The following is a 57,671-nucleotide window of genomic DNA, read 5'->3' on the forward strand; positions in this document are numbered from 1 at the left end:
CGAATCGACAAGAAAGCGAATCGCTCATCAGCTGGCTATGGGAGAACTTGAAGATCATTACGTCACGATTGAAGTAGAAGAACAGCAGCCTTCCATGTTTGATATGCTTCAAGGCTCGGGTATGGAGCAAATGGGTATGAACATGCAGGATGCGCTCGGCAATCTCATGCCTAAAAAGAAAAAACGCAGAAAGCTGACTGTCAGAGAAGCAAGAAAGGCGTTAACGGCTGAGGAAGCTTCAAAACTGATTGATATGGATGAAGTCAGTCAGGAAGCGGTCTACAAAGCAGAGCAGCAAGGAATTATTTTTATCGATGAAATCGACAAAATTGCCAAAAGCGGTGGTGCATCATCTGCAGATGTTTCTCGTGAAGGGGTTCAGCGTGATATTTTACCGATTGTAGAAGGTTCAACTGTGATGACGAAATATGGTGCCGTTAAAACTGATCATGTGCTGTTTGTTGCAGCAGGTGCATTTCATATGGCAAAGCCATCAGATTTGATTCCGGAGCTTCAGGGACGTTTCCCAATCCGTGTAGAATTAGATAAATTAAGTATAGAAGACTTTGTGAAAATCTTAACGGAACCAGATAATGCATTATTAAAGCAATATAAAGCTTTACTTGAAACAGAAGGTATATCTCTTGAATTTTCTGACGATGCTATTCATAAGATTGCCGAAGTGGCTTATCATGTCAATCAGGAGACAGATAACATCGGTGCAAGAAGGCTTCATACCATACTTGAGAAGCTGCTTGAAGAGCTTTCATTTGAGGCGCCTGATATTACGATGGAGACAGTGACCATTACCCCTCAGTATGTCGAAGAGAAGCTAGGAAAGATTGCAAATAACAAAGATTTAAGTCAATTTATACTTTAACAAATGAATAAAGTAATCTAGGAGGATCATTATTATGGCGTTACTACAAAAAACAAGGATTATTAACTCAATGCTGCAAGATGCAGCGGGGAAACCAGTTAATTTTAAAGAAATGGCAGAAACACTGAGAGATGTCATTGATTCAAACATTTTCGTATTAAGCAGAAGAGGAAAGCTTCTTGGCTACTCCATTAATCAGCAGATCGAAAATGCACGTATGAAAAAAATGCTTGAAGATCGTCAGTTCCCTGAGGAATATACAAAGAGTCTATTCAATGTCCCTGAAACGTCTTCAAACCTTGATATTAACAGTGAATATACAGCTTTCCCTATTGAGAACCGTGACTTATTCCAATCAGGCTTAACAACAATTGTCCCAATTATCGGCGGAGGAGATCGTTTAGGTACGTTAATCCTGTCCCGCTTACAAGATACATTCACAGATGATGATTTAATTCTTGCTGAATACGGGGCAACAGTTGTTGGAATGGAGATTCTTCGCGAGAAAGCAGAGGAAATCGAAGAAGAAGCAAGAAGCAAAGCGGTTGTCCAAATGGCGATTAGCTCTCTTTCATATAGTGAGCTTGAAGCGATTGAGCACATTTTTGAAGAGCTGGATGGAAACGAAGGTCTTCTTGTCGCAAGTAAAATTGCAGATCGTGTAGGGATTACGCGTTCAGTGATCGTAAACGCCTTACGTAAGTTAGAAAGTGCAGGCGTAATCGAATCTCGTTCTCTTGGAATGAAGGGAACGTACATCAAAGTGTTAAACAACAAATTTTTAATTGAACTCGAAAATTTAAAATCTCATTAATCAAAAACCCTTTTTGGCCGAAATAAATGCTGAAAAGGGTTTTTTTATGTGAAAAAATGAGGATTTGTCCGAAAAATGTCACTCTTTTTTCCAAGAAACCCCTTACAAATCTGTAGTGCTTTGAATCTAGGCCTTTATACCTATTCGTAAAATAGATATATATTACGAGTTTTTTTTACATATACATCATAGACTTTAATCCTATTATTTCTTACAATGAACATATGGTTTTACAAATCTCGACATGATTAAATGGAATGAAATACATATGATTGGAGGTATATGGTTTTGGATATATTTTCTGGAACGATAAGCAACCTTGAGAATGCCTTGGGCAGAGCGAATGTTAAGCAAAAAGTCATAAGCAATAATATCGCGAATATAGATACACCGAACTACAAGTCGAAAAACGTCGCATTCCATGACATGCTAAATGATGCGTCAATCAAATTAGATGCTAAAAAAACATACCAAGGTCACATTGATTTTTCAAAAACAGGGTCTAATTATTCAGTTGTTTCGAGCAACCGTACTTCTTATCAAGAAAACGGAAATAATGTCGATATTGATCAAGAGATGAGTGAACTCGCTAAAAACCAAATTCAGTATAATGCGCTGGTGGAAAGAATGAGCGGGAAATTCAATTCTCTTAAAACAGTTTTGACAGGAGGTAAGTGATGTCGATCTTTTCAGGAGTGAACGCTTCGGCCTCAGCATTAACGGCACAGAGGCTCAGAATGGACGTTGTATCCTCAAACCTTGCAAATATGGATACGACAAGAGCTAAACAGGTTGATGGCAACTGGGAGCCTTATAGACGTAAGCTTGTCACATTACAGCCGTCAGGTGAATCGTTTTCATCTATATTGAACTCAAGTATGAATTCGAGCGGCAAATTAGGAAACGGCGTCAAAGTAACAAAGATTACTGAAGACGAAACTCCATTCAACCTTCAATATGATCCTACAAATCCCGATGCCAATGAAAATGGATATGTTCAAACACCAAATGTCGATCCATTAAAAGAAATGGTCGACCTCATCAGCAGCTCAAGATCATATGAAGCAAACGTGACTGCTCTAAATGCGAATAAAAGCATGCTGATGAAAGCTTTAGAAATAGGAAAGTAAGGTGAAAACAATTGGTTAATGCAATATCTCCTTTCCAGCTTCAAACTGCTCAGCAAGCAAGTGAATTGACGAATGCAACGCCCATTCAGGCGGCTGCACCTAAAAGTCAAACGAATTTCTCTGATGTGCTGAAGAATTCCATTGAGGCATTAAATCAATCACAGCTGAAATCAGACCAGTATACAAATGCGCTTGCACAAGGAAAAGATGTCAATCTCGATGAAGTCATGATTGCTTCACAAAAAGCGAGTGTCACACTCACAGCTGCAACAGAGTTTCGAAATAAAGCAGTCGAAGCGTACCAAGAGATTATGAGAATGCAGATGTAGGAGGTGCTGGTGGACAAAAAAAGACTGAATGGAATGACCGGGGGTTAAGATGAATCGTACTTTAATGCAATTAAGAACAAAAACAGTTGAGTTTTGGCGAAATCGATCAAAATTACAAAAAATACTCATGATTGGCGGCGTTGCTGCCCTAGCAATCATTATTACGGTTGTTAGCATCTTTGCTTCTTCTGAAAAAATGGTTCCGCTCTTTAGAGACTTGTCTGAGGCAGAAGCTGGACAAATCAAACAGGAACTAGATGGCAAAAACGTTAAATCGGAACTTGCAAACAATGGAACAACGATTCTCGTTCCAGAAAAGCAAGCAGATTCTTTAAAAGTAACACTCGCATCCGAAGGGCTCCCTAAGACAGGCAACATTGATTATTCCTTCTTTGCAAACAATTCAGGCTTCGGTTTAACAGATAATGAATTTGATGTTCTGAAAGTAGACGCAACTCAGACAGAACTATCCAATCTGATCAACACAATTGATGGGATTAAAGATTCAAAAGTGATGATTAACCTGCCAAAAGATTCCGTTTTTGTTGGAGAAGAGCAAAGTAATGCATCAGCATCCATAGTGCTGCAAGTTGAGCCGGGCTACACGCTCACACCGCAGCAAGTAAAAGGCCTTTATCATCTTATTTCAAAAAGTGTGCCGAATTTAAAAACAGAAAACATTGTCATTATGGACCAAGATTCCAACTACTACGACTTAAACACCAGCTCCGATTCCTATGCAAGTGGAATGGATGCACAGCAGCAGAAAAAAGAGGAAATCGAAAAGAATCTTCAAAGAAAAATTCAGCAGCTGCTCGGAACAATGATGGGTCAAGATAAAGTGGCTGTATCGGTCACAACAGACATTGATTTTACTGAAGAAAAAAGAAAAGAAGACCTAGTAGAACCTGTTGATAAAGAAAACATGCAGGGGATTGCTGTCAGCGCTGAAAAGATTGCTGAAACTTATTCAGGTAACGGCGCAGCAGCTGGAGGCACCGCTGGAACAGGTGACGATGATGTCACAAATTATCAAGGTGCCGATGGAGCGAATGGAAGCGGAGATTACGAAAAGAGCGAAGATCGCATCAATTATGAAGTCAACCGCATTCATAAAGATATCAAAGAAAGCCCTTATAAAATTAGAGATGTTGGCATTCAAGCATTGGTCGAACCACCAACTGCAAACGATGTAAACTCTTTAACGGCTGAAAGACAAGATGATATCAAAAAGATTCTTTCAACGATCATTAGCACATCGATTGATAAAGAATACACAAATGGTCAAGCGCTCACTCAAGCCGACTTAGATAACAAAATCGTTTTATCTGTATCAAAATTAGACGGTAAACAGCAAACTGCGGCAGATAACCCTTCAAACAATATTCCAATTTGGGTTTATATTGTAGGCGGTGTGCTTCTACTTGCAATTATCGCTCTTATCATTCTTCTTGTACGCAAGCGTAGAAGAGATGAGGAAGAAGAGTTTGAGTTTGATGAACGTACACCAATCGATGTTCCTGATATCGACACTGAACCAGAAACAGAAGAAATGGTGAGAAAAAATCAGCTTGAAAAAATGGCAAAAGAAAAACCAGAAGACTTTGCTAAATTGCTACGCAGCTGGCTGTCCGAGGATTAGGAGGAATACACATGTCGAGAAAAGATCCAAATCGACTAACAGGCAGACAAAAAGCAGCAATCCTAATGATTTCCTTAGGGCTAGACGTGTCAGCATCTGTATACAAACATCTGTCTGAAGACGAAATAGAAAAATTAACATTAGAAATTTCCAATGTACGAAGTGTAGATACTGCTAAAAAAGATGAAGTCATCGAAGAGTTTCACAGCATTGCCATCGCGCAGGACTACATATCGCAGGGCGGTCTTATGTACGCAAGACAAGTGCTTGAAAAAGCGCTTGGTGAGGATAAAGCGGACAGCATCTTAAACAGGCTAACATCCTCTCTTCAAGTGAAACCATTTGATTTTGCTCGAAAGGCTGACCCAGAACAAATTTTAAACTTTATCCAGCATGAGCATCCACAAACGATAGCACTTATCCTTTCCTACCTGGATCCAGTGCAGGCTGGGCAAATTTTATCTGAGTTAGGCGAGGAAGTACAAACTGAGGTTGCGAGACGTATTGCCTTAATGGACCGTACATCTCCAGAGATCATCAATGAGGTGGAGCGTATTCTTGAACAAAAGCTTTCTTCAACCTTTACGCAGGACTATACGCAAACGGGCGGAGTCGAAGCGGTTGTAGAAGTGCTAAATGGTGTAGACCGTGCTACTGAGAAAACCATTTTAGACACACTTGAAATTCAAGATCCAGAGCTTGCTGATGAAATTAAGAAACGTATGTTTGTCTTTGAAGATATTGTCACTCTTGACAGCAGAGCGATTCAGCGTGTCATCAGAGATGTTGAAAATGATGACTTATTGCTCGCACTCAAAGTGGCAAGCGAAGAAGTCAAAGAAATTGTCTTCCGCAACATGTCACAGCGGATGGTCGAAACATTCAAAGAAGAAATGGAGTTTATGGGGCCTGTCCGGCTTAGAGATGTCGAGGAAGCACAAACCCGTATTGTCAGCATCGTAAGACGACTTGAGGAAGCTGGAGAAATCGTCATAGCTCGAGGCGGAGGAGACGATATCATTGTCTAGGATTATCAAACATGAAACATCTGTTATTCCTGAACAAGGGCGGCAAACGATTCCTTTACAGCAAGTAAACTTTAAAAGAGAACATCACGAAGAAGAGCTTGTCAATGAAACTGAAGCATCGCAGCTAGTACTCAGTGATGCAGAAGATCAAGCGAGCCGCATATTAGAACAAGCAAACAGTGAGCTGGAAAAAACAATGGCTGAAATCAATCAGCGCCGGACTGATTTTGAAGAGGAAAGAATGCAGCTCATTGAAGAAGCGAAACAAGCAGGTTATCAAGAAGGCTTCCAAAAGGGCGAAGCAGATGCGAATATGCAGTACCAAGCTATTCTTGATCAAGCAAATGACATCGTCAGTCTTGCAAGGCAGGATTACGAAGAAAAAATTGAAAGCTCTGCTGAGCAAATTGTAGAACTCGCTTTTGAACTCGCCAAACGCGTTTGGAATGCAGCTGAGGACACGAAAGATCCATTTTTGGCTCTTGTGAAGCAGGTCATTTCAGAAGTGAAAGAATATGATGATATTTCCATCTATGTTGACCCTGAACATTACGAGCATGTGATGGAATATAAAGACGAATTGATTAGAATCCTTCAAAAGGATACACACCTTGCCATTTACTCGGATGAAAAAGCGCCAAAAGGAACTTGTTACGTAGAAACAAGTTTTGGAAAAGTGGAAGCGAGTGTTGATACCCAAATGAATCAGTTGAAAGAAAAATTATTAGAAGTCATTGATTCAGGTGATCACAAATGAAAATGGATGTACTAAAAGAAACGATTGAAACTGCCGATCCTTATAAACGATTTGGTAAAGTCAATCGAGTGGTTGGGCTCATGATTGAATCTAAGGGGCCGGAGAGTTCGATCGGTGATGTTTGTCTCATTCATAAAAAAGGGAGCAAGCACCATCCGATAAAAGCAGAGGTCGTAGGGTTTAGAGATGAAAACATTTTGCTCATGCCTTATGTAGAAGCATCCAATATTTCACCAGGAAGTCTTGTTGAAGCGACGGGTGAGTCGCTGAAGGTCAAAGTAGGGACTGGATTAATTGGTGAAGTCGTTGATGCCTTCGGTGATCCGCTTGATGGCAGTATGCTTCCAAAAGGACTTGCACCTGTTTCGACAGATCAGTCACCCCCAAATCCAATGGACAGGCCGCCTATTCGAGAAAAGATGGGTGTCGGTGTTAGAGTCATTGATAGTTTGCTCACAGTTGGCACTGGTCAAAGGATCGGGATTTTTGCCGGAAGTGGTGTTGGAAAAAGTACCTTAATGGGGATGATTGCAAAGCAGACAGAAGCAGACCTGAATGTCATTGCCCTTGTTGGAGAGCGTGGCCGTGAAGTTCGTGAGTTTATTGAAAAGGATTTAGGTTCTGAAGGACTGAAGCGATCAATTGTTGTCGTTGCTACTTCTGACCAGCCTGCACTGACGAGACTGAAAGCTGCGTATACAGCAACAGCTATTGCGGAGTATTTCAGGGACAGAGGCAAAAATGTCATGTTCATGATGGATTCTGTTACGAGGGTCGCCATGGCGCAAAGGGAAATAGGACTCGCAACTGGCGAGCCGCCAACAACAAAAGGATATACACCTTCAGTGTTCGCTATACTGCCAAAATTGCTCGAACGAACTGGGACAAATCAGCTTGGTTCCATCACAGCGTTTTACACAGTGCTTGTTGATGGAGACGATATGAACGAGCCGATCGCTGATACAGTGAGGGGGATCCTTGACGGGCACATTGTACTTGATCGTGCTTTAGCCAACAAAGGACAATTTCCCGCTGTTAACATTTTGAAAAGTATCAGCCGTGTCATGAGTAATATCGCAAGTCATGATCACAAGGAAGCGGCTAACCGGTTCCGCCAGCTTTTGTCCACTTATCAAAACGCTGAAGACCTCATTAATATTGGAGCATATAAAAAAGGCTCCTCCAAAGATATTGATGAGGCCATGCAGGCTTATCCTCATCTGATTTCATTTTTGAAGCAGGATGTAGAAGAGGCTGTATCTATTGAAGACAGTGTGAGTTTATTGCTCAGTTTGATGAATAGAGAGGATTGACAAAAACAGTGAGATATCAATACAAATTTCAAAAGCTCTTAGAACTGAAAGAAAGTGAAAAAGACAAGTCACTCGCAGCGTACCAACAATCCGTTTCGGCATTTGAGCAAGTCGCTGAAAAACTCTATGAAAATATGAGTAAAAAAGAGCTAATGGAAAAAAGCAAAGAAGAAAAGCTGAGAAGTGGAATGAGTGTTCAAGAAATGCGTCATTACCAGCAATTTGTGACCAACTTAGATAACACCATTCAGCATTATCAGCAGCTTGTGATCATGAAACGCCATCAAATGAATGAAAAACAATCTGATTTAACTGAAAAAAACATTGAGTTTAAAAAGTTTGAAAAAATGAAAGAAAAGCAATTTGAAAAGTTCTCCCTTGAACATAAGGCAATTGAAATGAAAGAAATGGATGATATCTCTATCAGCCAATTCATGTTTCAAGGACATTAGGAGTCGAGATGAATGCCTAAGAAGGAAAAAACGAAGGAATCAGGCGGCGGAAAATTTCAATGGATCTTGTTTATTGTCATCATCCCATTGATTGTGCTTGTGATTGTCACTGGCACGATCCTTTATATGGCAGGTTTTGATCTAAAAAAACCGCTCCAAAACATTCCTGGGATCAGCAGTTTGGTTGGTTCAGATGACACCTCAAAAACGTCATCTTCACCTAATGATCAAAGCGATGCAGAGTTGAAAGAACTGAAAAAGACCATTAAAGAGCAAAAGAATGAGCTCGAAATTGCACAAAAAGATTTGAAAACAAGTGATGAAGAGATTAAAAGACTGAATCAAAAAATCAATTCACTTGAAAAAACATCTGAAAATGATGCAAAGAATACGTCAGCCAATGACAGTTCATCGAATAACAGCTCATCGAATAACAGCTCATCAAATAACACGTCAGGTAATAACTCAGCAGGGGCGTCCTCTGATACAGCGGCTTCCTCTAATCAGCAGACAAAAGGAAAGGTCGCCAGCATTTATGAAAGCATGGACCCAGGGAAATCCGCCAAAATTTTATCAGAATTAAGTGATAAAGAGGCGTTAAAAATCCTTGAAGAGCTGAGCAAAAATAAACTGACAGACATATTAGCAAAACTGACACCTCAGAAGGCAGCAACGTTTACAAAAGAGCTTGCCAAAAAAGAAGAAAGTGAAAATGGGGGTGGACAATAAGTGAAGCTATTGGATATTGGAGCCTTACAGCAATCTTCTCAAGGTCTCTCAGGGCTAAAAGGAGACGGCGCTGCATCTGCACGCGGTTTGTTTAAACAATTGCTTAGCGGAGCAGGCGCTCAAAGCGGTCCTGTTCATGCTGAAACAGCCGCTCTTGCCTCTCTTTCTATCAATGATGCGATGCAAATTGTTGAAAAATGGATGCAATCACCTGAAGAAGGAATGAACGCAGACCTACTAAGTGCGCTTCAAACACTACAGGGTCAAACGCTTGAATCATCTGATCTCAAATCACTTGAAGAATTATTTCAAAAAATGGAATCTTCCATTTACGGTGATCAAGCTGAAAAGCCAGGTTCTGAACATAGTGAACAGCTCATACAAGTCCACTTCTTCATCTATCAATTGCTTAATCAACAGCCGCCAAGCTTTGATGCGAAACTTGTGCAGGATATTGAAGGGAAAGGTCAAGACTTTATCCACTTTCTTTCTAAAAACGGGGTAGATGAAAAACTCATTCAGCAAGTAAAAGAGCAGTTCTTCTCGCAGGGTTCAGCGCCAAAGCTGAATTCGATGACTCAAAGTGAGCTAAAGCACTTTAATCAGCTAATCGACCATATGATGGCGAATGCGAAAGGGTCTGACAAAGAGTGGAAAATTTCACTAGGAGAGTTGAAGGAACTAATCTCTCCAAAACAAGAATCTACACTCGCTTCTCCGGCAAAAGGGAATGCATCTCTTGAGTGGCTCATCAAAAAAGAAGTCGTTAAAGGACAAAGCGCTGCTGCACCAGCTTCTGAAAAAATAATGACCCACTCGCTTCTGCCAGGTCATAAGCAGTTTTTCCAACTGCAGTCAGCGGCTCCTGTTCAGCAGACACAAACGACTGATGAAAAGCCAGGAACGGTTGATCAGCAAATTCTAAACACGTGGAAGCAAATGAAATTCACGCCGTTTGGTAATTCAAGCGGACGCTTTACCGTTCGATTAAATCCTGAAAATCTTGGATTCATTACCATTCAGCTAACGAAGCAAAACGGTATGTATGCGAGTAAAATTACAGCCTCGACGCAAGCAGCGAAAGAGCTGTTAGAGCATCATCTGCCGCAGCTCAAGCAGGCGCTTCCAAATATGTCGGTTCAAGTGGACCGTTTCCATATACCGCTTCAATCAAATGAGCAGCCGTTATTTGGACAGTTTAGTGAAGAAAACAAGCAGCAGCCAAAAGGACAGAATTTCCAGCAGACTGATGAACAGGAAACAGAATTCCAAGATGTACTGGATGCTCTTGTTGGGTCAGATGAAGAAGAGGAGGAGATCTAATGGCAACAGTTGATGCTACGAATAGAACAGCCGCACAAGCAGACACTTCTTCAAAAGCAGAAAAGAAAACAGATACGCTTGGCAAAGATCAATTCTTGAAAATTTTGCTCACGCAGCTTCAAAACCAAGATCCGACAAACCCGCTTGATGACCGTGAGTTTGTCACGCAGCTTGCGACATTTTCATCTTTAGAACAGCAAACCAATATGAACGATTCGATCACCAAGCTGAATCAGCTCATGTCTACATTTGTTGCACACCAAGATCCGTTTACGACGTATGTAGGCTGGATTGGTAAAGAAGTATCGGGCAAATTGGATGATAAAGAGATATCGGGCACTGTGAAGTCTGTTAAAAACATAGACAATGAATACTTACTTGTTTTAGAAGATGGAACGAAAATCAGCCCTTGGGATGTTACAGCAGTTGGAGAAAAAACGAAGTAATTCGAGGAGGAAAATAAATGTTACGCTCACTTTACTCAGGAATTAGCGGAATGAAAAACTTCCAATCAAAATTAGATGTGGTAGCCAACAACGTAGCCAACGTCAATACACACGGATACAAAAAAAGCCGTATCACGTTTAAAGATATGGTCAGCCAAACCATTTCAAGCTCAGGTGGACCAACGAACAACTCTGGTTCAATCAACTCAAAACAAATTGGTTTAGGATCATCTTTATCTTCTATTGATAAAATCATGAAATCAGGTTCTTCTCAAAATACAGACGAACCATTTGATTTCTATATTAATGGAGATGGATTTTTCCGTATTCAAAAGCAAGGTGAAATCCTATTTACAAGAACAGGGAACTTCAAACCTGATTCAAATGGGGATTTGGCAACACCTGATGGAAACTATCTACTTGGCATGGATGGGCAAAGAATCAACATTCCAAGCGACAATGTGTCAAGTGTCAGTGTTGGGCCAGATGGGACCGTTTCTGTTGTTGAGAACAACGTTTCTCGTACTGTTGGGCAAGTATCACTTGTGTCATTCAGTAATGCAGGAGGATTAGACAAAGTTGGGGATAACCTATACCGCCAAACGCTCAGTTCCGGTGCGCCAAGTAATGCCATCGCTCCTGGAAGTCAAGGAACAGGTGAACTTCAAACAGGGAAACTTGAAATGTCAAACGTTGATTTAACAGACGAGTTTACCGAAATGATTATCGCGCAGCGTGGATTCCAATCGAATGCAAAGACGATTACAACATCTGATGAAATTCTGCAAGAGCTTGTGAATCTGAAACGATAGGAGGTAGGGGGAGCGGATGCTCGCTTCTCTGCTTAATATGATTGAAGTGACAAGATTAAATGGCAAAGGATTTATGCTGAACGCTCTCCATATCGAGCAAATCGAAAGTTTTCCAGACACGACCATTACTTTGGCCAATGGAAAGAAATTCGTTGTGAAAGAAGATGAGGAGCAGCTTCAAGAGAAAATCATTTCTTTCTACAGAAAAATCCAAGTCATTTCATTGAATCAAGGAATAGAGGAGTTTGAATGAAGAAGAAATTAGTCGTAGTAATGCTAATCATGATTATTGCCATCGTCGGAATTGGAGCAGGCATCTTTTTTCTGCTGAATGGGTCAGACGAAGCAAAAGCTGAAAAAGAGCCAACAGCAGATGAAGTCGTAAAAGCTTCTGTTGAAATTCCTGAGATTATCACCAATTTAAAGTCTGAAGGAAATGCTGTCAAACTTGTCCTGAATATTGAAACGGACTCTGAAAAAGCAAAATCAGAGCTTGAGAAAAGAAGTTTCCAGGTAAAAGATGCTGTAATCGACATTTTATCAGACACGAATGCAGATGAACTTGATGGCAAAAAAGGCAGAGAACATTTTAAAACACAAGTCAAAAACAAAGTGAATAACTATTTGCAAGATGGCAAGGTGAAAGAAGTATATATAACCTCCTTTAATCTGCAATAGAGGCGATTAATTAACGCGATGGAGGTGAAGAAATGTCAGGAGAAGTGCTTTCCCAGAATGAGATCGACGCATTATTATCCGCCATCTCAACAGGCGAAATGGATGCAGAAGAGCTGAAAAAAGAGGAAACGACGAAAAAAGTGAAGGTGTATGACTTTAAACGTGCACTGCGCTTTTCAAAAGACCAGATTCGAAGTTTAACAAGGATTCATGATAACTTCGCTAGACTGCTCACCACGCATTTTTCAGCGCAGCTAAGATCATATATTCAAATTACTGTCAGCTCGGTTGACCAAGTACCATACGAAGAATTTATTCGTTCGATTCCTAATATGACATTATTAAACTTATTTTATGTCAGCCCGCTTGAAGGAAGAATCATGCTTGAAGTAAACCCAACAATCGGCTATGCGATGATGGACAGGCTGATGGGCGGGATTGGCATTAGTCATAATAAGACAGAATCACTTACAGAAATTGAAACAAAGATTATCTCAAACATGTTTGAGGGAGCTTTGGAAAATTACAGAGAAGCGTGGCAGTCCATAACCGACATCGAGCCTGAAATGGCAGATTTCGAGGTAAATCCCCAGTTTGTTCAAATGGTGTCACCAAACGAAACAGTTGTCGTCATTTCTCTTAATACACAGATTGGCGAGGTAAGCGGGGTTATTAACCTATGTATTCCTCACGTTGTATTAGAGCCTATTATTCCGAAGCTGTCTGTACACTACTGGATGCAGTCTGAACGAAATGAACCAAAACAGCAAGAAACAAAGGCCATTGAAAAACGGATTATGAAGGCAAAAATACCGGTAGTCGCAGAGCTGGGACAATCGGAAATGACGGTGGAAGAGTTTTTGAATTTGGAAATTGGTGATTGTATTGCCTTGGACAAACCAGTAAATGCGCCTCTTACTGTTATGGTCGGAAATAAACCGAAATTCTTGGGACAGGCCGGCCGCGTGAATCGGAAACAGGCGATTCAAATTCTAGATCACGACATAAGAGGTGAAGAAGATGGAGAATAACGGAAGTAAATTATCACAAGACGAAATCGATGCGCTCCTTAAAGGAGGCAGCAATGACGATATAGAGCCTGATACAGTCCTTTCTGCAATGGAGCAAGATGCTATTGGAGAAATCGGAAATATTTCATTCGGCAGCTCTGCAACAGCACTTTCAACCCTATTAAATCAAAAAGTGGAGATTACAACTCCAACTGTTACAGTGATTCAAAAAAGTATGCTGAATGAGGAATTTCCTCATCCGTATGTTGCTATTGAAGTGAATTATACGGAAGGCTTCAGCGCAAGTAACCTGCTTGTCGTCCAGCAAACAGATGCAGCAGTTATTGCGGACTTAATGATGGGTGGAGACGGGACAAATGCTGACCCTTCTTTAAGCGAAATTCACTTAAGTGCAGTACAAGAAGCAATGAACCAAATGATGGGTTCTGCTGCGACATCCATGTCGACTGTCTTTAATAAAAAGATTGATATTTCTCCGCCGCGCGTCGAATTACTTGATGTGAAAGAAGGAGAAGGGACAGACCGCATTCCAGCTGAAGAAATGCTTGTCAAAGTATCCTTCAGATTAAAAATAGGTGAACTCATCGATTCAAATATTATGCAGCTTTATCCTATTACATTTGCGAAGGATTTAATCGCAGAATTAACAGATCCTGCGCAAGAAGAAGAGCCGGTTCAAGAAGAAGTGAGTGCACCTGAACCTCAGCCGGCAGCTCCGCAAACGCAGTCTGCCCCAGCGCAGCAAGCAGCACCGCCGAAAAGACAGGCGAAGCCAAAGCCGGCAGCACCTGTAAATGTGACGCCAGTTGAATTTGAATCGTTCAGTGAGCCTCAGCATACAACAAACCAGCTTGGAAACCTTGACATGCTGATGGACATTCCGCTTTCCATTACGGTGGAACTTGGAAGAACTCAGCGCAGTGTAAAAGAAGTTCTTGAGCTTTCAGCAGGAAGTATCATTGAACTGGACAAACTTGCTGGTGAGCCAGTAGACATCCTAGTTAACAAACGAATCGTCGCCAAAGGGGAAGTCGTTGTCATTGATGAGAACTTTGGTGTTCGTGTGACTGACATTTTAAGCCAGTCAGAAAGACTTTCTAATTTAAAATAAACAAACATACAGGGAGAGAATAAGTAAATGGCTACTAAGGTATTAATCGTAGATGATGCAGCATTCATGAGAATGATGATCAAGGATATTCTTGTAAAAAACGGATTTGATGTAGTAGGAGAAGCAGAAAACGGTGCACAAGCAGTTGAAAAATATAAAGAAACATCTCCTGATCTTGTCACAATGGATATCACAATGCCAGAAATGGACGGAATCACTGCACTAAAAGAAATTAAACAAATCGATGCTTCTGCAAAAATCATCATGTGTTCTGCAATGGGGCAGCAGTCAATGGTTATTGACGCGATCCAAGCAGGTGCAAAAGACTTTATCGTGAAGCCATTCCAGGCAGACCGCGTACTTGAAGCAATTAATAAAACGTTAGGCTAAAAAAGGGTGTAAGATTTGTTGAAAAAACGTTTGATATGTATAGCAATGATCAGTTTTATGCTTTTCTTGACGATGCAGCCTGCCTCACTGTTTGCCGAAACGAAAGATCCTGAGAATGGCACAGTGAATGACTGGCTCAAAGGTGAGAAAGAAAGCAAAAAGGATACAGAGAAGAAAACCACTGACAATCAAACGAATCCGGCAGAAGAAGTTCCCTCTTCTTCTGTCTCCATTATGGATTTTGTCAAAATGATTGGTGCCTTACTTTTTGTCATCCTGCTTATTTATGGTTTAGTGAGATTTGTTGGTAAGCAAAACCGCTTACTCAAACCATTTCGCTATGTTGAAAATATCGGCGGAACGACAGTCGGACAAAACCGTTCAGTCCAGCTGATCAAAGTGGGAAAACGAGTATTAGTTGTCGGCGTAGCAGACTCAATCCAGCTGCTAAAAGAAATTGATGATGAACAAGAATGTGAAGCGATCGTGAAACAATATGAAGAAGCGATGGAAAGCAAAACCGATTTACCAAAAATGGTTCAAAAATTCACATCGCAGATAAAGAAACATGATCAGCCGACCACTTCTTCTTTTTCAGCCAATTTAAAGGCGCAGCTAGCCGAATTGAAAAAGACCCAATCAGAAGTCAGAAAGAAAGGCCCGAAACAAAATGAATGAGTTTATTGATTTATTTAATTCCAGCGGTGCAGGAAATATCAGCACATCTGTCCGTCTTCTTTTACTTTTAACAGTATTTTCGGTTGCACCGGGCATTCTCATTTTAATGACGTGTTTTACACGGATTGTGATTGTTCTTTCATTCGTCAGAACATCACTTGCAACCAACTCAATGCCGCCAAACCAAGTGCTTGTTGGACTTGCGTTGTTTCTCACATTTTTTATCATGGCACCCACGTTCTCACAGATTAATAAAGAGGCGCTGACGCCGCTTTTAAATGATGACATCACGTTAAATCAGGCGTATGAAAAAGCCGAAGTGCCTATTAAAGAGTTTATGAGTAAACATACAAGACAAAAAGATTTGGCTTTATTTCTTAGCTACGCAAAAATGGATACACCTGAATCGATTAAAGATATTCCTTTAACGGCGATGGTTCCCGCTTTTGCCATTTCAGAATTAAAGACGGCATTTCAAATTGGTTTTATGATCTTTATTCCATTTTTAATTATTGACATGGTGGTCGCAAGTGTTCTGATGTCAATGGGGATGATGATGCTTCCGCCGGTTATGATATCGCTCCCTTTCAAAATATTGTTATTTGTTTTAGTCGATGGATGGTATTTGATCGTTAAATCTTTGCTGCAAAGCTTTTAGAGTAGGTGCTTAAAACATGAGTTCAGAATTTGTCATTACGATGGCTGAAAGATCAGTGTATGTGGTATTGCTTGTGAGTGGGCCGCTTCTAGCGCTCGCACTCATTGTGGGACTGATTGTCAGTGTGTTTCAGGCGACAACCCAAATTCAAGAACAGACGCTTGCGTTTATTCCTAAGATTGTTGCAGTACTCATTGGACTTGTTGTGTTTGGTCCATGGATGCTTTCAACAATCGTGTCCTTTACGACAGAGCTGTTCTCGAATTTAGATCGATTTGCAGGTTAATAAGCGATGTCAATTATAGAATTATTCCCTGCTTTTCTTTTAGTTTTTATTCGGATCACCGCTTTTTTTGTGACAGTACCGCTTTTAGCGCATAGAACGATCCCGGCTGTACACAGAGTTGGATTCTCACTGTTTTTAGCTGTCATTAGTTTTAGCACCATAAAAGAACCGCCAGCACTCGACATAGACGGTCTTTATATGATGCTTGCGGTGAAAGAAGCAATGGTCGGACTTCTGCTTGGGCTGATTGCATACATCATGGTGTCCGCTGTTCAAATTGCCGGCTCATTCATTGATTTTCAAATGGGTTTTGCGATTGCCAATATTATTGATCCGCAAACAGGGGCGCAGACGCCGCTGATGGGACAGTTTTTTTATACGGTCACATTGCTGTTGATGCTGGCAACAAACGCACATCACCTGCTGCTTGATGGAATCTATTACAGCTTTCAATACATTGCAGTTGATCAATACGCATTGAATTTCGGCAGTGAATCCTTTGCTTACTTTATCGCAAAGAGCTTCAACCAAATGTTTATCATCGCCTTTCAAATCTCGGCACCTGTCGTGGCAAGTCTGTTTTTAGTCGACTTGGCGCTGGGGATTGTGGCACGTACAGTTCCGCAAATGAACGTATTTGTGGTTGGACTTCCTATTAAAATGGGTGTGAGTTTTATTATGATCATCATCTGTATGGGCGTCATCTTCGGTGTTGTCCAAAATACATTTGAAACGATTGTACTCACCATGAGGAATTTCTTAGCATTGGTCGGTGGTTCGTCATGATGACAAGGCTTAGACTAGACTTGCAATTTTTCGCAGGTGAAAAAACAGAAAAAGCAACGCCGAAAAAAAGGCGGGATTCACGTAAAAAAGGACAGGTTGCCAAAAGCACCGACGTCAATACAGCCATCTCATTTCTATTAATCTTTTTATCATTCTTTTTTATTGGGCCTTTTATGAAAGAGCGGATTATCGCGCTCATAGAACGTTTTTATTCAACAACCATGCTAATGAAGGTTAGCACATCTAATATTCATCAATTATTCTTGGAATTGCTTCAGGAAACAGGGCTCCTCCTCATGCCAATCCTTGGTGTTGGTATGCTGGCGGGCATTATCAGTAACTATTTACAAGTCGGCTTTCTCTTTTCACCAGAAGTGATCAAACCGAAATTAGAAAAGCTTGACCCAATCAAAGGGTTTAAACGGATATACAGTATTCGAGCCCTCGTAGAGCTATTAAAATCCATTTTGAAAATTGGCTTTGTAGGCTTTGCGACATTTATTGCTCTTTGGATGCACTTTGACGAAATTCTGCGGCTTCCTTTATTAACAGCAGAGGAAACCCTTCATTTCGTTGCAAATATGACCTTAATTATGGGGCTGTATGCTGCTGGTGCTCTTCTGATCTTAGCAGGGCTTGATTATATGTATCAGAAATTTGATTATGAAAAAAACTTGCGGATGTCCAAACAAGACATCAAAGATGAGTATAAAAAATCAGAGGGTGACCCGCTCATCAAATCAAAGATTAAACAGCGTCAGCGGGAAATGGCCATGAGACGGATGATGCAGGAAGTCCCAAAAGCGGACGTCATCATTACAAACCCAACCCACTATGCCATTGCTTTAAAGTATGATGAAGAAAAAATGGACGCGCCCTATGTTGTGGCAAAGGGAACGGATATTTTGGCTTTGAAAATTAGAACGATTGCGAAAGAGCACGATATCATGACCGTAGAAAACCGGCCGCTCGCCCGCGCGCTCTATGATCAGGTCGACATCGACCAAGCGGTGCCGGAAGAATACTTTAAGGCCATCGCAGAAATTTTAGCTTACGTCTATAAAACGAAACAAAAGATTTTATGAATTTTTGGTTTTAAAAGGAGAGAACAGGCATGTCAGCAAGAGATTTATCTGTTTTATTCAGTGTTATTTTAATTGTGGCGATGCTGGTCATACCGTTTCCGCCAATGCTATTAAGTATTTTAATCATTATTAATATTTCTCTTGCGCTTATCGTGCTTCTCACCACAATGAACATGCAAGAACCACTGCAATTTTCAATTTTTCCATCATTGCTTTTGCTCTTAACGCTGTTTCGTTTAGGGCTTAACATCTCTACAACACGTTCTATTCTTTCAACAGGAGATGCTGGAAAGGTTGTAGAAACGTTCGGTTCATTTGTTGTTGGAGGAAATATCCTCGTTGGTCTCGTTGTTTTCCTTATCCTGATTATCATTCAGTTTATTGTTATCACAAAAGGGGCAGAGCGTGTATCAGAGGTTGCGGCAAGATTTACTCTCGATGCGATGCCAGGTAAACAAATGAGTATTGACGCAGATTTAAATGCAGGTATGCTGACAGAAAGTGAAGCAAGAAACCGCCGTGAAAAAGTAGCGAGAGAAGCAGACTTTTATGGAGCGATGGATGGTGCAAGTAAGTTCGTTAAAGGGGATGCCATCGCAGGTATTATCATCGTCATTATTAATATTATTTTTGGAATCATTATTGGGATGCTTCAGCAAGGAATGTCGATTCAAGAATCAGCTTCCCACTTTACGCTATTAACGGTAGGAGACGGGATTGTTTCACAAATTCCTGCACTTCTCATTTCAACAGCAACAGGGATTGTCGTCACAAGGGCTGCTTCTAATGGGAACCTTGGTTCAGATATCACTGAACAACTGTTTGCATTCCCTGCTATGCTCTACGTCACAGCAGGCACGATCTTCCTTCTTGGGCTGTTTACGCCAATCGGCGTACTTTTGACAGGACCGATCGCAGGTTTACTTGCCCTCGGCGCATACTTGATGTCGAAAAACAAACAAGACCAAGAAGAAATTGAAGAGGTACTGGAGGAACAGGCAGAGGTAGAAGAGATGAAAAGTCCAGAAAGTGTCATTCATCTCCTGCAAATGGATGCCATTGAATTTGAATTTGGCTACGGCCTCATCCCGCTCGCTGATGCAAACCAGGGCGGTGACCTGTTAGACCGGATTGTGATGATCCGAAGGCAGCTTGCCCTTGAACTTGGTCTCGTCATTCCAGTCGTCCGAATCCGGGACAATATTGCACTGAACCCAAATGAATACCGGTTGAAAATTAAAGGGAACGAAGTAGCAAAAGGAGAGCTGCTGCTTGATCATTACTTAGCGATGTCCCCAACGCCTGATGATGATCCGATTGAAGGAATTGAAACAATCGAACCATCCTTTGGCCTGCCGGCTAAATGGATATCAGAAGCAGAAAAAGATCAGGCTGAGATGCTAGGCTATACGGTTGTGGATCCAGCGTCTGTTGTGTCTACTCACATCACAGAAAAGATTAGACAAAACACACACGAGCTGCTCGGACGCCAAGAAACGAAGCAATTAATCGATCATCTGAAAGAAAGTTATCCCGTCTTAGTGGATGAGGTAACGCCAAATCCGCTGGCAGTCGGTGATATTCAAAAAGTACTGGCGAAGCTGCTGAAAGAAAAGGTCTCTATCCGAAACCTTGTCACCATTTTTGAGACGCTTGCAGACTACGGAAAATTAACGACTGATACAGATTTATTAACAGAGTATGTGAGACAGGCGCTGGCAAGACAGATTACCGCACAGTATGCAAGAGAAAATGAATCACTCAAAGTCGTGACATGCTCAGGCCGAGTAGAAAAGGTGATTGCAGACAGCGTTCAGCAGACAGAGCATGGTAACTACTTATCGTTAGATCCAGAATCCTCTGAAAGTGTGATTCAATCAGTGGCGAGAGAAATTGAACAGCTTTCGCTTCGTCAGGAAACGCCGGTTCTATTATGCTCACCTCCTATAAGAATGTACGTTAAGCAGTTGTTAGAAAGATATTTCCCAGATTTACCGGTACTATCTTATAACGAACTAGAAGCGAATGTGGAAGTACAGAGCATCGGAGTGGTGGATATCTAATGAAAATGAAAAAAATCACAGCAAATTCTATGCAGGAGGCAACGATTCAAATCAGGCAGCAGCTTGGGAAAGATGCCGTTATTTTAAATTCTAAAACCGTTGTCAAACGCAAACTGTTCGGTTTGAAGAAACAGCAAATGGTCGAAGTGATTGCAGTGCTGGATCAAGATTTCGAGGAAAGAGCTGGTAAAGGGTTAAACCCTGCGTCGCCTCTTCCAGTGTTGCCAAAAAAGGAAAAGCTGCCCGAAGAGCCTTCATTTGTTCCCAAGGCGGCGAAACCAGCGCCTTCTCATACCCAGCCTTTAGAATATGTGAGGAATGAACGGCATGCGGGTATTCTGCCTGATCCTCTTATAGCAATCGATCAAAAGCTAAAGGATCAAGGGCTTGATGATGCCATTCGAGACGAATGCCTGAAGGGTCTTTTAACAAAGGGTGCGGTTAAAGAATATCACATAAAAAAAGAACTTGAACAACTGCTGACAGATATGCTGCCAGCGCAAACCTCTGATGAGCCGATGATTTCGTCAAAATACATTGTACTGTTCGGTTCAACCGGAGCTGGTAAAACGACAACGATTGCAAAGCTGGCTGCTAAAACAGCCATTCAGCAGCAAAAGAAGATTGCTTTTATTACAACCGATACGTACCGTATTGCAGCAATCGAACAGCTGAAAACTTATGCTGAACTGCTGAATGCACCGCTTGAGGTTTGTTATTCGAGAGAGGATTTTGTAAAAGCCCAAGAGACCTTTAAAGAATATGATCATATTTTCATCGATACAGCAGGACGTAACTTTAAAGAAGAAGCGTATATCAAAGAGCTGACCGACATTATTCCATTTGATGAGAGCATTCAAAGTTTTCTCGTGATGAGTGCTACATCGAAGTATCAAGACATGAAAGCCATGGTCAAACGCTTTGAGCACGTTCCAATCAATCAATTCATTTTTACAAAAGTAGATGAAACGGACACGATGGGAACCATTTTTCAAATCATTGCTGACTCTCAAATCAAACTTGGTTTTTTAACAAATGGTCAAAATGTGCCTGAGGATATTCTTGAAGGTTCTCCTCTTGAACTTACAAGGATGGTTTTACAATCATGAAGCCTGACCAAGCAGAAGGGTTAAGAAAACTAGTTCAGCAGAGTCAAATCATCACACCTTCTCCTCTTAACGCCAGCGGGCAGGCAAAGACCATTGCCGTCATGAGCGGTAAAGGCGGGGTAGGTAAATCGAATTTGACCCTGAATATGGCACTGTCTATCGCAAGTACAGAGAGAAGAGTGTTAGTGATTGATCTTGATTTTGGGATGGGGAATATTGATATTTTACTAGGGAAAACATCGACTAGTTCTATATTAGATGTTCTCGTTAGAAAAAAATCCTTCCAAGCAGCCATGACAAAAGGAACGGACAACCTATATTACATTTCTGGCGGAAGCGGGCTTGAACAGCTGTTTTCTTTAGATAAAGATCAATGGTCGTTCTTTTTGGAAGAGATGGAAAGAATCATGCAGGACTTCGATTGTATCTTTTTCGATATGGGTGCCGGCTTGTCAAAAGATCAGCTGCCTTTTGTCTTATCGGCAGGAGAAGTGGTCGTTGTGACTACGCCAGAGCCAACATCCATCATGGATGCCTACAGCGCGATTAAACACTTAGCCATTCATCAGTTTGAACGGTCTGTGCAAATCATTGTCAATCGGTGCAAAACCCCGTCAGAAGGGTCTGAAACCTACCGGAAATTGGCAGGAGTGGTCACATCTTTTCTTCACAGAAAACTTGTATTTGCTGGCGCTGTGCCTGATGATCCTGCGGTTCCTAAAGCAGTATCAGAACAAATTCCATTTTATATGAAGCAGCCTCATTCAAGGCTGAGTAAAACCATTAAGATGCTGGCAGAAACACTATATCATCAGCAGATAAGAGAGGCACGGAGAGAACAGCATACGTTTATAGATAAGTTGTCCTCTTTTTTTAAAAGGAGGAAGGTGGACTCATGATTAGAGTGCTAGTAGTAGATGACTCGGCCTTTATGAGAAAGCTCATTAGTGATTTTCTAAGTGCCGAGCAAGAAATAGAAGTCGTCGGAACGGCGCGAAATGGGGAAGATGCCTTAAAACGGATCAAGGAACTGAATCCAGATGTTGTCACGTTAGATGTGGAAATGCCTGTTTTAAATGGAACAGAAGCATTAAAACAAATTCTGGCTGAACACGACCTTGCCGTGATTATGGTGTCAAGCCAGACAAAGCAAGGAAAAGATTTAACCATCCATTGCTTAGAACTCGGTGCTTTTGACTTTGTGACAAAGCCTTCGGGAAGCATTTCGCTCGATTTGCACAAAGTGAGGGGGCAAATTGTAGAGCGGGTACTTGCAGCAGGACTGTCAAGGAAACGCACTGAAGAGAAGGTGTCTCCTAAGCCGGTGATAAAGCCGCCAAGTCCAGTGGCTGCACCCCGGCTACCATCTGTAAAAGGCAGCTCACTCCGAAAGATTATTACTATCGGAACATCTACAGGGGGACCAAGGGCACTTCAACGAGTCGTAACGAAGCTGCCTAAGGACATCGAGGCCCCTATATTGATTGTGCAGCATATGCCAGCAGGATTCACGGCATCACTTGCTACTAGGTTAGATCATTTATCACAAATTACGATTAAAGAAGCGCAAGATGGAGACATCGCGAAAAATGGAGTGGCTTACATAGCTCCTGGTGGAATGAATATGTCACTTCATGACCAAGGGGGGTCACTTGTCATCAGGCTGTCCCCTGAAGACACGGAAAGCCGGCACAAACCATCTGTTAACTATTTATTTGAATCCATCAGCAGCATAAAGGGTTACGAGAAAATCGCTGTCATTATGACAGGTATGGGCAGTGATGGTACTGAAGGTGTCAAAAAAATGGTCGCAAGCGGTCATACGAAAGTCATTGCAGAAAAAGAAGAATCATGTGTTGTTTTCGGAATGCCTAAATCAGTCATTAAAGCAGGCCTTGCACATGAAACAAGGCATGTGGATGACATCGCACATGCAATTATTAGCTCCATGAAAAAAGAGAGGGCGTGAACACGTTGGATGTAAACCAATACTTAGATATCTTTTTAGATGAAAGCAGAGAACACTTACAAACTTGTAATGAAAAACTTCTTGATTTAGAAAAGAACCCAACCGACTTGCAGCTAGTGAATGATATATTCAGAGCGGCTCATACATTGAAAGGAATGAGTGCAACGATGGGCTTTGATGATATGGCTCATTTAACGCATCATTTAGAAAACATGTTTGATGCTATCCGTAATGAACAAATGATTGTCACTCCTGAGTCAATGGATACGATGTTCGAAGCACTCGATCATCTTGAAGCAATGGTTCAATCGATTGCAGAAGGAGGAGACGGGAAACGTGATGTCACAGAGATTAGTAAAAAGCTAGATGTGACAGGAAGCCATGCTGAGGCAGCTTCTAGCGTTGAAACAGCAGATGCATCAGCTGCTGCTAATGACTTAGATTATAACGAATTTGAACGTACGGTTCTTGATGAAGCGAGAGAGCAAGGCTTCAAATGCTATGAACTTAACGTGACATTAAGCGAAGCGTGCTTACTAAAAGCTGTTCGTGTCTATATGATTTTTGAAAGACTAAATGAAGCAGGCGAGGTTGTCAAAACCGTTCCAAATGCAGAACTGTTAGAATCAGAAGATTTTGAATCTGAATTCAGCATTTCTTATCTTTCTAAACAGCCGATGGACGAAGTGCAGAAAATCGTCACGGCGATCTCAGAGGTTGAGAAGGTTGAGATCTCTGAAGTCTCCGCATTTGAAGAAGCAGCTCCGGCTGAAAAGCAAGAGGTGCAGCCTGAACAGAAAAAAGAAGAAACATCCGTTCCTGCTGTAAAAGCGCCAGCAAATGATGCGCCAAAAGCAAATGGCAATAACGGTGCAGCTGCCGGCGGAACGAAAACAATTCGTGTCAACATCGACCGTCTTGATTCTCTTATGAATCTATTTGAAGAACTTGTGATTGATAGAGGCCGATTGGAACAGATTGCTAAAGAACTAGAAAATAACGAACTCACAGACACAGTCGAAAGAATGACTCGTATTTCTGGAGACCTGCAATCAATCATCCTGAACATGAGAATGGTACCTGTGGAAACTGTCTTTAACAGATTCCCGCGTATGATTCGTCAATTGACGAAAGAGCTTAATAAGAAAATTGAACTGATTATTGAGGGTGCTGAGACGGAGCTTGATCGAACAGTGATCGACGAGATTGGAGATCCGCTGTTGCACTTACTTAGAAACAGTCTAGATCACGGGATTGAATCACCAGAAGAACGTGTGAAAAAAGGCAAGCCGGAAAAAGGTACGGTTCTATTAAAAGCGTATCATAGCGGAAACCATGTCTTTATTGAAGTAGAAGATGATGGAGGCGGGATTAACCGTAAAAAGGTGCTTGAAAAAGCGTTAGAGCGCGGGGTTATTACAGAAAGAGAAGCAGAAACGCTTGAAGATCATCAAATTGATTCATTGATCTTTGCAGCAGGATTCTCTACAGCTGATACGATTTCTGACATCTCAGGCCGCGGTGTAGGTCTTGACGTTGTGAAAAACAAGCTGGAATCACTTGGCGGATCTGTGAGCATTAACTCAACAGAAGGACAGGGTTCACTATTTTCGATCCAGCTTCCGCTTACATTATCGATTATTTCCGTTCTTCTTGTAAAACTAGAAGAGGAAACATTTGCGATTCCGATTTCTTCTATTATTGAAACGGCGGTCATTAAGAAAAGTGACATCCTGCAAACGCATGATCGTGAAGTGATTGATTTCCGCGGATTTATCGTACCGGTCGTGTACTTGAAGAAACAATTCCACGTACCAAATACGAATGAATTAGAGGAAGAACTGCACATCATTGTTGTTCGTAAAGGAGACAAGCTGACAGCATTTGTGGTCGATTCGTTTATTGGTCAGCAAGAGGTTGTATTGAAATCACTAGGAGATTATCTGCCTAACGTATTTGCGATATCCGGCGCAACGATCCTAGGTGACGGTCAAGTTGCACTCATCGTTGACTGTAATGCACTGATCAAGTAAAAAACAATAGAGGAGCGGTCTGAAATGAGTACAGATATCAAAACTGGCGAAAAGATGATTGTGTTTATCGTAAACAAAAAAGAATACGCCATTTCAGTATCAGAAGTAAAGTCCATTGAAAAATGGCAGCAGCCGACAAGAGTTCCTGGCGTTGCCCCTTATATATGCGGTGTTATTAATTTACGCGGTGTCGTGACGCCTGTCATTGACCTGAGAGTTAGACTTGGTTCTACTGACAACGAGATTACAGATGAAACAAGAATGATCATTGTACAAGTTGGTGACATTGAAGTCGGCTGGATTGTTGACGAAGCAAATGATGTCATAACCGTCCATCAGGAAGAAGTAGAATCTTCTCCTGAATCAGCTGAAAAAGAAGGACAGTCATGGGTGACAGGTATCATTAAGCATGATCAGCGTCTTTTCAATATCATTCATGCCGGTGCTGTCCTCGACAAGAGCGTTCAAGGTGCACCTGTTCATTAAGGGGGATGTGAAATGAGCATTTTCAACGAAATTAAAGATGAACAGCTAGATATTTTAGGAGAGGTTGGGAATATCGGGGCAGGCCACGCAGCGTCTGCTCTTGCCAACCTATTGGATCGCAAAATAGATATGGCTGTTCCTTTTGTCAAGGTTCTCTCGTTTGAAGATTTAATGGATTTCTTTGGAGGTGCAGACCTTCCTGTTGCAAGCATTTTCCTGCGAATGGAAGGGGATTTAACCGGCTCAATCTTTTTCATTATGCCGTTTGAGCAAGCAGAGCAATTTGTAAGAGAGCTTGTCCAGGATCCGGCATTTGATATTGATACGATTCATGAACATGAGATGGGGACGTCAGCACTTCATGAACTTGGAAATATTTTAGCGGGCTCTTATTTATCAGCCCTTGCCGATTTAACCAAATTGCAGCTTTACCCAAGTGTTCCAGATGTCACGCTCGATATGTTCGGGGCTGTCATTAGTGAAGGGTTGATGCAATTCAGTCCTCTTGGCGATCAGGCGATTGTGATTGATACATCTATTTTTGATGATCAAAATAAGCAAGAGCTGAAAGGAAATATGTTTCTATTACCAGACTTTGAATCGTTTGAAAAACTATTCAAAGCATTAGGTAACCTATAATGAACGTGCAAATTCCGGCAGTTGTAAAGGTTGGTATTGCGGATGTTCAGCTTGTTAAATCACCGGACCGCATTCGGACATCCGGTCTTGGTTCCTGCGTAGGGCTTGTCTTGTTTGATCAAGACAAAAGGCTGGCAGGCCTTGTCCATGTTATGCTTCCAGATTCCTCTCTTTCAAAAGGGGCGGTGGAGAACTTGGCTAAATATGCAGATACAGGTGTCAAGCATACAATTGATCTGCTCTTAAAAGCAGGCGCGCGCAAACATGCGCTAAAGGCAAAACTTGCTGGCGGGGCGGAAATGTTTAAGTTTAAGTCAACCAATGATCTAATGAGAATTGGACCTAGAAACGTTTCAGCTGTAAAAGAACATCTGTCTCTTCATCATATCCCGATTATTAGTGAGGATACAGGCGGAAACAGTGGCCGTACAATTGAATTCGATCCGCTTACGGCAGAGCTTGAGATCCGTACTGTGAAGCAAGGCATTATGAAGATATAACTAAGGAAGTATAGGGGGATAAAGATGCAATCCTTAAATTACGAAGATCAGGCGCTATGGGCTAGATGGAAAGAGTGGAAAGACCCAGCTGCTGGAGATGATCTTATGCGCCGCTATATGCCGCTCGTCACATATCATGTTGGAAGAATTTCCATCGGTCTCCCGAAGTCAGTGCATAAAGAAGACTTGATCAGTCTAGGGATGCTCGGTTTATATGATGCCCTTGAAAAATTTGATCCCGGAAGAGATCTGAAGTTTGATACATATGCATCCTTCAGAATCCGCGGGGCCATTATCGACGGTCTTCGTAAAGAGGACTGGCTGCCTCGTACATCAAGAGAAAAAACAAAAAAAGTAGAAGCGGCTATTGAAAAGCTTGAACAGCGGTATTTGCGTAATGTGACGCCGACAGAGGTGGCTGAGGAACTCGGCATGAGTGAACAGGATGTCGTCACAACGATGAATGAAGGATTCTTTGCAAATCTGCTCTCAATTGATGAGAAGCTGCATGATCAAGAAGACGGAGAGAACGTCCAAGTCATGATTCGCGACGAGAAGTCTGTGACTCCAGAAGAGAAAATGCTGAAAGATGAATTAATTGAACAGCTTTCTGAAAAAATCACAGAGCTTTCAGAAAAAGAAAAGCTTGTGATCAGTCTTTTCTATAAAGAAGAACTGACATTAACGGAAATCGGTCAAGTGCTCAATTTATCTACCTCGCGCATTTCGCAAATTCATTCAAAGGCCTTGTTCAAGCTTAAGCATCTGCTTGATAAAGCCATTCAATCTTAAAGAGTTAGTGAGTGAAAAAATATGTTATGGCTGATTAGCTTCATGCTTCATGCTGCACTTATTTATTTTGTGATTATTTTATATACGAGAATGAATTCGCTGAAGGCAACAGAACAAAAGCAGCGAGAACTTCTAGAAGAAACGGAAAATACCCTGGCTGCATTTTTGATGGAGGTCAAAGAAGAGAATGACAAACTATCAAAAGTGGCAGCCGCTTCCCCTGATTTTTCTGCTGAAGAGCTGAAATCGGATCTTCAGACACCAAAGCAGCCACAACCACCAATTGAATCCCAGCAATCGGTCGAAAGTGAAGATCCCGTACCGGAGCACCTGTCGGCTCTCCTTAGCGAAGTTGAGGTGCAGGAAGAGAAGGTAAACGAACCCGTTCCACAACTCGAAACAGAGGCTTCTATGCCTTCTAAAAGTGAAATAGAAGAAACATTCGAGGACCAAGTGAAGACCCTATATGATGAAGGGCGGTCACTAGAAGAAATAGCGAAAGAAATGAAAACTGGCAAGACAGAAATCGAGCTTTTATTAAAATTTAGCGGAAAGCTGTAAAGGATTCTTGATTGTCAGTCCATCATGTGTTATATTATTTCTTGGTGTTAAATACACACGCTTAATGATTCGTATGAAGGTGCTGCCGTGGCGCAGTTTTATGTGAACATGACTTAAGCGGAGGAAAAAAAACCATTATATTAGGAGGCAACAAAATGTCAGTTATTTCTATGAAACAATTGCTAGAAGCTGGTGTTCACTTCGGTCACCAAACTCGCCGTTGGAACCCAAAAATGAAGCGTTACATCTTTACAGAGCGTAACGGTATCTACATCATCGACCTTCAAAAAACGGTGAAAAAAGTAGAAGAAGCTTACAACTTCACGAAAAACCTTGCTGCTGACGGAGGAAAAATCCTTTTCGTTGGTACGAAAAAGCAAGCACAAGATTCAGTGAAAGAAGAAGCAATCCGTTCTGGTATGTTCTATGTGAACCAACGCTGGCTTGGTGGAACTTTAACAAACTTTGAAACAATCCAAAAACGTATTAAACGTTTAAAAGATATTGAAAAAATGCAAGAAAACGGTACGTTCGAAGTTCTTCCTAAGAAAGAAGTCGTTCAACTGAAAAAAGAATTAGAGCGTCTTGAAAAATTCCTAGGCGGAATCAAAGACATGAAGAGTCTTCCGGATGCACTTTTCATTATCGACCCTCGTAAAGAGCGTATTGCAGTTGCAGAAGCTCGTAAATTGAATATCCCAATCATCGGTATCGTTGACACAAACTGTGATCCAGACGAAATTGATGTTGTGATCCCTGCAAACGATGATGCAATCCGTGCTGTAAAACTTCTAACTGCTAAAATGGCAGATGCGATTCTTGAGTCTAAACAAGGCGAAGAAGAAGCTGTTGTAGAAGAAACGACAGAAACTGAAACAACAACTGCGTAACCTATTCAAAAGGTGATAAGAGGGAAATGCCTTTTATCACCTTTTTTTCACCTAGTAATCCGTGTTTTAACATAGAAGGAGGAAATGTAAAATGGCAATTACTGCTCAATTAGTTAAAGAACTGCGTCAAAAAACTGGTGCAGGTATGATGGACTGTAAAAAAGCGTTAACAGAAACTGATGGTGACATCGAGAAAGCAATCGACCTTCTAAGAGAAAAAGGAATCGCAAAAGCTGCGAAAAAAGCAGACCGTATTGCGGCAGAAGGATTAACTCTTATCAAAACTGACGGCAACACAGGCGTGATCCTAGAAGTGAACTCTGAGACTGATTTCGTTGCGAAAAACGAAGGATTCCAAGCACTTCTTAACGAACTTGCTGATCATTTGCTTGCTGCTAAACCTGCAACAATTGAAGAAGCTCATGCTTCTAAAATGGAAAACGGTTCTACAGTTGAAGAGCATATCACATCTGCAATTGCGAAAATCGGAGAGAAAATCACTCTACGCCGTTTCTCTGTTATCACAAAAGAAGATAATGCTGCATTCGGTTCTTACCTGCACATGGGCGGACGTATCGGTGTGTTAGCTGTTCTTAATGGAACAACTGACGAAGAGCTTGCAAGAGACATCGCAATGCACGTTGCAGCTGTAAACCCTAAATACATTTCTCGTGACCAAGTGTCAGAAGAAGAAGCAAACCGTGAGCGTGAAGTATTAACACAGCAAGCTCTTCAAGAAGGAAAGCCTGAAAACATCGTAGCTAAAATGGTAGAAGGCCGTCTAAACAAATTCTTCGAAGAAATTTGCTTACTTGACCAAGCGTTCGTTAAAAACCCAGATGAAAAAGTGAAACAAGTTGTAGCTGCGAAAAACGCAACTGTTCAAACTTATGTTCGCTATGAAGTGGGCGAAGGTATCGAAAAACGTCAAGACAACTTTGCTGAAGAAGTTATGAGCCAAGTGAAAAAATAATGTTTGAAAAGCTCTCTGGGGCTTTTTTAGGGAGCACAAGCACTGTGTTCCCTATTTTTTAGAGGATATTGATTTACAAAAGACAGTTTCTTACGCATAATAAGAGACGGTATAGTTTACACTTGGAGGTTATCATGAGCAAACCGAAATATAATCGCATTGTACTGAAGCTAAGTGGCGAAGCACTAGCGGGTGATGCTGGAAATGGAATTAACCCAACTGTCATTCAATCAATTGCAAAGCAAGTAAAAGAAATTGCAGAGCTCGATGTTGAAGTTGCAGTCGTTGTAGGCGGAGGAAACCTTTGGCGCGGAAAGACAGGCAGTGATCTAGGAATGGACCGTGCAACAGCAGACTACATGGGGATGCTGGCAACAGTGATGAACTCACTGGCGTTACAGGACAGCCTAGAAACGCTTGGCATTCAGTCTAGAGTGCAAACCTCTATCGAAATGAGACAGGTTGCAGAACCATACATAAGAAGAAAAGCGATCCGTCATCTTGAAAAGAAACGTGTCGTCATTTTTGCTGCAGGAACAGGAAACCCTTATTTCTCTACAGATACTACGGCAGCACTTCGTGCAGCAGAAATTGAAGCAGATGTCATTTTAATGGCGAAAAATAATGTAGATGGTGTCTACAGTGCTGATCCTCGTACAGATGCGGATGCAGTAAAATATGATAAGCTTTCATATCTTGATGTACTTAAAGAAGGGCTTGCTGTAATGGATTCTACTGCGTCCTCATTATGTATGGACAATGACATTCCATTAATCGTCTTCTCCATTATGGAAGAAGGAAATATTAAACGTGCCGTAAACGGCGAATCAATCGGAACGATCGTGAGGGGGAAATAACGTGTCAAAAGAAGTGTTGAACCAAACGAAAGAAAAAATGGAAAAAGCCGTACAAGCCTACGGACGTGAGCTTGCAACTGTTCGTGCTGGCCGTGCAAATGCTTCACTGCTTGATAAAGTGACAGTGGATTATTACGGTGCACAAACACCGCTTAACCAAATTGCGTCGATCACAGTGCCAGAAGCACGTATGCTGATTATCACACCTTACGATAAAACAGCAATCGGTGATATCGAAAAAGCGATCCAAAAGTCTGATCTTGGCATCACGCCAACAAGTGACGGAAATGTGATCCGCATTGCGATTCCTGCGCTGACAGAAGAAAGACGTAAAGAGCTTGTGAAAGTCGTGAAAAAATACTCAGAAGAAGCAAAAGTAGCTGTTCGTAACGTGCGTCGTGATGCAAACGATGATTTGAAAAAGCTTGAGAAAAATGGGGAGATCACTGAAGATGAATTAAGATCATCGACAGAGGATGTTCAAAAATTGACAGATGAATATGTCGCTAAAATTGATGACGTGACGAAAGATAAAGAAAAAGAAATCATGGAAGTTTAAGAAAAAACTATGTACAATAGATAATAGTGAAAAGACCCTCTTCATGTTTACAGGGGGTTTTTTTGTTAATACTGTTGATGACTATATTATTTAGCGGGAACGCAACCTTTTTGGGTGATGGAGGAATCTCATGCTCAATATACTCAAAAATTGGAAGAATCAGCAAACAGCAGCTTCCAACTTAGAAAGCCTGACAAAAGAAGACATATTAAATGGAGAAATTCCTGAACATATTGCCATTATCATGGATGGGAACGGAAGATGGGCGAAAAAACGTGCTCTTCCACGGGTAGCAGGTCATCATGAAGGAATGAAAGTCGTCAAGCGCATGACAAAGCTTGCAAATGAGCTGAATGTCAAAGTGCTGACTTTGTATGCTTTCTCTACGGAAAATTGGAAACGTCCAAAATTAGAAGTAGACTTTTTAATGAAACTTCCTGAAGAATTTTTAAACATCTACCTGCCTGAACTCATCGAAGAAAATGTCCGTGTGCGTTTAACAGGTGATCCAGACGGCCTCCCGCAGCATACGAAAAAAGCGGTAGAGAACGCAGTAAAGAGTACGGCGAACAACGACGGACTCATTTTGAACTTTGCGCTCAACTATGGTGGGCGCACAGAAATCGTCTCCGCATGCAGACAAATTTCTGAAAAGGTCAAAGAAGGTAAGCTTCGAGCAGAAGACATCACAGAAGAGATGTTTTCAGCTTATTTAATGACAGAATCTCTTCAAGATCCGGATTTGCTCATTCGCACGAGTGGAGAAATTAGATTAAGCAACTTTATGCTTTGGCAAATTGCGTACAGCGAGTTTGTCTTTACGGATGTGCTTTGGCCTGACTTTTCTGATGAGCACCTTATAGGCGCTATCGGAGAGTACCAGCGCCGCGGCCGGAGGTTCGGTGGAATTTAGAGGGTGGTGCAGATGAAACAAAGAATTTTGACGGGTGTTTTGGCAGCTGCAGTCTTTTTGCTTGCAGTTATATATGGACAGATGCCATTTACCCTGCTGATTTATTTAATGGGAAGTGTCGCTCTCTTTGAGCTTTTAAGAATGAAAAAGATCTCGATTTTCAGCTTTCCTGGTATTGTCAGCTTAATATTGCTTTGGCTTTTAATGGGCGGAGACAACAGCTTCTTCCCAAACGTGGACGCATCAAAAATGCAGATTGCTTTATTTGCAGTCTTAATACTTTTAACTTATACAGTTTTGAGCAAAAACTCTTTCACATTCGATGAGGTTGCTTTTGTTGTATTAGCCACATTATATATTGGCGTTAGTTTCTATTATTTTATCCAAATTAGAGGCTTATATGGCATGAGTGCGATCTTCTTCGCAGCAGTGATTATTTGGTCTACTGACTCAGGAGCCTATTTTATTGGGAAATCTATGGGGAAACGAAAGCTTTGGCCAGAAATCAGCCCAAACAAAACAGTAGAAGGATTTATCGGCGGAATCGTCACAGCGGTCGTGTTGTCACTTGTGTTTCAGGTGGTTACAGGATTTTTGCCATCATATCTGCTTGTGATGTTTATTACTCTTTTACTCAGTATCTTTGGACAGCTAGGCGACCTTGTGGAATCTGCTTTAAAGCGTCATTATCACGTGAAGGATTCAGGGACAATTCTCCCTGGCCATGGCGGGATTTTGGACAGGTTTGACAGCTTTTTATTCGTTCTGCCGTTTTTATACTTACTGCTCGCAACGTTTGCCAGCTAACCTCATAGAAACTTATTGAACGAGAGAAGGAGTGGCAATTTGAAATATATTTCGCTATTAGGCGCAACAGGATCAATTGGAGAACAAACGTTAGATGTGATCAGTCAGCACCCGGACAAGTTTAAGCTGAAAGCCATGACATTTGGCAGAAATATAGCAAAGGCGATTCCGATCATTGAGCGCTTTCAGCCTGAATTCGTCGGCTGTGTAGACGAAGAAACCTATCACATGCTAAAAAATCATTCATTTGCATACGATGTGAAGCTGGCTGCTGGTGAAGAAGCCAACATCGAGGCAGCGACCTATGATGCAGTGGACGTAGTGGTCAATGCACTTGTAGGGAGTGTTGGACTTGTTCCAACATTAAAGGCCATTGAACAAAAAAAGACGATTGCTCTCGCAAATAAGGAAACACTTGTGACAGCTGGTCATATAGTAAAAGAGTACGCTAAAACATATGATGTACCTTTACTTCCTGTCGATAGTGAGCATTCCGCTATTTTTCAATGCCTGCAAGGTGAACAAGCTAAAAATATTGAACGCTTAATCGTGACAGCTTCAGGTGGTAGTTTCCGAGATAAAAAACGAACTGAACTTGAAGGTGTTACGGTTGAAGAAGCGCTGAACCACCCGAATTGGTCGATGGGAGCGAAAATCACCATTGATTCAGCGACGATGATGAATAAGGGTCTTGAGGTGATCGAGGCACATTGGTTGTTTGATATCCCTTATGAACAAATTGATGTGCTGCTACATAAAGAGAGCATTATCCATTCGATGGTGGAATTTCACGACAAAAGCGTCATGGCTCAGTTAGGGACACCTGACATGAGAGTGCCTATTCAATATGCACTCACATACCCTGACCGGGCGCCGTTACAAGAAGCGAAATCATTGAACCTTTGGGAGATTGGACAATTGAATTTCCAGAAAGCGGATTTTGACAGGTATCGCTGCTTACATTTTGCTTATGAATCAGGTAAAATAGGAGGGACAATGCCTGCTGTACTTAATGCAGCAAATGAAATGGCAGTCGATGCATTTCTGAAAGGCAAAGTAACGTTCCTGCAAATTGAAGAATTGATTGAAAAGGCACTAATCAGACATCATGTGATTTCAACGCCTAGTTTGCAAGATATCCATGAAGTGGACAAAGATACACGAGACTTTGTTCAATCAATCCTCACATAAGGTGGTATGTTCGTGAATACAGTGATTGCGTTTATTATTATTTTTGGAACGCTCGTTTTTTTCCACGAGCTTGGCCATTTAATTATGGCGCAGCGCGCGGGGATTTTATGCCGCGAGTTCGCAATTGGTTTTGGGCCGAAGATTTTCTCCTTTAAACGAAAAGAAACCGTTTATACCATTAGACTTCTCCCTATTGGCGGATTTGTTAAAATGGCTGGAGAGGACCCTGAAGTTATCGAAATTAAACCAGGTCATACAGTGGGGCTCTTATTCAATGAGCAAAATGAAGTAGAAAAGATCATTTTAAATGATAAAGAAAAATATCCTGATGCACTTGTCATCGAAGTTGAGCAGATTGATTTAGATCATGCTATGAGAATCTCGGGATATGAAGCTGGAAATGAAGATATTCTGACTGGCTACAATGTCAGTCAAACAAGCTTCTATATTGCAGATGGTGAAGAAATTCAAATCGCACCATACAATCGTCAATTCGGTTCAAAAACGGTTTGGCAGCGAATTAAAGCTATCGCAGCTGGACCGATTATGAACTTTATTCTAGCGTATGTGATTTTGGTTGCTTTAGGTTTTATTCAAGGGGTAACCGTTGATGATCCTGTACTCGGTAAGCTGACGAAAGACGGCCGGGCGGCTGAGGCTGGACTCATGCAGGGAGATCACATCGTGTCCATTAACGGCGAGAAAATGAATTCTTGGACAGACGTCGTTCAAACAGTTCAAAAGAACCCTGAGAAAAAAATGAATGTCGTCATTGACCGAGACGGCAAGGAAAGCACTGTGCAGGTTGTACCAGAAGCTGTGAAAGCAGATGGGAAAAGCATTGGCCGTTTCGGATCATATCCGCCAACGGAAAATGGATTTTTGAAAGTTATTTCATCCTCTGGAACAACTGTCGTTTCAACGGCAGGTCTGATCTTAACGAACTTGCAAAAAATTGTCACAGGACAATTTTCACTAGACATGTTAGCAGGTCCTGTTGGAATTTATGACATGACAGGAGAAGTAGCCAAACAAGGTGTGTTAACATTAATGCAGTTTGCGGCGTTCCTCAGTATCAACCTAGGCATCGTGAATTTGTTACCGATTCCTGCATTAGACGGAGGACGTTTACTATTCTTATTTGTTGAAGCCATTCGCGGTAAACCAATTAATCGTGAGAAGGAAGCACTTGTTGTCTTTATCGGTGTTGCTTTCCTCATGCTGTTAATGTTAGTGGTAACGTGGAATGACATTCAGCGGTTATTTTTATAAAAACCATTCTCTCTTGTTTCTCATTCCGGGAAACAAGAGTTTTTGTGAGAAGTCCTATTTCATAAATGAGGTGTAACGACATGAGACAATCCCTGACTTTTATTCCAACTCTTCGAGAGGTGCCGGCAGATGCTGAGGCAAAAAGTCATCAACTCTTAGTAAGAGCTGGGTTTATTAGACAAAATACAAGTGGAATCTATCATTATCTGCCGCTTGCGCATAAAGTCATTCAGCATATTCAATCGATCGTCCGCAAGGAAATGGAAAAGGCAGGCGCGGCTGAGCTGCTAATGCCAGTGCTGCAGCAGGCAGAAATGTGGCAAGAGTCAGGAAGATGGTATACATACGGTCCAGAACTGATGCGTATGAAGGATCGCCACGGACGCGAATTTGCGCTTGGCCCAACCCACGAAGAAGTGATCACATCATTAGTACGCAGCGAAGTGAAATCGTATAAGAAGCTACCTTTAACACTATATCAAATTCAATCAAAATTCCGTGATGAACAGAGACCACGCTTTGGACTGCTGCGCGGACGTGAATTTATCATGAAGGATGCATACTCATTCCATTCTTCACCAGAAAGCCTTGATGAGACATACAACAAAATGTTTACGGCTTACTCTAATGTGTTCTCAAAAGTGGGTCTCAATTTTAGACCAGTCATTGCAGATTCAGGGGCAATGGGTGGAAAAGATACGCATGAGTTCATGGCGCTCTCAGAAGTCGGAGAGGATACCATCGCTTATTCTGATACGTCCTCATATGCCGCGAATATCGAAATGGCTGAGGCTGTATATCACGGAAAAGAAGCAAATCCTGCGGACTTCAAAGAGCTTGAAAAAGTCCATACGCCGCAAATGAAAACCATTCAAGATGTGGCTGGCTTTTTAGAAGTTGACCCTTCTGCTTGCATTAAATCTGTTTTGTTTAAAGCAGATGATGCGTATGTTCTGATCCTAACTAGAGGCGATCATGAAGTAAATGATGTGAAAGTGAAAAACTTGGTAGGAGCACAGCTTGTCGAGCTTGCTTCACGCGAAGAAGTGCTGAAAGTTATTGGAACTGAGCCTGGATTTGTTGGACCTGTTAAACTGGAAGCAGAAGTCGATATTTATGCGGACCTTGCTGTGAAGGGAATGACAAATGCTGTCGCTGGTGCAAACGAAGCGGATTATCATTATGTCAATGTCAATCCTGCACGTGACGTGTCAGTAAAAGAATTCACAGATCTTCGCTTGATTCAAGAAGGAGATGTTTCTCCAGATGGGGAAGGCACAATCCAATTTGCAAAAGGGATTGAAGTAGGACAAGTCTTTAAACTGGGCACTCGTTATTCTGAGTCGATGGATGCAACGTACCTCGATGAGAATGGTCGTGCGCAGCCAATGATTATGGGCTGCTATGGCATCGGCATCTCTAGAACGCTGTCAGCGATTGTTGAACAGCATCACGATGAGAAAGGAATCATTTGGCCGGAAACAGTGGCACCATATGACCTACACCTCCTTGCATTAAATATGAAAAACGATGCGCAGAAAGAACTGGCTGAAACGTTGTACGAGCGCTTAGAAGATGAAGGCTTTGACGTACTTTTCGATGACCGCCAGGAGCGTGCAGGAGTAAAATTTGCAGACAGTGATTTAATTGGACTGCCAATTCGTATTAGCTGCGGAAAACGTTCAGAAGAAGGTATAGTAGAAGTGAAGTTTAGAAAATCAGGTGAATCACATGAAGTATCTGTTGATGATCTGATTTCATTTATACGCCAAGCATAAAGCGAACAAAAAAATGAAGGTACCTCCTGTAGAAAAGAGGTACCTTTCTGATTGACAAAAGGAGGGTCCTGTCTTGGATGAACAATTACCGATCACACGGCGGCAATTTCATATATTACTCAATCAGATTCAAATGACAGATGATGACCTCAGTCGTTACTTTGAAGAAGGAGAAATCGTCAAATTGACGGTGCATAAGGCGACGAAAACATGGCATTTCCTTTTTAAATTTAAAGCGCTTTTGCCTTACAAAGTATACGCCATGTTTCTCAGCAGGCTGACAAATGCATTTTCACATATTGCACAAATCACTTGTACGATTGAAGTGAGTGATCCGCACATATCTGAAGAACTCGTGCAATCGTACTGGTCACATTGTGTGGAAGAACTTCAAGGAATTTCTCCCCCAATCATCAGCTTGCTTCAGCAGCAAAAACCATCGCTGTCTGGACATAAAATCATCATTAAAACAAAAAGCGAAACAGAGGCACTCGCTATTAAGAAGAAGTACAGCCCGATGCTTCAGGCCGCATTTAAACAAGTGGGCTTTCCAGAGCTGCAATTCGATACAGAAATTTTTGTATCAGATCAAGAGATTCAGAAGTTCAGAGAACAAAAGCTTGCTGAAGATCAAGAAAGAGCCATGCAAGCCCTCACTGAGATGGAGAAGAAAGAAAGTGAGGAGCAGAATGAAGCTCCGTCAGGCCCTCTGATGATTGGCTATCAAATCAAAGACAATGAAGAAATTCGTACGCTTGATAGTATCATGGACGAGGAAAGAAGAATTACCGTTCAAGGCTACGTATTCGATGCAGAAACGCGTGAGCTGAAAAGCGGGAGAACGCTTTGTATCTTTAAGATCACAGATTATACAAACAGTATTTTGATCAAAATGTTTGCAAGAGAAAAAGAAGATGCTCAGCTGATGAAATCATTGAAAAAAGGCATGTGGGTGAAAGCAAGAGGAAGCATTCAAAATGATACGTTTGTCAGAGATCTTGTCATGATCGCCAATGATGTCAATGAAATGAAACCGCAGCTGAAAGAAGATACAGCACCTGAGGGTGAAAAGCGTGTGGAGCTTCATTTACATTCCCCTATGAGCCAAATGGATGCTGTCACTGGCATTGGCAGACTTGTTGAACAAGCAAAAAAATGGGGACATGAAGCAATTGCCCTGACAGATCATGCCGTTGTACAATCCTTCCCAGATGCGTATGCAGCAAGTAAAAAGCATGGCATCAAAATGATGTACGGTGTGGAAATCAACTTAGTAGACGACGGGGTACCGATTGCATATAACCCAGAGCACCGCTTGTTAGAGGATGCGACGTATGTCGTATTCGACGTAGAGACAACTGGACTTTCAGCCGTTTATGACACGATCATTGAGCTGGCAGCAGTGAAAATAAAAGGCGGGGAAATCATTGACCGCTTTGAGGCATTTGCTAATCCTCATCACCCGTTATCAGCGACCACCATCGAATTAACAGGTATCACCGATGATATGGTGAGAGATGCACCAGATGTCGTCGACGTCGTGCGGGATTTCAAAGAATGGATTGGACAAGATATCCTTGTTGCGCACAATGCGAGCTTTGATATGGGCTTTTTAAATGCAGCGTATAAACGCCTGCTAAAAACAGATAAAGCGTCAAACCCTGTCATTGATACACTTGAACTTGGCCGGTTCCTTTACCCAGAATTTAAAAATCACCGGCTGAACACTCTTTGTAAAAAGTTCGATATTGAACTGACGCAGCATCACAGGGCGATTTATGATGCAGAGGCGACAGGCTATCTCATGCTGAAGATGCTAAAAGATGCGGCTGAAAAAGAGATTGCCTATCACGATCAATTGAATGAAAACATGGGGCAGTCGAATGCTTACCAGCGCTCACGTCCTTACCACGCGACTTTGATTGCTCAAAATGAGACTGGCCTTAAGAATTTATTTAAGCTTGTTTCACTTTCTCATATACATTATTTCTACCGGGTCCCGCGTATTCCGCGCTCTCAGCTTGAGAAATATCGTGAAGGTTTAATTGTTGGATCTGCTTGTGATAAGGGTGAGGTATTTGAAGGAATGATGCAAAAGTCACCTGATGAGGTGGAAGACATTGCAGCATTTTATGACTATTTAGAAGTACATCCGCCAGAAGTGTATCAGCACCTGCTGCAGCTTGAGCTAGTTCGAGATGAGCGTGCGTTAAAAGAAATCATCACAAACATTGTCAAGCTTGGCGAAAAGCTGAATAAACCAGTTGTGGCGACTGGAAATGTACATTACCTGCATCCAGAGGACAAAATTTATCGTAAAATCTTAATTTCATCACAGGGTGGAGCGAATCCGCTGAACCGCCATGAACTGCCAAAAGTTCATTTTAGAACGACAGATGAAATGCTCGAAGCCTTCTCCTTCCTAGGAGACGAAAAAGCGAAAGAGATCGTCGTAACAAATACGCAAAAGGTATCTGAGATGGTCGAAAGCATTAAACCTATCAAAGATGATCTTTACACACCAAAAATTGAAGGTGCAGATGAAGAAATACGGGAAATGAGCTATCAAATGGCGCGCAGCATCTACGGAGATGATTTGCCGAAAATCGTAGAAGACCGCATTGAGAAAGAATTAAAAAGTATTATCGGTCATGGCTTCGCCGTTATTTACTTAATCTCTCATAAGCTCGTAAAAAAATCACTTGATGATGGATATCTTGTTGGTTCAAGGGGATCTGTCGGCTCATCTCTTGTTGCGACATTAACAGAGATTACTGAAGTAAATCCACTTGCACCTCATTATGTATGCCCAAGCTGTAAGCACTCTGAGTTCTTTAATGACGGATCTGTTGGTTCAGGCTTTGACCTTCCTGATAAGGACTGTCCAGAATGTGGAACGCCGTATAAAAAAGATGGACATGATATTCCGTTTGAAACGTTCTTAGGTTTTAAAGGAGACAAAGTACCTGATATTGACTTAAACTTCTCAGGCGAATATCAGCCGATCGCACATAACTATACAAAAGAGCTGTTCGGTGAAGATTATGTATACAGAGCAGGTACGATTGGTACCGTTGCAGAAAAAACAGCATATGGTTACGTAAAAGGCTATGCAGGAGATCATAACCTTCATATGAGAGGCGCTGAAATCGACCGGCTTGTACAAGGCTGTACAGGGGTAAAACGAACAACAGGCCAGCATCCAGGCGGGATTATCGTTGTGCCTGATTATATGGACATTTACGATTTCTCACCTATTCAATACCCAGCAGATGCGACAGGTTCCGATTGGAAGACGACACATTTTGATTTCCATTCGATCCACGATAACTTGCTCAAGCTGGATATTCTTGGGCACGATGATCCAACGGTCATTCGTATGCTTCAAGATTTAAGCGGAATCGATCCAAAAACGATTCCAACAGATGACCCTGAAGTCATGAAGATTTTCCAAGGGACAGAGCCACTTGGTGTAACAGAAGAGCAAATTGGCTGTAAAACAGGTACACTCGGTATCCCAGAATTTGGGACGAGATTTGTTCGGCAAATGCTAGAGGATACAAAACCAACGACCTTCTCAGAGCTTGTTCAGATTTCTGGACTATCACACGGTACGGATGTTTGGCTCGGAAATGCGCAAGAGCTCATTCACAATAAAACATGTGAACTAAGTGAAGTAATTGGGTGTCGTGATGATATTATGGTCTATCTCATCTATCAAGGCTTAGAGCCGTCACTTGCCTTTAAAATCATGGAATCTGTTCGTAAAGGAAAAGGACTTCCTCCTGAATGGGAAGAAGAAATGAAGAATAATAATGTACCAAACTGGTATATTGATTCTTGTAAAAAAATCAAATACATGTTCCCTAAAGCCCACGCGGCTGCTTATGTGTTAATGGCTGTTCGGATTGCTTATTTCAAGGTGCATCATGCACTCCTGTACTATGCAGCTTACTTTACCGTTCGTGCGGATGACTTTGATATTGAAACGATGACAAAAGGATCGAATGCGATACGAGCTGTTATGGATGACATTAACTCTAAAGGTCTAGATGCATCACCGAAAGAAAAGAACCTATTAACTGTACTAGAGCTTGCACTTGAAATGTGTGAAAGAGGCTACCACTTCAAAAAAGTTGACCTCTACCGCTCAAGTGCAACGGAGTTTATCATTGATGGAGACGGTTTAATACCGCCATTCAACTCAATCCCTGGACTTGGTACAAACGTTGCGTTAAATATTGTCCGCGCGCGGCAAGATGGGGAATTCCTCTCAAAAGAAGATTTACAAAAACGCGGAAAAGTGTCGAAGACCATCCTTGAATATTTAGATCGTCAAGGCTGTTTAGAAGCACTTCCTGATCAAAACCAGCTTTCTTTATTTTAATGTGATAAATAAGAGCGCCCTAAAAGGGCGTTCTTTTCTCTATATACAATAATTTTATTATGTTAACTAATAAAGATTTCTCATCAATTGGAATTATTTTCTTATTCGTTCATATATCTTGATTTAGCGTGATGTTTTAAGAGAAGAGATTGTATGTCATTCTTTCTACCCAAATAGAGCTCAAAAGAGAATTTCGCCGTCTGAAATGTTCTCAAGCGACATATGATCATTCTGGGTACAGTCAGAAGGAGAATCAAGAGAAAACCTTCGATGAGCGTAAAGCTGATTGCTGTTTACTATGCTTATTTTTGAAACATATTTGATTCTTTTCAAAACTGTACAGATCACGAAATGAAGGATAGAAAGGAGGCGGTCGCATCTATTGATCAATGTTTCACTAAAAAGAAGGGGTGAGCAATAGAGAAATGGCATCTTACAACTATGTAGAGGTTCTCCAAAAATCCATGCTGTTTTATGAAGCGCAGCGGTCAGGCCGGCTTCCGGAAAGTAATCGTCTTAACTGGCGGGGAGATTCTGGACTAGAGGACGGGAAGGATGTTGGGCATGACTTAACTGGCGGCTGGTATGATGCAGGAGATCATGTGAAATTTGGACTTCCGATGGCTTATTCAGCAGCCGTGCTTGCATGGACAGTATATGAATACCGGGAAGCTTATGAAGAAGCAGAATTGCTTGATGAGATCTTAGATCAAATCAAGTGGGCAACGGATTATTTTTTGAAAGCACATACAGGACCGAATGAATTTTGGGCGCAAGTAGGTGATGGAAACGCCGATCATGCTTGGTGGGGTCCAGCAGAAGTGATGCCGATGAACCGGCCAGCTTTTAAAATTGATGAACATTGCCCTGGCACAGAAGTAGCTGCACAAACTGCGGCGGCTTTAGCAGCAGGTTCTATCATTTTTAAAGAAACAGATGCGTCCTATGCAGCAAAGCTTTTAACACACGCCAAACAGCTATATGCATTTGCTGACAGGTATCGCGGCAAATATACAGATTGTGTCACCAATGCGCAGCCATTTTACAACTCCTGGAGCGGCTATGTTGACGAACTTATTTGGGGCGGGATCTGGCTGTACTTGGCGACAAATGAAGAAACCTATTTAAACAAAGCATTAAAAGCGGTAGAGGAATGGCCGAAGGATTGGGATTATACGTTTACCATGTCATGGGACAATACTTTTTTTGCCTCACAAATCTTACTAGCAAGAATCACGAAAGAAAACAGATTTATAGAATCGACAGAGCGCAATCTTGATTACTGGACTACAGGTCTTGTTCAAAATGGAAAAGTAGAAAGAATCACCTATACGCCTGGCGGTTTGGCATGGCTTGATCAATGGGGTTCACTTCGTTATGCCGCCAATGCAGCATTTTTAGCCTTTGTCTATGCTGATTGGGTATCTGATCAAGAAAAGAAAAATCGATACCAATCGTTTGCAATTAAGCAAACTCACTATATGTTAGGTGATAATCCGCTGAATAGAAGTTATGTCGTTGGTTTTGGCCAGAATCCGCCGAAGCACCCGCACCACCGTACTGCACATGGCTCATGGTCGAACCAGCTGACAAATCCTCCAGTTCATCGGCACACACTTTATGGAGCACTTGTTGGAGGTCCTGATGCACAGGATCAATATGACGATGACATCTCGGATTATGTATCAAACGAGGTGGCGACCGATTATAATGCCGCCTTCACTGGAAATATCGCCAAAATGGTGCAGCTGTTTGGTCAAGGGCAATCAAAGCTGCCAAATTTCCCGCCTAAAGAACAGGTGGAGGATGAGTTTTTTGTAGAGGCAGCTGTGATGCATAACGATACAACATCTACTCAAGTGAAAGCAGTGCTATACAACAGGTCAGGCTGGCCGGCAAGAAGCAGTCAAACACTGTCCTTTAGATATTACGTCAATCTGAGTGAGGTCTTTGCAAAGGGGTTCACTGAAAAGGATATTCAAGTGACAGCAGCCTACAATGAAGGCGCTTCCTTATCACCTTTAAAGGTATATGACGCATCAAGCCGCGTCTATTTTGCAGAAATCGATTTTACGGGCGTAGCTATTTCTCCTAGGGGAGAATCTGAGCATAAGAAGGAAATACAATTTCGATTATCTGCTCCAAATGGATCGAATATATGGGATGCCTCAAATGATTATTCCTATCAAGGATTAACATCCAATATGCAAAAAACAACGAAGATTCCTGTCTTTGACGATGGTGTTTTAGTATTTGGCACACTTCCAGACAAATAAAAAAACAATGATTTTATTGAAAGGGTGAAGGACTTGTCAAACAAAGAACGGTTTTTAACGCTTTATCATCAAATCAAAAGCGATGCGAATGGATATTTTTCACCAGAAGGAATTCCGTATCATTCAATCGAGACGCTCATTTGTGAAGCACCTGATTACGGACATATGACAACTTCAGAAGCGTATAGCTATTGGCTGTGGCTTGAGGTGCTGTACGGACATTACACAGGGGACTGGAGCAAATTAGAGGCAGCTTGGGACAATATGGAGAAGTACATCATCCCAGTCAATGAAGATGGACATGATGAGCAGCCGCATATGAACGCTTATAATCCGTCCAGCCCAGCCACATACGCAGCAGAGAAACCATTTCCGGATCAATACCCAAGCCAGCTGACCGGTGCTCGTCCTGCTGGTCAAGATCCAATTGATAGTGAATTGAAATCAACCTATGGGACGAATGAAACGTATTTAATGCACTGGCTCCTTGACGTAGATAACTGGTATGGCTATGGCAACTTGCTCAACCCATCACATACAGCCGCCTATGTGAACACATTCCAGCGTGGTCCGCAGGAATCTGTATGGGAGTCCATCCCTCATCCATCACAGGACGATAAATCTTTTGGTAAGCCGAATGAAGGCTTTATGAGCTTGTTCACAAAAGAAAATCAAGCTCCAGCTGCCCAGTGGCGCTATACGAATGCAACGGATGCTGATGCGCGTGCGATACAAGCGATGTATTGGGCAAAGGAGCTCGGCTATAATCAGTCAACTTATCTTGATAAAGCGAAAAAAATGGGGGATTTCCTCCGTTACGGCATGTACGATAAATATTTTCAAACGATTGGAAGCGGGAAGCAGGGGAATCCGTATCCTGGAAACGGAAAGGGCGCCTGTCATTACTTAATGGCGTGGTATACCTCTTGGGGCGGAGGACTTGGGGAGTATGCAAACTGGTCATGGCGTATCGGAGCGAGCCATTGTCATCAGGGATATCAAAATCCTGTCGCCGCTTATGCTTTATCCTCTGATAAAGGAGGCTTAAAGCCATCTTCGTCAACAGGGGCAAGCGATTGGGAAAAAACCTTAAAGAGACAGCTTGAATTTTACGTATGGCTTCAATCGAAAGAAGGAGCCATAGCAGGAGGCGCAACCAATAGCTGGAATGGAGACTATAGCGCTTATCCAGCAGGAAGAAGTACTTTTTATGATATGGCATATGAAGATGCACCTGTTTACCTTGACCCGCCTTCAAATAACTGGTTTGGAATGCAGGCGTGGCCAATGGAGCGCGTAGCAGAGCTTTATTATATTTTTGTAAAAGATGGCGACAAAACATCTGAAAATGTCCAAATGGCCAAATCTGTCATAACAAAATGGGTCAGCTATGCCTTAGATTACATTTTTATCGGCAGTCGTCCTGTGTCGGATGAAGAGGGTTATTTCTTAGATGAGCAAGGACAGAGAATTCTAGGGGGAACGAATGTTTCAGTTGCTACAACAAGTGCGCCTGGAGAGTTTTGGCTTCCTGGAAATATTGCTTGGAGCGGACAGCCTGATACTTGGAATGGGTTCCAGTCTGCAACAGGAAATCCAAATTTAACAGCTGTAACTAAAGATCCGACTCAGGATACGGGCGTATTAGGAAGTCTAGCCAAAGCTTTGATATTCTTTGCTGCAGCCACAAAGCAGGAAACAGGTGATTATACAGCGCTTGGTGCAAGAGCGAAAGATGCAGCCGCGCAGCTCCTAGAGGTTGCATGGAATTACAATGATGGCGTCGGCATAGTGACAGAGGAAGATAGAGAAGACTATGACCGTTTCTTTAGAAAAGAAGTGTATTTCCCAAATGGATGGAATGGGACATTTGGTCAAGGAAATCAGATTCCTGGAGCCAGCACCATTCCTTCTGACCCGCAGCGAGGAGGGAATGGGGTCTATACGAGTTTTGCTGATCTTCGTCCGAAGATTAAACAAGATCCAGCATGGTCTTCACTCGAAAGTAAATATCAGTCTTCATTTAATGAAGCTACAGGCAAATGGGAGAATGGCGCACCAGTTTTCACTTATCACCGCTTCTGGTCTCAAGTGGATATGGCCACTGCCTATGCTGAATACCATCGTCTGATCAACTAAGAGGTTAAAATCAAGCTGCCGGCTTCTAGCCGGCAGTTTGATTAGTAATATCAATCCAATGAAGATAAGGGTGATTTCACATGGTCAAAGAAAGAAGCTTTCTTCATCATTCATTCAATAGAGGCGAAAATGGGCAGGAAAATCTGATGTGGAAAAAAGAGGCGGATGATCGAATCTCAGAGCATAGACAAAGAGATCTTGTGATCAACGTGACAAACGGCGAAAAAAAGCCAATAGCAGGTATAGAGGTTGAAATAAAGCAAATCAGACATGAATTCGCCTTTGGTTCAGCGATGAATGATCAAGTGTTATTTAATCAACAATATGCTGATTTTTTCGTAAAGCATTTTAATTGGGCAGTTTTTGAAAATGAAGCAAAATGGTATGCGAATGAGCCAGAAAGAGGGAAAATCACCTACGAAAAAGCAGATGCGATGCTGAATTTTGCAGATCGACATCAGCTTCCAGTGAGGGGGCACGCTTTATTTTGGGAGGTAGAGGATGCGAATCCAAGCTGGCTAAGGTCACTGCCGAATCACGAAGTATATGAAGCTATGAAAAACCGGCTTGAGCATGCGGGCAATCACTTTAAGGGAAGGTTCCGTCATTGGGATGTAAACAATGAAATGATGCATGGTTCATTTTTTAAAGATCGCTTTGGGAAAACTATTTGGAAGTGGATGTATGAAGAAACGAAAAAAATTGACCCTCAAGCACTATTGTTTGTGAATGATTATAATGTGATCTCTTATGGTGAACACCATGCCTATAAAGCGCATATCAATGAACTGCGTCAGTTAGGCGCACCTATTGAGGCGATTGGGGTTCAAGGCCATTTTGAAGAACGGGTCGATCCAGTCATTGTCAAAGAGAGGCTCGATGTGCTGGCTGAGCTTGGTCTTCCAATATGGGTCACAGAGTACGATTCTGTTCACCCTGACCCTAATAGAAGAGCGGATAACCTGGAGGCTTTATATCGTGTCGCATTTAGTCATCCAGCCGTAAAAGGAGTGCTGATGTGGGGATTTTGGGCAGGTGCCCATTGGAGAGGTGAACATGCAGCCATCGTGAATTATGATTGGTCTTTAAATGAAGCAGGCCGACGTTATGAAAAGCTTCTAAATGAGTGGACGACCCAAAGAGTTGAAAAAACAGATGCTAATGGCCATGTGAAATGTCCAGCATTTCACGGAACATATGAAATTCGAATCGGTAAAGAAAGTAAAATGTTGAAACAGCAGACGATTGCACTTGATTCAAATGAACAAACACCGTATCAACTAGATGTGATCCTGCCTCAAGAAGGATAGAGATAGATTGTGAGGAGAATGTAAATGAAAAAGTTGGCTCAAAGAGTGTCTTGCTTCATACTTGTAGCCGCTATATGGTCTGGCTGGTTTTCGCTTACGATGAAGGCCGCCGCTTATGTGCAAACGTCTGGTACACAATTTACGCTGAACAATCAACCATTTTACTTCGCCGGCACAAATAATTACTATTTCCATTATAAATCTAAAAAAATGGTAGATGCTGTGTTCGATGATATGAAAGCAATGAATTTAAAGGTCATACGAATTTGGGGCTTTCACGACGGGGCCCCTCAAGAGAACTCAGTCTTACAATCTAGTCCAGGCGTCTATGAAGAATCTGGTTTTCAAAAACTAGATTATGCGATTTATAAAGCAGGACAGGAAGGAATAAAGCTTGTGATCCCACTAGTGAACAATTGGGATGACTTTGGCGGGATGAATCAATATGTGAAGTGGTTCGGGGCAGAATCGCATGATGCTTTTTATACAGATCCTCGTATTCAAAAAGCATACAAAAATTATGTGCGTTATGTATTAGAAAGAACCAATACGTATACAGGTGTTCAATATAAAGACGATCCAGCTATTATGACTTGGGAATTAGCCAACGAGCCGCGGATGCAGTCAGATCCCACGGGAAATGTACTAGTCAAATGGGCAGATGAAATGAGTACATGGATCAAATCGCTGGATCGTCACCATCTTGTTGCAGTAGGAGATGAAGGATTCTTTCGCATACCAGGACATGAAGATTGGTTTTACGGTGGAGGAGAAGGCGTCGATTGGGACCGTTTAACATCTCTTCCTAATATCGATTATGGAACCTATCATCTGTACCCAGATCACTGGAATAAGTCTGCTGCCTGGGGAGTGAAATGGATCGAAGACCATATCACCCGCGGGAATTCAATCGGAAAGCCAGTTGTGCTAGAAGAGTTTGGCTATCAAAATCAATCAGCTCGTCCTGACGTATACCAAAGCTGGCTGTCAGCAGTTGAGCGGCTCGGAGGGGCTGGCAGTCAATTTTGGATTTTAACAAGCATTCAGGACGATGATTCGCTCTATCCGGATTATGACGGTTTCCGCATCATAAAAGGGAGCAGGGAGGCAGCACTTATCAGTGAACATGCGAAAAGAATGAATGAAAAGAACCGATGACGAATGCCTGCTGAATAAGGAACTGTTTATACCGCTCACTCCAATTAGTAATTCTTACTTTTCAGACAGAATATTTATCACTTTTTCTATATTTAAATTTCTTGAAATATGAAGCGGTTATGAGACCAAGTTCCAGAAACGATCAAGAAGCAGAAGGTATTTATGAGATTTCGTTGAAAGGAAGGGGGTGGTTATATTTATTTTAATTCATAAAAAAGGTATTTCCAATAACTTGACTAAATGGAAATTTAATTCTATACTCTGTAGTACAGAGTTCTTTGTGGAAGAGGAGTTTATTTATGTCTAATGAAAAATTTAATAATTCAGAAATATTAGAGAATTTATCTCATATCAAGACGATTACAAACTATAAAACAGAGTATTGTAAACAAACCAGTATTTATTTTATCATTTGGGGCCTTATTTGGATAATGGGATATTCAATACCTTTACTTTTTGCTCATTCTATAACTGCAGCTGTCTTTTGGCTTATTTTAGGCATTGCTGGCTGGGTTATCACTTTAACTACTTATTTTAAACAAAAGAAAATGATACCGATGCCCTTGTTTTTAAGAACTCAATTGCAATACACATGGCTTGGTATTGGAATCATTTTAGGTATCTTTATTTTTTTAATATGTGTTGGTTTATTACCATATACATTAAATAATTTACCCTTCTATGTTGTTTTATTGGTTTCCATCATGTATTTACTCTTAGGTATTGTTCTGGCTAAAGAGATCTTTATTATGGGGTTCTGGCTAAGTGTTTTAGGTGTAACTACATTTTTATTATTTCCTAGTTTAATGAACATTATCTTCGCTTTTATAGGTGGAGGAAGTTTGTTATTAACTGGTGTGATTTTAAAAAGAAAAGGACAAGGAAATGAGTAATGTCAATAGTTTAAATGATTTAATCCATCCAAAAGTTCGGTTAGGGATTATGAGTTTATTAATGATTTATGAAAAATGTGATTTTAGCTTCTTAAAAGGTTCTTTATCTGTAACAGATGGTAATTTGGGCTCGCATTTAAAAAAATTAGAGGAAGCAGGCTATGTGCTAATTACAAAGACCTTTGTGGATAAAAAACCAAAAACAATCGTGAGTATAACAGATTTGGGAGAGCACGCCTACAAAGAATATTTGAGTGTTATTGAAGCCATTTTAAAAAATAAATGAGATGAAAGGAAAGGGTGCCGAATGTTGCAAATAGAAAACGTCAGTAAAAAATATGGAACTTCCCAAGCGTTAAGAAGTGTTACATTAACGATTCCAGAAGGAGTTTGTTATGGATTAATAGGTCCAAATGGGTCTGGTAAATCAACCTTGATGAAAATTATATCTCACATCATTAAATCATATGAAGGCAAAGTTGAGCATGTTGGTGAATCTAAAAGTGCGCTCGGCTACATACCGCAAGACATCAGCTTAGAGGAAAAATTAACAGCTAAAGTAAATATGGAGTTTTTTGGACAAATTTATGGTTTAAAAGGGAAAACATTAGATGAAAGAGTAGAAAAAACACTAAAAGATGTAGGATTGTGGGAAAGAGCAAACGATATCGTTGAAAGCTTTTCAGGAGGAATGAAACGCCGTTTGAATATTGGCTGCGCTTTAATGCATGCTCCTAAGTTAATTCTTTTAGATGAACCGACAGTGGGGGTAGATCCTCAATCAAGACGTTATATTTTCGACATCATTAACAAATTGAAGGAAGAGGGAAGAACTATTATCTATGTTAGTCATTATATGGAGGAAATAGAGAGTTTATGTGATTATGTGGCTTTCATTGATAAAGGGAACATTGTTGAAGAAGGCAAAATAGATGAGCTTTTGAATCGTTACGCAGAAACATCAGTCTTTTTTGAATCTAAGATTCCTAATAAAACATTAACTAATCTCGGGTATGATTTTGTAACTTATCAAGGTGGAGTGTTAGTTAAAACTACAAAACCATTAGATACTTTAGAAGATTTGGCTAAACTGAGTAAGAAGGAATCATTGGTTCCCCAACAATTATCTTTGTACAGACCGAGACTTGAAGATGTCTTTTTTCAATTAACAGGAACAGATTTACGTGATCAATTACAATAAAAATGCCCTTTATGAATGAAAACCACTCTCGTATTTCAATGAAAATAACTTAAAAGAGTGACTGATGTAGAAAGAGCATAAATCTAACGAACAGAATTAATTTGTGTGTACCGTAGATTTAAAATCATAAGTAATTAGTCAACATTATTTGACTAATTCTAATTCGCCACATCTGCAAATGGTAAAATAAATAAAAAATGTAATTATTTAAGAGTTGTATAGAAGGGAATCAAATGAATATAACGGGAGTGATTTTTATGTGGCCACTAGTCCGCATCGAATCTATAAAACAGGTGAAAGATCGATCATTGTTGTTCTGGACCATTTTATTACCAGTTGCTTCAATTATTCTTTTAATAGAATTATTTACATCAGGTAGTTCTCAAGCACAAAAAACATTGGTTGCTTCTCAATCAGTGACAGGGATGAGCGTGTTTTTCTCCACATTTGTCATTATTTCAATTGTCATTAGTTTTGTAAAAGATCGTGAGAAAGGAATTGTGGCAAGGCTAGCAAGTACTCCTTTACAGCCGCATCATTTTTTTCTTGGAAAGTGCGTTCCGTTTTTTATTATTATCTTATTTCAAGTTTTGCTGTTAACCATTTTAGGGGTTTATTTATATGGTATTGAAATAACACAATACAGCTCGTATTTCTTAGTAGTTGTCCTATTATCAATGCAAGTGACTTCATGGGGAGTTGCCATCGCTGCATTTGCTAAAACTGAGAATACAGGCTTAGTGATGACAAACATGATTGCTTTAGGGACAGCAGTTGCTTGTGGTTTATGGACTCCATTTGATCAATTACCTAGTTATCTCAAAATAATTGGTATGCTCTTCCCGCAGTATTGGGCACATCAAGGCTTAGTGCAATCAGTATCAACACTACCAGGAGGAGAGAATTTGATCTTAGTAACAGCAGTCCTTATAGGCTATACACTGTTAGGGTTTATTCTTTCGTTGGTTGGCTATAAAAAATATATAAAGAGAGCCAGAGGCTAGTCACTAAAAATTTCAGCTAAATGTTATGCACCGCCAAATCAATGCATGTATGCTGTCTGTAGAAAAAGGAGTGAGGCAATGTTAAGTGAAGAGTTAGAACTGTATGTTGAAAGTTGTTTTCGCCCATATAAAAAAGACAAAACATATGAAGAAAAGAAAAAAGAATTATTAGAGCTGCTTGGAAATGTTAAATTAAAACTCGAAAATGATGGATTAAAAGATGCAGAGGTTCAGGATATGCTTATTGAAAAGCTGAAATCAGGCGAAATAAGCATTGATAATCATACATTAGTAATTGATGATCATAACCGCGTAGAGCACGTGAAAAAAATATTTGTTAATGCTGATTTAGAATGGTTAACATTTATAAATGTTAAATATAAGTTGTGCGATTTTAAGGGACTATCGATTGTACAAAAAGTAATGAGTCATTCATATTTTAATGGGTGTTATCTGAGAAAAGTTAATATTAGCCATTCTAAAATTTCCTCAACTACCTTTGAAAAGAGTGATTTGACTCAATCTCATTTTGAACATTGTGAGATAACGAATTCATCCTTATATGGCTGTCATATACCCAACATTAGTATGGATGAATCATCTTTAATCAATGTTTTATTTGAAAATTGTTATTTTAAAAACATTTCTTTTGAGAATTCTAAATTAATCAATGTTAATTTTAAATCATGTACGATTAAAAAATTAAACTTTATTGGAGTGACAATGGATAAAATGACTTATCATATTTTAGAAGGAGAAGGGGCAGATTTAAGCGGTGTGGAAGTAATCGATATTTAATACAGCAGGGGCTATTGAGAAAAATCTCAATAGCCTTTTATTTTTGTTTTATTCACTATCTCTTGCTGCCCCATTAACATGATATGAAAGTTTAATGCAAGGTTTTCGTTAAGCAAAATAAATGTGGAGAACTTCTATTTTCAAATAAAAGATGCCCACCCACCCAGCTAAGTCTTCTTTGCTAGGTGGGCGAGCGATCTTTTCAATGATATGTCGAAAAACTAAAGTTGATTAGAAAGTTGAAGAACTTGAGATGATTGTTGTGCAAGTGCAGCGCGCAGCCATTGGTTCGAATAGATGTTGACCTTCCCCATGTACCTTAGCGGCCAAAGCAGTTGGGATTGTAATTTTAGTCATCTTTAGACCTCCTTATTTAAAATTTATCAACATAGATATGTAGTTGATATATTACATATGATGGTTCATAAGTCTTTATTTGTCAATGATTAAGTGTGAAAGTTTTATATTTTCTGAAAAGTTCGTTGATAACCCTGAAAAAGTGTGGTTTAATATGACTATGGAAAATAATACTATATTTAAAATTTTATGTATTTAAAGGGTTTATATGGTCTTAATGTTGTTTTTTTGATTGAAGGGCGGCGTTATTTTGGATCAAATATTTTGGGTATTTAGATATTAAGTTAATTAAATGTATGAAAAAAGTTGAGGTTACTATGTTATGAAGAACTCGAATAGAAGATTACTTTTTCTATTATAAGTTGATTCACTTAGATTTTAACCATTTTATCCCAATGTGATCGGGGAAGAGGGGGCTCTTTATGAGTATTCATTATGTCGGTATTAGAGAACCAATCAAAGCCTATTTAGAGAAGATGAAAGTTGAGTATGAATACTATCCTGCTCAAATAATCGATTTGGGCGGGGCTGTTAGTTATGACAAAGAATACTTTATAAATAATACTGATTTTCAAACGGAAACGATTATTTTATCTAATAGAAGGCATACTGTTGAGGATGAACTAGGTTCTCTTGAAAGTGAATTATTGAAAATCTATCAGAATAGCATACTTTATAGGACTTCACCGCTTGATATCAATATAGAACTTTATAGAGGATGGGCAGGTGCTACTGGTAAATTAATAACTGCATTTTCTCCCGAGGGAGTTAATTGGATCAATACAAAAGATGTTGTAAAGGCATGTTTAATCCCTAAAAAAGATGTTAGGAATCGTGCTGGAAAGGCATATGATTTAACAGGACCAGAGTTAGTAAGTATGAGTAGGCTGAAGGATATTTTTGAAGAGGATTTAAATATGAAAATTGAATTATATTGTAAAAGTAAAGAAGAGGTCATATCAATATTGTCCCAGAACAATATGCCTTTAGACGTATTAGAATGGTTAGTCGGTTTTCAAGAAGCTTCTTCTTCAAAACATTTACAGCCATTTACGAACACGCTTGAACAAATAATTGGTCACCCCCCAACTCGGGCCCAATTATCTAAAATACAAATTAATTATTCTTAAAGGAGGAATAATATATGTTTGTCAAAGACCAAGAAATGACGAGGTATAAATTAGCACCACACATTACGCTAGGTAAACTAGAAGACAGTTTGATTGGTTTAAAAGCGCAAACTGTCACCAAAATTGAAGGTGACGGAATTATTGAATTTATTCAAGAAATTTCTAATTATCTCACGGAAGATAATGGGGTTTCGATTAAAGAACTAGAGGAGAATTTCGAAGTAGAGAGTGATCAATTAAAACATGTCCTCGAATTTTTAGTTACAAACGGAATGTGTGTTAAGACGGATATGAACTTTGATTTGACGGCGCTTTTGTCTTATGAAAGAGCCGGTGGACAAGTATTGGTTGAAGATATACTAGATCGTTTAAAAACAGGAATTGTTGAAGTTATTACGCGAGATCATAATCCAGTTGCTGCTGAATTTATTCGTCATTTGCAAGAGGCAGGGCTACATGTAGTGCTTAAAGGAGAATTAAATAAGCAGCCGGATATCAGGGTTGCTATTGGCAACTCTCATTTAGACCCGATTTTTGAAGAAATAAATGATCTAGCATTAGAAGACCACATACCTTGGTTGAGCATTGTGCCATATGATGGACAGACATCTTGGGTAGGTCCATTTTTCATACCACATCAATCAGCTTGTTTACATTGCTATAACCTTCGAAAGTCAGCAAACTTTTCTGACGAAGTATTGCGTTCAGACTTAATGAAAATAAAGCCTATAAATCCTGAAAAGAAACCGGTTTATCATATGCCGATTCATTTAGTTCAAATCGGAATTGCAAGTAATTTAATTTTAGAATGGCTCACACTAAAAGATTACGCACCAAGTGCAATACCAGGTGGATTTACAACAATTAATTTAGATGATAAAGGTGTCTCATTTAATCATCATCGTGTCTATAGAGTACCTAGATGCCCGAAGTGTTCCCCAGCTGCAGATACAGGTTTTCCTCAAGTTTGGTTTCATGGTGAGGTGAATAATTAATTATGGCTAATAAATGGACAACGTTAGAAGAGTCATGGGAAATACTCGACCAATTGGCAGATCCTTATGTTGGGATAGTCCGTAGAGAGTATAGAAAACTCAGAGACGTTGATGATATATGGGGTCATTCATATGGAGCGCATGGTACAGACAGCAATATTTTATTTGGGGTACCGTCTAATTCATATAATGGGGGAGGATCTGCTAATCCAGCTGCAGCCAGATTAGCAGCTATAGGTGAAACGGTGGAAAGATATAGTGCCGCTTATTTACCTTTAAACTCTGATGTTGTATGTTTTGGTACTCAAAAGGACTTAATCAATGAAGGCAAATCAGTAATTGGCTTTGATAAGTGGGAGATGTATGCTGTCACTCAATATGAAGACCCGAATTTTCCTCATGATAGATGGAATGAAGATACAAAATTATGGTGGAGAAAAGGTCATATTGCTGAAAATAATGAAGAAGTTTGGACGCCTGCTCAATTAATTCATATTGCAAACTATACTGAGTGGCCAGGAGACCCCAATATTGGTCATGCAACTAGTAATGGACTAGCTTGTGGTATTACATATCAAGAAGCGGCAATCTCAGGTTTATTTGAAACAATTGAAAGAGATGCATTTATGCTTACTTGGTACAATAAGTTAAGTTTACCGCAGATCGATATTAATACCTCACCTAGATTAAAACACTTCTATGAAAGATATATTAAACCTACTTCTCTTGATTTGCATTTAGTAGACATGAGCATTTTTTCTGGTGTTCCTACTATTTTGGCAGTGATAAGAAATCCTCATACAGATTTAGCTCCATTTGCTATTGGCGCGGCCTCTGCTCATTCAATTGAAAGAGCATGTGAGAAAGCTGCGATAGAGGGAATGTATACAAGAACTTGGGTAAAAACAGAACAACGATTAGGGAACGCCTTAGTGGATGTAGATTATCATCGAGATATTAACAGTTTTGAAGATCATATTAAACTCTATGCGGGAACAGCTATCGTGAAAGAAGCTGATTTTTTAACAGCGAGTGAGAAATTAGTGGACGTTAAAGACTATGCACAGTTTGATGATCGTTCTCCAGACATTCTATGGACTAACCTTGTCAGTCATTTATCAAAACAAGGATATCATGTGGCAACTTTTGATTTAACCAGCCCTGATATAAAAGATGCTGGTGCCTATGTCGTAAAATCAATTATTCCTGGATATAAACCGATTGACGTTCTTTATAGAGGTAGAATGTTGGGCGGAGAACGAATTTTAAAACATTCTTATCATTTAGGTTTAGTAGATAAACCTTTTAAGTTAGAAGAACTGAATCCAATTCCGCATCCATTTCCTTAATATCGTAGAAAGGTGATTAAATATATGAATAGTATTGAAAGACATGCTACTAATTTGGCTGATGTTGTGTATGGAAACGAAGCATTACGGTTTGATGATCCTTCTGAAAATTGGTTTGAGGCAACAAAAATCTATAGGGGTTCAATGGCATGGGACGCACCTGGTGTTGCAGGGCTGCTGCGATCTCAAACTTTGCAAAAGATTGCTACACATGCAAGTAAAAGATTTGATGACCTGCCTTTAATTTTACTACCTAAACCATTAAATACAAATATATCTTTAGACGATGTCATTCAGGAACGAAGAAGTGCAGATTATTTTAGCGGGGGGAGTGTTTCATTAGAACAACTCTCAACAGTTTTACAGAAGAGTTATGGATTGGTAGAGCGTAAAGAAGGACCTAGACGCCCTATACCATCTGGCGGGGCACTTTATCCTCTAGATCTATTTATTGTAGCCAACAAAGTGGATTCTTTAGACAAAGGTATTTATCATTTCGATCCGTATAGAAAAGGATTGACTAAAATGGGTGATTACTCTGAAAAAGAATTTGAGAAAATAATGTTACAAGAAGAATCCGTTCAAGATTTTGCATTTGCTGTAGTCATTTCAGCGAATTTTTGGCGTTCTCGATTTAAGTATGGACATCGTTCTTATCGCTTCGTTTTTATGGAGGCAGGACATGTCATGCAAAATATGATTTTGCTATCTACTGCACAGAAGATTAATAGCCGACCATTCGGAGGGTTTATCGATGATGAGTTAATGGAACTGATCGGTGGATTTAATGGAGTAGATGACGCTCCAATTTATACATTGATTGCGGGTACTTAAATAGATGATTTCAATGGTAGCAGCTTTAGGGATCCTCATTCACTTTTTGGGTCCCTTAAGCTCTAAAATGGTTATCAAAATCAAGAGAGA

At 40.7% G+C, this 57,671-nt stretch carries 59 protein-coding genes (2 of these 59 cut by a window edge); 58 read left to right on the forward strand and 1 reads right to left on the reverse strand.

Annotated features, from left to right (window positions below):
• From hslU to BA81_RS09865, 53 genes are all read left to right on the forward strand, one after another.
• Positions 1-880, forward strand: the 3' portion of a protein-coding gene (hslU, locus tag BA81_RS09605) for an ATP-dependent protease ATPase subunit HslU (RefSeq protein WP_024424180.1). It extends 521 nt beyond the left edge of the window; only the last 880 of its 1,401 coding nucleotides appear in the window; the start codon falls outside the window, past its left edge; its stop codon occupies positions 878-880.
• 34 nt (positions 881-914) lie between these two features.
• Positions 915-1,694, forward strand: a complete 780-nt coding sequence (gene codY / locus BA81_RS09610) for a GTP-sensing pleiotropic transcriptional regulator CodY (RefSeq protein ID WP_007499612.1) — start codon at positions 915-917, stop codon at positions 1,692-1,694.
• Positions 1,695-1,982: 288 nt separating this feature from the next.
• Entirely contained in the window at positions 1,983-2,372 is a 390-nt protein-coding gene (gene flgB, locus BA81_RS09615) for a flagellar basal body rod protein FlgB (RefSeq protein WP_012009952.1), read from the forward strand.
• On the forward strand, positions 2,372-2,824 hold the full coding sequence (flgC, locus tag BA81_RS09620; protein ID WP_024424179.1) for a flagellar basal body rod protein FlgC: 453 nt from the start codon (positions 2,372-2,374) through the stop codon (positions 2,822-2,824). The genes flgB and flgC overlap by 1 nt, the downstream gene beginning before the upstream one ends.
• 11 nt (positions 2,825-2,835) lie before the next feature.
• A complete protein-coding gene (gene fliE / locus BA81_RS09625; protein ID WP_034281774.1) occupies positions 2,836-3,153 on the forward strand; it encodes a flagellar hook-basal body complex protein FliE in 318 nt (105 codons plus the stop codon).
• Positions 3,154-3,202: 49 nt separating this feature from the next.
• On the forward strand, positions 3,203-4,795 hold the full coding sequence (gene fliF, locus BA81_RS09630; protein WP_024424177.1) for a flagellar basal-body MS-ring/collar protein FliF: 1,593 nt from the start codon (positions 3,203-3,205) through the stop codon (positions 4,793-4,795).
• Between the two features lie 11 nt (positions 4,796-4,806).
• Positions 4,807-5,823, forward strand: a complete 1,017-nt coding sequence (gene fliG / locus BA81_RS09635) for a flagellar motor switch protein FliG (RefSeq protein WP_034281776.1) — start codon at positions 4,807-4,809, stop codon at positions 5,821-5,823.
• Positions 5,816-6,580, forward strand: coding sequence for a flagellar assembly protein FliH (fliH, locus tag BA81_RS09640; protein WP_034281779.1), 765 nt, complete (start codon positions 5,816-5,818; stop codon positions 6,578-6,580). The genes fliG and fliH overlap by 8 nt, the downstream gene beginning before the upstream one ends.
• On the forward strand, positions 6,577-7,893 hold the full coding sequence (gene fliI, locus BA81_RS09645) for a flagellar protein export ATPase FliI (protein ID WP_034281781.1): 1,317 nt from the start codon (positions 6,577-6,579) through the stop codon (positions 7,891-7,893). Before fliH ends, fliI begins: the two co-directional genes overlap by 4 nt.
• A gap of 8 nt (positions 7,894-7,901) precedes the next feature.
• Entirely contained in the window at positions 7,902-8,345 is a 444-nt protein-coding gene (gene fliJ / locus BA81_RS09650) for a flagellar export protein FliJ (RefSeq protein ID WP_024424173.1), read from the forward strand.
• 12 nt (positions 8,346-8,357) lie between these two features.
• Positions 8,358-9,074, forward strand: coding sequence for a MotE family protein (locus BA81_RS09655; RefSeq protein ID WP_034281782.1), 717 nt, complete (start codon positions 8,358-8,360; stop codon positions 9,072-9,074).
• Positions 9,075-10,397: a flagellar hook-length control protein FliK gene (locus BA81_RS09660; protein ID WP_034281784.1), complete on the forward strand. Its 1,323-nt coding sequence runs from the start codon at positions 9,075-9,077 to the stop codon at positions 10,395-10,397.
• Positions 10,397-10,843 carry a flagellar hook assembly protein FlgD gene (gene flgD, locus BA81_RS09665; protein ID WP_024426978.1) on the forward strand — a complete coding sequence of 149 codons (447 nt, stop codon included), beginning with the start codon at positions 10,397-10,399 and terminating at the stop codon, positions 10,841-10,843. The genes BA81_RS09660 and flgD overlap by 1 nt, the downstream gene beginning before the upstream one ends.
• Before the next feature lie 17 nt (positions 10,844-10,860).
• Positions 10,861-11,655 carry a flagellar basal body rod protein FlgG gene (gene flgG, locus BA81_RS09670; RefSeq protein ID WP_034281786.1) on the forward strand — a complete coding sequence of 265 codons (795 nt, stop codon included), beginning with the start codon at positions 10,861-10,863 and terminating at the stop codon, positions 11,653-11,655.
• 37 nt (positions 11,656-11,692) lie between these two features.
• Positions 11,693-11,908 (forward strand): swarming motility protein SwrD, encoded by a 216-nt coding sequence (gene swrD / locus BA81_RS09675; RefSeq protein ID WP_008344794.1) that lies wholly within the window; start codon positions 11,693-11,695, stop codon positions 11,906-11,908.
• Positions 11,905-12,333, forward strand: coding sequence for a flagellar basal body-associated protein FliL (gene fliL / locus BA81_RS09680; RefSeq protein ID WP_024424168.1), 429 nt, complete (start codon positions 11,905-11,907; stop codon positions 12,331-12,333). Before swrD ends, fliL begins: the two co-directional genes overlap by 4 nt.
• Positions 12,334-12,365: 32 nt before the next feature.
• Positions 12,366-13,364: a flagellar motor switch protein FliM gene (fliM, locus tag BA81_RS09685; protein ID WP_024424167.1), complete on the forward strand. Its 999-nt coding sequence runs from the start codon at positions 12,366-12,368 to the stop codon at positions 13,362-13,364.
• Positions 13,354-14,475, forward strand: coding sequence for a flagellar motor switch phosphatase FliY (fliY, locus tag BA81_RS09690; protein ID WP_034281787.1), 1,122 nt, complete (start codon positions 13,354-13,356; stop codon positions 14,473-14,475). The genes fliM and fliY overlap by 11 nt, the downstream gene beginning before the upstream one ends.
• Before the next feature lie 27 nt (positions 14,476-14,502).
• A complete protein-coding gene (gene cheY, locus BA81_RS09695) occupies positions 14,503-14,865 on the forward strand; it encodes a chemotaxis protein CheY (protein ID WP_007499584.1) in 363 nt (120 codons plus the stop codon).
• Between the two features lie 18 nt (positions 14,866-14,883).
• Complete coding sequence (gene fliZ / locus BA81_RS09700; protein ID WP_024426981.1) at positions 14,884-15,543, forward strand: flagella biosynthesis regulatory protein FliZ; 660 nt, start codon at positions 14,884-14,886, stop codon at positions 15,541-15,543.
• Entirely contained in the window at positions 15,536-16,201 is a 666-nt protein-coding gene (gene fliP, locus BA81_RS09705; RefSeq protein WP_008354479.1) for a flagellar type III secretion system pore protein FliP, read from the forward strand. Before fliZ ends, fliP begins: the two co-directional genes overlap by 8 nt.
• Before the next feature lie 16 nt (positions 16,202-16,217).
• Positions 16,218-16,487, forward strand: coding sequence for a flagellar biosynthesis protein FliQ (gene fliQ / locus BA81_RS09710; RefSeq protein WP_003211206.1), 270 nt, complete (start codon positions 16,218-16,220; stop codon positions 16,485-16,487).
• Positions 16,488-16,493: 6 nt separating this feature from the next.
• Entirely contained in the window at positions 16,494-17,273 is a 780-nt protein-coding gene (gene fliR, locus BA81_RS09715; protein ID WP_024426982.1) for a flagellar biosynthetic protein FliR, read from the forward strand.
• Positions 17,270-18,358 (forward strand): flagellar biosynthesis protein FlhB, encoded by a 1,089-nt coding sequence (gene flhB, locus BA81_RS09720; protein ID WP_034281789.1) that lies wholly within the window; start codon positions 17,270-17,272, stop codon positions 18,356-18,358. Before fliR ends, flhB begins: the two co-directional genes overlap by 4 nt.
• 29 nt (positions 18,359-18,387) lie before the next feature.
• Positions 18,388-20,421 carry a flagellar biosynthesis protein FlhA gene (gene flhA, locus BA81_RS09725; protein WP_034281791.1) on the forward strand — a complete coding sequence of 678 codons (2,034 nt, stop codon included), beginning with the start codon at positions 18,388-18,390 and terminating at the stop codon, positions 20,419-20,421.
• On the forward strand, positions 20,421-21,530 hold the full coding sequence (gene flhF, locus BA81_RS09730) for a flagellar biosynthesis GTPase FlhF (protein ID WP_034281794.1): 1,110 nt from the start codon (positions 20,421-20,423) through the stop codon (positions 21,528-21,530). The genes flhA and flhF overlap by 1 nt, the downstream gene beginning before the upstream one ends.
• Positions 21,524-22,429 (forward strand): MinD/ParA family protein, encoded by a 906-nt coding sequence (locus tag BA81_RS09735; RefSeq protein ID WP_051627337.1) that lies wholly within the window; start codon positions 21,524-21,526, stop codon positions 22,427-22,429. Before flhF ends, BA81_RS09735 begins: the two co-directional genes overlap by 7 nt.
• Positions 22,426-23,499 carry a protein-glutamate methylesterase/protein-glutamine glutaminase gene (locus BA81_RS09740; protein ID WP_034281797.1) on the forward strand — a complete coding sequence of 358 codons (1,074 nt, stop codon included), beginning with the start codon at positions 22,426-22,428 and terminating at the stop codon, positions 23,497-23,499. The genes BA81_RS09735 and BA81_RS09740 overlap by 4 nt, the downstream gene beginning before the upstream one ends.
• Positions 23,500-23,504: 5 nt before the next feature.
• A complete protein-coding gene (locus BA81_RS09745; protein ID WP_034281799.1) occupies positions 23,505-25,532 on the forward strand; it encodes a chemotaxis protein CheA in 2,028 nt (675 codons plus the stop codon).
• A gap of 24 nt (positions 25,533-25,556) precedes the next feature.
• Positions 25,557-26,018 carry a chemotaxis protein CheW gene (locus BA81_RS09750; protein WP_024424157.1) on the forward strand — a complete coding sequence of 154 codons (462 nt, stop codon included), beginning with the start codon at positions 25,557-25,559 and terminating at the stop codon, positions 26,016-26,018.
• A 12-nt stretch (positions 26,019-26,030) separates the two neighbouring features.
• Positions 26,031-26,657, forward strand: a complete 627-nt coding sequence (locus BA81_RS09755) for a chemotaxis protein CheC (protein WP_024424156.1) — start codon at positions 26,031-26,033, stop codon at positions 26,655-26,657.
• Positions 26,657-27,157 (forward strand): chemotaxis protein CheD, encoded by a 501-nt coding sequence (locus BA81_RS09760; protein WP_024426989.1) that lies wholly within the window; start codon positions 26,657-26,659, stop codon positions 27,155-27,157. The genes BA81_RS09755 and BA81_RS09760 overlap by 1 nt, the downstream gene beginning before the upstream one ends.
• A 24-nt stretch (positions 27,158-27,181) precedes the next feature.
• Positions 27,182-27,949 carry a FliA/WhiG family RNA polymerase sigma factor gene (locus BA81_RS09765; RefSeq protein ID WP_024424154.1) on the forward strand — a complete coding sequence of 256 codons (768 nt, stop codon included), beginning with the start codon at positions 27,182-27,184 and terminating at the stop codon, positions 27,947-27,949.
• A 21-nt stretch (positions 27,950-27,970) separates the two neighbouring features.
• Positions 27,971-28,510: a hypothetical protein gene (locus BA81_RS09770; RefSeq protein WP_024426990.1), complete on the forward strand. Its 540-nt coding sequence runs from the start codon at positions 27,971-27,973 to the stop codon at positions 28,508-28,510.
• 155 nt (positions 28,511-28,665) lie between these two features.
• Complete coding sequence (rpsB, locus tag BA81_RS09775) at positions 28,666-29,400, forward strand: 30S ribosomal protein S2 (RefSeq protein ID WP_024426991.1); 735 nt, start codon at positions 28,666-28,668, stop codon at positions 29,398-29,400.
• Positions 29,401-29,491: 91 nt separating this feature from the next.
• Entirely contained in the window at positions 29,492-30,373 is an 882-nt protein-coding gene (gene tsf, locus BA81_RS09780) for a translation elongation factor Ts (RefSeq protein ID WP_034281801.1), read from the forward strand.
• 134 nt (positions 30,374-30,507) lie between these two features.
• Complete coding sequence (pyrH, locus tag BA81_RS09785; protein ID WP_008344767.1) at positions 30,508-31,230, forward strand: UMP kinase; 723 nt, start codon at positions 30,508-30,510, stop codon at positions 31,228-31,230.
• A gap of 1 nt (position 31,231) precedes the next feature.
• Entirely contained in the window at positions 31,232-31,789 is a 558-nt protein-coding gene (gene frr, locus BA81_RS09790; protein WP_024424150.1) for a ribosome recycling factor, read from the forward strand.
• 130 nt (positions 31,790-31,919) lie between these two features.
• Positions 31,920-32,702, forward strand: coding sequence for an undecaprenyl pyrophosphate synthase (gene uppS / locus BA81_RS09795; protein ID WP_034281803.1), 783 nt, complete (start codon positions 31,920-31,922; stop codon positions 32,700-32,702).
• Between the two features lie 12 nt (positions 32,703-32,714).
• Positions 32,715-33,509: a phosphatidate cytidylyltransferase gene (locus BA81_RS09800; protein ID WP_034281805.1), complete on the forward strand. Its 795-nt coding sequence runs from the start codon at positions 32,715-32,717 to the stop codon at positions 33,507-33,509.
• A gap of 39 nt (positions 33,510-33,548) precedes the next feature.
• On the forward strand, positions 33,549-34,700 hold the full coding sequence (gene dxr, locus BA81_RS09805; protein ID WP_034281807.1) for a 1-deoxy-D-xylulose-5-phosphate reductoisomerase: 1,152 nt from the start codon (positions 33,549-33,551) through the stop codon (positions 34,698-34,700).
• Between the two features lie 6 nt (positions 34,701-34,706).
• Positions 34,707-35,972 (forward strand): RIP metalloprotease RseP, encoded by a 1,266-nt coding sequence (gene rseP / locus BA81_RS09810; protein ID WP_101677204.1) that lies wholly within the window; start codon positions 34,707-34,709, stop codon positions 35,970-35,972.
• 80 nt (positions 35,973-36,052) lie between these two features.
• A complete protein-coding gene (locus BA81_RS09815; protein ID WP_034281811.1) occupies positions 36,053-37,750 on the forward strand; it encodes a proline--tRNA ligase in 1,698 nt (565 codons plus the stop codon).
• A 73-nt stretch (positions 37,751-37,823) separates the two neighbouring features.
• Positions 37,824-42,137 (forward strand): PolC-type DNA polymerase III, encoded by a 4,314-nt coding sequence (locus BA81_RS09820; RefSeq protein WP_034281813.1) that lies wholly within the window; start codon positions 37,824-37,826, stop codon positions 42,135-42,137.
• A gap of 425 nt (positions 42,138-42,562) precedes the next feature.
• Positions 42,563-44,413, forward strand: a complete 1,851-nt coding sequence (locus BA81_RS09825; RefSeq protein ID WP_034281815.1) for a glycoside hydrolase family 9 protein — start codon at positions 42,563-42,565, stop codon at positions 44,411-44,413.
• A 33-nt stretch (positions 44,414-44,446) separates the two neighbouring features.
• On the forward strand, positions 44,447-46,552 hold the full coding sequence (locus tag BA81_RS09830; protein ID WP_034281817.1) for a glycoside hydrolase family 48 protein: 2,106 nt from the start codon (positions 44,447-44,449) through the stop codon (positions 46,550-46,552).
• Positions 46,553-46,632: 80 nt separating this feature from the next.
• Positions 46,633-47,862, forward strand: coding sequence for an endo-1,4-beta-xylanase (locus tag BA81_RS09835; protein WP_034281819.1), 1,230 nt, complete (start codon positions 46,633-46,635; stop codon positions 47,860-47,862).
• A gap of 24 nt (positions 47,863-47,886) precedes the next feature.
• Positions 47,887-49,020 carry a glycoside hydrolase 5 family protein gene (locus tag BA81_RS09840; RefSeq protein ID WP_034281821.1) on the forward strand — a complete coding sequence of 378 codons (1,134 nt, stop codon included), beginning with the start codon at positions 47,887-47,889 and terminating at the stop codon, positions 49,018-49,020.
• A 299-nt stretch (positions 49,021-49,319) separates the two neighbouring features.
• Complete coding sequence (locus BA81_RS09845; protein ID WP_034281824.1) at positions 49,320-49,913, forward strand: hypothetical protein; 594 nt, start codon at positions 49,320-49,322, stop codon at positions 49,911-49,913.
• Positions 49,906-50,199 (forward strand): winged helix-turn-helix domain-containing protein, encoded by a 294-nt coding sequence (locus BA81_RS09850; protein WP_034281826.1) that lies wholly within the window; start codon positions 49,906-49,908, stop codon positions 50,197-50,199. Before BA81_RS09845 ends, BA81_RS09850 begins: the two co-directional genes overlap by 8 nt.
• A gap of 21 nt (positions 50,200-50,220) precedes the next feature.
• Complete coding sequence (locus BA81_RS09855; RefSeq protein ID WP_034281828.1) at positions 50,221-51,114, forward strand: ABC transporter ATP-binding protein; 894 nt, start codon at positions 50,221-50,223, stop codon at positions 51,112-51,114.
• 233 nt (positions 51,115-51,347) lie between these two features.
• A complete protein-coding gene (locus BA81_RS09860; RefSeq protein WP_227001718.1) occupies positions 51,348-52,118 on the forward strand; it encodes an ABC transporter permease in 771 nt (256 codons plus the stop codon).
• 78 nt (positions 52,119-52,196) lie between these two features.
• Positions 52,197-52,916 carry a pentapeptide repeat-containing protein gene (locus tag BA81_RS09865; protein ID WP_034281829.1) on the forward strand — a complete coding sequence of 240 codons (720 nt, stop codon included), beginning with the start codon at positions 52,197-52,199 and terminating at the stop codon, positions 52,914-52,916.
• Positions 52,917-53,147: 231 nt separating this feature from the next.
• Here BA81_RS09865 and BA81_RS20155 read toward each other — a convergent pair whose 3' ends face one another.
• Positions 53,148-53,273, reverse strand: a complete 126-nt coding sequence (locus BA81_RS20155) for a plantazolicin family TOMM peptide (RefSeq protein ID WP_080701195.1) — start codon at positions 53,271-53,273, stop codon at positions 53,148-53,150.
• Positions 53,274-53,695: 422 nt separating this feature from the next.
• On the opposite strand from BA81_RS20155, the gene BA81_RS09870 reads away from it, so the two are divergent.
• The 5 genes in view from BA81_RS09870 to BA81_RS09890 are tightly spaced (at most 24 nt apart) and all read left to right on the forward strand, a layout consistent with a single transcriptional unit that may run on beyond the window.
• Positions 53,696-54,403: a Rossmann-fold NAD(P)-binding domain-containing protein gene (locus BA81_RS09870; protein WP_034281830.1), complete on the forward strand. Its 708-nt coding sequence runs from the start codon at positions 53,696-53,698 to the stop codon at positions 54,401-54,403.
• Positions 54,404-54,417: 14 nt separating this feature from the next.
• The gene (locus tag BA81_RS09875) at positions 54,418-55,398 is read left to right on the forward strand and encodes a TOMM precursor leader peptide-binding protein (RefSeq protein ID WP_034281831.1); all 981 of its coding nucleotides are present in this window, start codon (positions 54,418-54,420) and stop codon (positions 55,396-55,398) included.
• A gap of 2 nt (positions 55,399-55,400) precedes the next feature.
• Complete coding sequence (locus BA81_RS09880) at positions 55,401-56,747, forward strand: YcaO-like family protein (protein ID WP_034281833.1); 1,347 nt, start codon at positions 55,401-55,403, stop codon at positions 56,745-56,747.
• A gap of 24 nt (positions 56,748-56,771) precedes the next feature.
• On the forward strand, positions 56,772-57,581 hold the full coding sequence (locus BA81_RS09885; protein ID WP_034281835.1) for a SagB/ThcOx family dehydrogenase: 810 nt from the start codon (positions 56,772-56,774) through the stop codon (positions 57,579-57,581).
• A 13-nt stretch (positions 57,582-57,594) separates the two neighbouring features.
• Positions 57,595-57,671: the start of a CPBP family intramembrane glutamic endopeptidase gene (locus BA81_RS09890; protein ID WP_051627338.1), read on the forward strand. 589 nt of this gene lie beyond the right edge of the window; only the first 77 of its 666 coding nucleotides appear in the window; it begins with the start codon at positions 57,595-57,597; the stop codon falls past the right edge of the window.

This window comes from Bacillus safensis FO-36b (genome assembly GCF_000691165.1).
Classification (GTDB): Bacteria; Bacillota; Bacilli; order Bacillales; family Bacillaceae; genus Bacillus; species Bacillus safensis.

What these genes read in the sequence shown, in the direction of transcription:
- fliY (WP_034281787.1), top strand. Translation starts at nt 13,354, where the DNA reads ATGGAGAATAACGGAAGTAAATTATCACAAGACGAAATCGATGCGCTC.
- BA81_RS09740 (WP_034281797.1), top strand. Translation starts at nt 22,426, where the DNA reads ATGATTAGAGTGCTAGTAGTAGATGACTCGGCCTTTATGAGAAAGCTC.
- rpsB (WP_024426991.1), top strand. Translation starts at nt 28,666, where the DNA reads ATGTCAGTTATTTCTATGAAACAATTGCTAGAAGCTGGTGTTCACTTC.
- flhB (WP_034281789.1), top strand. Translation starts at nt 17,270, where the DNA reads ATGATGACAAGGCTTAGACTAGACTTGCAATTTTTCGCAGGTGAAAAA.
- BA81_RS09865 (WP_034281829.1), top strand. Translation starts at nt 52,197, where the DNA reads ATGTTAAGTGAAGAGTTAGAACTGTATGTTGAAAGTTGTTTTCGCCCA.
- BA81_RS09850 (WP_034281826.1), top strand. Translation starts at nt 49,906, where the DNA reads ATGAGTAATGTCAATAGTTTAAATGATTTAATCCATCCAAAAGTTCGG.
- BA81_RS09870 (WP_034281830.1), top strand. Translation starts at nt 53,696, where the DNA reads ATGAGTATTCATTATGTCGGTATTAGAGAACCAATCAAAGCCTATTTA.
- BA81_RS09840 (WP_034281821.1), top strand. Translation starts at nt 47,887, where the DNA reads ATGAAAAAGTTGGCTCAAAGAGTGTCTTGCTTCATACTTGTAGCCGCT.
- BA81_RS09875 (WP_034281831.1), top strand. Translation starts at nt 54,418, where the DNA reads ATGTTTGTCAAAGACCAAGAAATGACGAGGTATAAATTAGCACCACAC.
- BA81_RS09825 (WP_034281815.1), top strand. Translation starts at nt 42,563, where the DNA reads ATGGCATCTTACAACTATGTAGAGGTTCTCCAAAAATCCATGCTGTTT.
- BA81_RS09760 (WP_024426989.1), top strand. Translation starts at nt 26,657, where the DNA reads ATGAACGTGCAAATTCCGGCAGTTGTAAAGGTTGGTATTGCGGATGTT.
- fliQ (WP_003211206.1), top strand. Translation starts at nt 16,218, where the DNA reads ATGAGTTCAGAATTTGTCATTACGATGGCTGAAAGATCAGTGTATGTG.
- flgG (WP_034281786.1), top strand. Translation starts at nt 10,861, where the DNA reads ATGTTACGCTCACTTTACTCAGGAATTAGCGGAATGAAAAACTTCCAA.
- fliR (WP_024426982.1), top strand. Translation starts at nt 16,494, where the DNA reads ATGTCAATTATAGAATTATTCCCTGCTTTTCTTTTAGTTTTTATTCGG.
- rseP (WP_101677204.1), top strand. Translation starts at nt 34,707, where the DNA reads ATGTTCGTGAATACAGTGATTGCGTTTATTATTATTTTTGGAACGCTC.
- fliG (WP_034281776.1), top strand. Translation starts at nt 4,807, where the DNA reads ATGTCGAGAAAAGATCCAAATCGACTAACAGGCAGACAAAAAGCAGCA.
- BA81_RS09845 (WP_034281824.1), top strand. Translation starts at nt 49,320, where the DNA reads ATGTCTAATGAAAAATTTAATAATTCAGAAATATTAGAGAATTTATCT.
- fliF (WP_024424177.1), top strand. Translation starts at nt 3,203, where the DNA reads ATGAATCGTACTTTAATGCAATTAAGAACAAAAACAGTTGAGTTTTGG.
- uppS (WP_034281803.1), top strand. Translation starts at nt 31,920, where the DNA reads ATGCTCAATATACTCAAAAATTGGAAGAATCAGCAAACAGCAGCTTCC.
- pyrH (WP_008344767.1), top strand. Translation starts at nt 30,508, where the DNA reads ATGAGCAAACCGAAATATAATCGCATTGTACTGAAGCTAAGTGGCGAA.
- tsf (WP_034281801.1), top strand. Translation starts at nt 29,492, where the DNA reads ATGGCAATTACTGCTCAATTAGTTAAAGAACTGCGTCAAAAAACTGGT.
- BA81_RS09655 (WP_034281782.1), top strand. Translation starts at nt 8,358, where the DNA reads ATGCCTAAGAAGGAAAAAACGAAGGAATCAGGCGGCGGAAAATTTCAA.
- BA81_RS09750 (WP_024424157.1), top strand. Translation starts at nt 25,557, where the DNA reads ATGAGTACAGATATCAAAACTGGCGAAAAGATGATTGTGTTTATCGTA.
- BA81_RS09800 (WP_034281805.1), top strand. Translation starts at nt 32,715, where the DNA reads ATGAAACAAAGAATTTTGACGGGTGTTTTGGCAGCTGCAGTCTTTTTG.
- BA81_RS09835 (WP_034281819.1), top strand. Translation starts at nt 46,633, where the DNA reads ATGGTCAAAGAAAGAAGCTTTCTTCATCATTCATTCAATAGAGGCGAA.
- BA81_RS09755 (WP_024424156.1), top strand. Translation starts at nt 26,031, where the DNA reads ATGAGCATTTTCAACGAAATTAAAGATGAACAGCTAGATATTTTAGGA.
- BA81_RS09765 (WP_024424154.1), top strand. Translation starts at nt 27,182, where the DNA reads ATGCAATCCTTAAATTACGAAGATCAGGCGCTATGGGCTAGATGGAAA.
- BA81_RS09815 (WP_034281811.1), top strand. Translation starts at nt 36,053, where the DNA reads ATGAGACAATCCCTGACTTTTATTCCAACTCTTCGAGAGGTGCCGGCA.
- BA81_RS09860 (WP_227001718.1), top strand. Translation starts at nt 51,348, where the DNA reads ATGAATATAACGGGAGTGATTTTTATGTGGCCACTAGTCCGCATCGAA.
- fliI (WP_034281781.1), top strand. Translation starts at nt 6,577, where the DNA reads ATGAAAATGGATGTACTAAAAGAAACGATTGAAACTGCCGATCCTTAT.
- BA81_RS20155 (WP_080701195.1), bottom strand. Translation starts at nt 53,273, where the DNA reads ATGACTAAAATTACAATCCCAACTGCTTTGGCCGCTAAGGTACATGGG.
- fliM (WP_024424167.1), top strand. Translation starts at nt 12,366, where the DNA reads ATGTCAGGAGAAGTGCTTTCCCAGAATGAGATCGACGCATTATTATCC.
- cheY (WP_007499584.1), top strand. Translation starts at nt 14,503, where the DNA reads ATGGCTACTAAGGTATTAATCGTAGATGATGCAGCATTCATGAGAATG.
- BA81_RS09885 (WP_034281835.1), top strand. Translation starts at nt 56,772, where the DNA reads ATGAATAGTATTGAAAGACATGCTACTAATTTGGCTGATGTTGTGTAT.
- BA81_RS09855 (WP_034281828.1), top strand. Translation starts at nt 50,221, where the DNA reads ATGTTGCAAATAGAAAACGTCAGTAAAAAATATGGAACTTCCCAAGCG.
- BA81_RS09880 (WP_034281833.1), top strand. Translation starts at nt 55,401, where the DNA reads ATGGCTAATAAATGGACAACGTTAGAAGAGTCATGGGAAATACTCGAC.
- BA81_RS09770 (WP_024426990.1), top strand. Translation starts at nt 27,971, where the DNA reads ATGTTATGGCTGATTAGCTTCATGCTTCATGCTGCACTTATTTATTTT.
- codY (WP_007499612.1), top strand. Translation starts at nt 915, where the DNA reads ATGGCGTTACTACAAAAAACAAGGATTATTAACTCAATGCTGCAAGAT.
- swrD (WP_008344794.1), top strand. Translation starts at nt 11,693, where the DNA reads ATGATTGAAGTGACAAGATTAAATGGCAAAGGATTTATGCTGAACGCT.
- fliL (WP_024424168.1), top strand. Translation starts at nt 11,905, where the DNA reads ATGAAGAAGAAATTAGTCGTAGTAATGCTAATCATGATTATTGCCATC.
- fliP (WP_008354479.1), top strand. Translation starts at nt 15,536, where the DNA reads ATGAATGAGTTTATTGATTTATTTAATTCCAGCGGTGCAGGAAATATC.
- flgD (WP_024426978.1), top strand. Translation starts at nt 10,397, where the DNA reads ATGGCAACAGTTGATGCTACGAATAGAACAGCCGCACAAGCAGACACT.
- flhF (WP_034281794.1), top strand. Translation starts at nt 20,421, where the DNA reads ATGAAAATGAAAAAAATCACAGCAAATTCTATGCAGGAGGCAACGATT.
- flgC (WP_024424179.1), top strand. Translation starts at nt 2,372, where the DNA reads ATGTCGATCTTTTCAGGAGTGAACGCTTCGGCCTCAGCATTAACGGCA.
- flhA (WP_034281791.1), top strand. Translation starts at nt 18,388, where the DNA reads ATGTCAGCAAGAGATTTATCTGTTTTATTCAGTGTTATTTTAATTGTG.